This is a genomic window from Streptobacillus notomytis, from assembly GCF_001902585.1.
GTDB lineage: Bacteria > Fusobacteriota > Fusobacteriia > Fusobacteriales > Leptotrichiaceae > Streptobacillus > Streptobacillus notomytis.
In genome coordinates this window covers 1-57,671 of the sequence record NZ_LKKV01000123.1, presented here as the reverse complement: position 1 = coordinate 57,671, position 57,671 = coordinate 1, and the positions used below count along the sequence as shown (strand labels likewise).

The window sequence follows — 57,671 nt, the reverse complement described above, 5'->3', positions numbered from 1 at the left end:
ACGAAGGAAAGAAAGAAAACGTAGTTGATAAGGAGACTAATAAGTAGAAAAAAATAATAATTTATGGTATAATTATAGACGGATAATAAATAGGAGGATATTCTATGAAGAATAAAATATTAATTTCACTTTTATCTCTTGGAACGGCTTTAATGGCGGCACCAAAAATAAATAATATAGAAATTAGCAATTTGAAAAATTTAACTGAAAAGATGGTAAGAGATTTATTACCAGTTAAAGAAGGAACAGAATATACTAATAAACATTTAAGTGATATATATCTAGCTCTAGTTAGGACAGGATTTATACAAAATGTAAATATTTATCCTACAAAAGATGGAGAAGATATAAAATTAAAAATAGTGGTAGATGAAGTTCCTAATGCAGATAAAATAGTTCAAAATATGAAGGAAATAGAAGAATTAAAAAGAAAAACTGAATTTAAAATTGGAGAAATAATAGTTAAAGGTACAAGTCATGATATACAACCTTTAATAGATAAAACAGGTCTGAAAAAAGGAGAATATTTTACTCCATATGACGGAAAATTATTAGAAAACTTGATATTATCATCAGGATATTTTGGTTCAACTGAAATAAGAGTTTTTAGAACTTCTGATGAAAAAGTTATAGATATAGAAGTAAATGTATTAGAAAATCCAACAATTAAATCTGTTAGTATTAAAGGTTCAAGTATATTGACTGAAGAACAATTAAAAGATATTTCAGGATTAAAAGTAGGAGATATATTAAATGGAAGATTACTTACTTTAGAAGAATCTCCAATAATTAAAGTTTATTCTGAAAATGGATTTTTATGGGTAGGATTTAAAGATATAACAGTTACAAAAGATGGAGATGTTACCATAGAATTACTTGAAGGTAAGATTAAAGATATTGTTTATGAGAAAAAAGGTAGTGTAAAAGAAAATGAAAGAATTAGTGAAAAAGACTATAGATTAAAGACACAACCACATATTTTTCAAAGAAATACTTATGTTAAAAAAGGTGAAATATTAAATCAAAAAGAACTAGAACTTACATTAAGAGAGTTATTTAGAACAGGATTATTCTCATCACTTTCACATGAATTAATTAAAAGTTCAGATAATCCTGAAGAATTAGTTTTAAAAATTGTAGTTACTGAAAGACCAACTACAGGTATAAGTGCAAATATTTCTTATTCAACAGAAGACAGTTTATCAGGTTCATTAAAGTTAGAAGATACTAACTTCTTAGGTGGAGAACAAACATTTTCATTAATAGGTGAGGCAGGTGTTAAAGGAAACTATAACTTCTCATTTAATTTTAAGGATCCATGGATAAAAGGGACAAATAGATTACTCGCTGGAGGAACAATATACTTTAAAAAGACTTCTGTTAAAGTTAAGGATTTAAGTGGATATGAAAATGGAAAAGATGACGAAACTATTAAAAAACATTTGGCAGAACCTACAGATAAGGCATATACATTTGGTATTAATGGTCAATTAGGTAAAGGATTAACTAAAGATCTTTATCTTTCTGTGTCGCCTAGATTATTAAATGTTTATGCTAAAAATAAAGGATCAGATGTAAATTCTCAAGTATATCAAGATTATACATTACTTGCAATAGGTTCAGATTTAATTTATGATACTAGAGATGATAGAAATACTCCTAAAAAAGGATTTTATGCAGATCTATACTTTGAGGGAGGATATATAGTTAGGGATAAATCTTTAATCGCCGAAAGACAAAATGATGGAACTATTAAATTTAAAGAAAAAAGTGGGGGTACTTCAAATTCAGGATCTGGAGCTTCTAGTTCTTCATCAGGAGGAACATCAACAGCTTCAAAAGAATATGAGACTAAAAAGCCTAGACCATATTTTACAACATCACTTGATTTAAGAGCTTTCCATAGGGTATATAAGGATAAAAACTCTATGGCATATAGATTACTTGCAAGCTATTCACATGCTAACACTCCAGATGGGCAATTAATCACTGTAGGAGATGGTGTAACTCTTAGAGGATTACAAGCCCCTATAACAGGTAATAAATATGCGGTTACATTTACTGCTGAAAATAGAACGTATATTAATGATTATGTACAGGCAGTAGTATTTTATGATGCAGGTATAGCAGAACTTGCTAAGAATGGTAATAAACTTAAATTTATGAATAGTATAGGTATAGGTGCAAGAGTAAATACACCTATAGGAGTTATAAGACTTGATTATGCATGGAACTTAGAAAGAACTGGGCAAAAATCTAAAGGTAAATTTAATTTTGGATTTGGACAAACATTCTAAATAAATGGACTAGTGGTACTAGTCCTCTTGTTATTTAAAAAGTGAGGATGAAATGAAAAGGTTTTTAGTATTTTTATGGTTATTTTTGTTAATCGTATCATGTACTTCAAAAAGTGAGAAAGTTGTTGGACAATTTATGAAGGATTTTAAGGAGTTTAATATTGAAGGAACTAAAAAATATGTATCTAATCCTGAATTGATAGATAGTTTAAATCTTAGCTTTAAAAATGAATCTCAAATAATCTTTTTTAATGCATTATTTGAAAATCTTAAATATGAAGTACAAAATAAGACAAAAAGAGAAGATGGGAGTGAAGTTGTAAATGTTAAAATATCTAATATAGATGTTAGAAAGACATTTGAATTAGCATATAAACAAATTTTTAAAAAGACTTTTCTTGGTGAGAGCGATGTTAAAATTAAAGATGAGTTTGTAGAATTAATGACTTCAAAAAATATACCAAAGCTTATAATAATTAGTCAATTTTTAATGGTTAATGATACAGGAAATAGAAAAATACTTTTAAGAAAAGAAAATATAGATGATATATTAGGGAGGTATTTTACTACTTTAAATGGTATAAATTTAAATACACAACAAGGAGAATAAATGTTATTAAGAGGAATAAGTAAAAGTACAAAATTTGTAATAATAGATAGCACTGAGTTAGTAAAAGAAGTAATAAATAAAACCTCTCTTGATGTTCTTTACTCAAAGGATATATCAAAACTTACAACTATGGGTGCAATACTTGCTCAAAGTATTAAATCAAATAATACTAAGATGTCTTTATCACTAAGAAGTGAAGGAGCATTAAAAAATTTCATAGTTAAATCTACTATAAATTCAAATGTTGCAGTTAAGGTAGATATAGATAAAGAAAAACATGTTAAGTTATTAAATGCAATAAATACTAACAATCAAGAAGAAGTTAAAATGCTTTATGATCTTAGTGGAGCTAAATTACAAATAATGGTTGACTATGGACTTAAAACCCCGTATTCTTCAGTGTTTTTAGTTAAGGATAATTTATTAGAATTATCACTTAATGAATATTATGAAATGTCAGAACAGACAAAAACTATATTAATCTGTTCTACTAAATATGATGAAAATTTAAATGTAGAAAAAGCTTCAGGTTTAATGATACAATTACTTCCTGGTGGTGATGAGAATGTAATGTCATGGCTTGCTGGTAAGCTTGAAAGATTATTAAATATTACAGATATGCTGAAAAATAATTTTAGTTTAGAAAGAATAGCTCATTTAATATTTGAAAATGATGAAGAAATTTTTGCTAATGAGAGAATATATAAAGGTTTGCCATATGATAAGTTACCTATGATAGAGGATATTGAAATATTAAATGTAAGTGATATTAAATATGAATGTGATTGTAGCAGGGAATACATGAAAAGAGCTTTAGATATTTCAATTTCTGATGAAAGCAAGGAAGAATTATTAAAAGAGGATGGATTTATAGAAATAGAATGTAGTTTTTGTGGTAAAAAATATAGATTTGAAGAAATTTAAAAGGGGTAGATACTATGGATAATTTTCTATATGCAAAATTAAATGATGAGTATATATTTAAGATTTGTGGTAGGGCAACTATGAAAAATTCAAAGATATTCTCAGACTTTGTAGATGATAAAATAAATGAAGCCCAAGGTATTTCTTTTGATATGTCTGAGACTACATACATGGATTCTACCTTTTTAGGTTTAGTGGCTAAATACTCTATAGATGTTAAAATGAGTAAAGGGAAAAATTTAGTTATACTAAATCCTAGTGAAGAATCATACACATTTTTGAAACAAACAGGTATTATTAAATTTGTTGATTTAATAACTAAAGAAGATTTAAATATAGATATGAATATATCTGGAAGTGATTTTTCAGATATGAATGAAAAAAGTAAATATATATTGGAAATGCATGAAATATTAATGAAATTAAATGAAGAAAATGAAAAAGTGTTTAAACCAGTGGTTGATGCTATGAAAAAGGTGATAAAATAATGAGGATAGGTGTAATTTATGGGGGTATTTCTACTGAAATAGATGTATCTAGAAATACAGGTAAAGAAATAATTGCTAATTTAGATAAAGAAAAATATGAAGTAGTAGAAATAGAAATATTAAAAAAAGAAGATATATTTAAAATTGTAGATTTAAATCTTGATTTTGCATATATAGCTTTACATGGAGAATTTGGTGAAAGTGGAGATGTTCAGGCTATACTTGAAACAGCTGGAATAAAATATTCTGGTAGTGGAATACTTTCAAGTGCTATATGTATGGATAAGGATATAACAAAGATATTAGTTAAAAATTCTGGTGTAAGAGTAATAAATGGAAAATGTATTAAAAAGGGAGAAGTAGTTAAATTTTCTGAATTAAATTTAGGAGAAAAGGTAATACTTAAACCTAATCGTGGAGGTTCTAGTATAGGAATATATTTTGCAACTAATGATGAAGAGTTAGAATATGGTATAGGTAAAATATTTGAACTAGGAGAAGAAGAAGTATTAATAGAAGAAATGAAAGTAGGGATAGAAATTTCAGTTCCTATTATAGCTGGAAAAGTTTTCCCTACTATATTAATAGAACCATTAAAAGATACTTTCTTTGATTATACATCAAAATATGAAAATGGTGGAGCAAAAGAATATGTATATTTTTTTGAAGAAAATTTACAAAATGAAATAAATGATTTTACTATTAGGGCATATAAGGCAGTAAAATGTAAAGGGTTTGCTAGAATAGACTATATTTTAGTGGGTAATAAGGCATATTTCTTAGAAGTAAATACTCTTCCTGGAATGACTAAAAATTCTCTACTTCCTAAATCAACCTTATATATGGGTTATTCTTATTCTGAAACTTTAGATTTATTAATAAAGGAGTCTATGAAATAATGATGGGGAAAAGAGAAAAATTAAATCTAAAAATATTTTTAATTATTTTAGCTATATATTTAATGGCTTGTATATACATTAAGATAGATTATAGAATAGAATATTTAGTGGCATTTATAATAGTAAATACAATTAGAAAATCTTTTAAAGCTAGGGCGGCATTTAAATCAGGTGATGTTACTATGATGTTTGAGGGTAAAATGGGATTTAACCCTATAAATCACATAGGTGTTATGGATATGTTAATACTAAGTGCTTTAATATTATTTAGATCCCCTATAATATTTGGTCAAGGTAGAAATCTTGATATAAAGTATAGATTATTTAAAGATTATAGAAAAGGTATGTTAAAAGTTGGATTTGCTTCTATATTTTCAACATTTTTAGTAGTTTTAGTAACAGGTATATTATTTAAATATAGGATTATAATATTTTCATTTATAGGTAACTTTGAATATCTATTTTTTAATTTAATTACTTTACTTAGGTCTACATATATAGTAGCTTCATCTATATTGTTATTTAATATCTTACCATTACCAGGATTTGATATGTTTGATATAGTATATTCATATGCTGATGATGATTTGAGAATGATATTATTTAATATGAATAAATATAGCTTTATATTCCTAATACTAATGATATATATAATATTAAATACTAGAGTATTTTCTGCAATAATGTTTGATTTATTAAGGCTTGTACAATGAATACAGTAGCCAAAGAAACTGTTATAGAGTTTATAGAAAAGAAATCAAAATTTATAGGATATATTAAACCTGTAACAACTGTAAAAGAAGCGGAGGAATATATACATAGAATAAGTGAGAAAAATTTTTATGCAACTCATAATGTTTATGTATATAGGGTAGTTGAAAATAATCAAGAATATTTTAAATTTAATGATAATGGAGAACCTGTTAATACTGCTGGTAAACCAATGGCAGAGATAATACTTAGATTAGGTGTTTCTAATTTGGTTATAGTGGTAACTAGATATTTTGGTGGAATTAAACTAGGAGCAGGGGGATTAATAAGAAATTATGCAAAAACTGCAAAACTTGCAATAAATGATGCAGGTATAGTAGAATATATATCTAAAAAAAATATTTTAATTGACTTTGATTATTCAAAATCAACAGAGGTTGAAACAAAACTTGAGAAAAATGGAATTGAAATATTAGATAAGATGTATAATGAAAGAATAATTATGAAATTAAATGTTTCCGAAGAAGAATTAGATAAAATTAAGGAAATACAAGGAATAATTTTAATAGAAACGTGAAAGGAGAGTAAATTTGATAGTAGCAATAGTTGGAAGACCTAATGTTGGTAAATCTACACTTTTTAATAAATTAATTGGTGATAGATTATCTATAGTTAAAGATGAAATTGGTGTTACAAGAGATAGACTATATAGAGAAACTGAATGGTCTGGTAAGAAATTTCTATTAGTTGATACTGGAGGACTTGAACCACGTAGTAATGATTTTATGATGAATAAGATTAAAGATCAGGCAAGAGTTGCTATAGATGAAGCAGACTCTATAATATTTCTAGTTGATGGTAAGGCTGGGATTACATCAATAGATGAGGATATAGCCAAAATACTTAGAAAAGAAGACAAAAAAGTAATAGTTGCAGTTAATAAGATAGATAATTATGTTAAAGATAAGGATGCTATGTATGAATTTTATGGATTAGGATTTGAAGATGTAGTACCAATATCAGCTGAACATAAAGTTAATTTAGGGGATTTATTAGATTTAGCTGTAGAAAAATTTCCTGTGGTTAATAAAGAGGAAGAAACAGGATTAGCTATAGCAGTTCTTGGAAGACCTAATGCAGGTAAATCATCTTTTGTTAATAAAATACTTAATAAGGAAAGATCTATAGTTAGTGATATTGCTGGAACTACGAGAGATTCTATAGATTCAAGCTTTAACTATAACGGAGAAAGATATACTATAATAGATACAGCTGGTATAAGAAGAAAGTCTAAGGTTGAAGATGATATAGAATATTATTCAGTTTTAAGAGCTGTTAAAGCTATACAAAGGGCTAATGTTTGTGTCCTTATGTTGGATGCAACAGAATTATTAACAGAACAAGATAAAAGAATTGCAGGATTAATATTTGAGGAGAAAAAACCATTAATTATTGCAATTAATAAATGGGATTTAATAGAGAAGAATAATAAGACAGTTAAGGAATTTGTTGATCTTGTTAGAGCAGATATGCCTTTTTTAGATTATGCACCTGTAGTGACAATTTCAGCTCTTACTGGAAAAAGAACTATAAATATTATAGATCAAGTTAAAATGATTAATGAAGAATATAATAAGAAGATATCTACTGGTCTTTTAAATCAGATATTAGAAGAAATGATAGCTAAAAATCCTGTTCCTACTAGAAAGGGTAGAGCTGTTAAAATAAATTATGGGACTCAAATTGGTGTAGCACCACCAAGATTTGTGTTTTTCTCTAATAATCCAGATTTAATACATTTTTCATACAAAAGGTATATAGAAAATAATTTAAGGGAATATTTTGGATTTGAAGGTTCTCCTATAGAGATAATATTTAATAAAAAAAATACAGGATATGGAGAGTAATATGAAGCTTAACAATTTGTTGAGCTTTTTAATTTGCCAAAATCAAGAAAACTACATTTACAACAAACTAAATTTGTAAAAATACAATGAATGTATTGACAATTTATATTTTTTTAGGGTATAAATTAATTATATGGTTTGGAAGGAGATAGATTATGAATAAAATGGCTTTTGGTTTGTTAGCAATTACTTCGATTGCGTCCTTTTCGGGTACAACAGGAAATTTTGAAACAGGTGGGTCTGTTAAGTTTGGAAAAGGGATAGATACTAGTATAGATGAAAAGGCAAAACTAGGAATTTATTTAGATTCAAATAAAAATTTATATGGTTTCACTCATCTTGAGGCAAGCAGAGAAAAAATTTTAGAAAATAACTCAAAGATTAAGCGTTTTATAGGATTTAGTTATCAGAAAAAATTAGGAGATAAGACAGATATAGGGTTTTATGGAGCATATAAAAATCTTGTTATGTTAGATTATAAAAAAGATGAGAGCTTTAAGGATGAACTAACAAAACACTTATCTATTAAGAATAAGTATAGAGATGATTTTAATTTTTTTCAAAAAACTGATGCTTTAAATAGAATAGGGTATGAAAGTGAAACTGATAAAAACATTATATTAGGTATTTATGGGAATACTCGTATTAAAAGAACTGATATATATCTTTCTGGAAGCTATATAAGTAATAATTTTAAAAAAGAAACAAATAGACTTTATGCTTACCTTGAAACTAATACTATATATAACCTAGGATTTTTCAACACTAAACTTATATATGATGTAGATGGTGAAGAAAAAGATAAATCAAAGATATTACATAAAAATAGTAAAACTGATGATAAAATAAATATAGCTAAAAATGGTGGAGCAATTAATTTAGATTTTAAATTTTCTAGTTCGAGGATTTTACAAGATACTTTTTTCTACAACCAAGCTAAGCTTGATTTAAAATCTGGGATTAAAGCAACAGAAAAAGGAGAAAGATTTTTAGAATTTGAACAAAAAAACTACTTTAAATACACAGGAATTAAAAACCTTACAACAGTTGGGAAATTAGATTATGAATTAAAACATTCGGTGTATATAGATAAAGGTAGAACGACATCTAAAAGTACTAAAAAAAGCTCATCTAAAGATTCTTCTAATAGTGATGAATTAGTAACAGAAAATAAGCATACAGTTAGAGTTACAGGTAATGCAGACTATAACACAGATAAGTATAGAGTGTTTGGAGAATTTTCTACTTCCAATAGTATTTCTATAGGAAAAACTAAATTTGTAAATTATACTTATGATTTAAAAAGTATATTAGAGTACAATGTTTCTGATAACCTAAAATTAACAGCAGATGGTAGTTACAGAACGTTTGTCTCTTCTTTTTTTGACAATAGTGATGCAACTTTAAGATTAGGATATAAGTCTAGTGGAAGAAATGGACGTCTAATTTATGATAGTAAGAGTGATGTAAGTTATAGAATGTTTGGATTTTCTAAAAATGATATAACTAATTCAATATTTTCTTTAAGTGAAAATAAGCTTACATATTTAAATAGAGGATTTAAAGTAGAGGCTAATTTAAACTTTGCTTCAGAGTATGAAATGGTTGCTAAAGAAGAAAAAAATACTAGTGGTAAGAAAAAGGTTTCATCAGAAGTTGTGCCTGCTACTAAAGTTGCAGCCAAAGCAGCAAAACCCAAAACATCTAAACCAAAAGCTGGTAGTGGCGTAACAATTACTGAAACAAACAACTTACTACTATTCGTAAATCCTGGATTTAAAATGTCATATAAAAGGGGTAGGGTGTACTTTGGAACAGATATACAGTTTGCATATTCAAGAGATGAATTTTATGATAATAAATCTAATAAATATGGGTTGATAAATAAAAATGAGTTTAGATATGATGTTAAAGAAAATATTACATTACTTACAGGTATTGATTTAGATTATAGGGAAAATAAGATATCATTTGATCATATGAAACACTTTACAGACTATGTAGATAATTTAGGATTTAATCAATTTAAGTTCTATAAATATAGAATTAAAGAAGATGAAAGTACTAATGGTAAAAAGAGCAGTAGTGGCAATAATGGAACTGTTAAGTATGAATATAATGATGCTAAGAAGTTTGAAATAGAAGATGAACCACAAAAAGATAGAGAAATTAAGGCTAAGGTTAGTTTAGGTTCAGAAATTAAATTGGTTGAAAATAGGTTAAGTATTAAACCAGAAACATCATTTACTTATGTTTATTCAAATGGAAATTCTGCAGCTGAACATAAATACATAGGTGGATTTGGATTAAATATTTCATATAATTGGTAGGAGAGATAAAATGAAAAAAATATTATTATCATTTGTTGCAATAATGAGTTTTGTATATGCAGAAAGTATTTCTGAAATACAAGGTAGAGGATTACAGTCGCCACTTTTAAATAGAAGGGTAAGTAATGTAGAGGGTATAGTAACATATAAAGTAAATGATAGATACAATAAGGGTATGTACATACAAAGTGAAAAACCAGATCAAGATCCTAATACTTCTGAGGGAATTTATGTGGAATATAAAGGGGTGGATAAAATTTCTGTGGGAGATTTAGTTTCTGTTTCAGGGAAGGTTGGAGAAAAGCAATTTGCTAGATTTGACAAAACTAAATTAACAGTTACTATAATATATGCAAATGATTTAGAAGTTTTAGATGTTAATTTAAAACCCATGATAACTGAAATATATGGTAATGAAATACCAACTAATGTTGCAGATGATGATGTTTTAAACATTGATAGAACTGCTTCTGCTATGGATTTTTATGAATCTTTAGAAGGTATGGTTGTAAGAATTAAAGATCCATATATAACAGGGCATAAGGAAGAATATGGAGATATTTATGTAATACCTAAACTTTCAAGAGATAAGGCAGTACTTACAGAAAATGGTGGAGTATTGTATGATAAATATGGTAATGAAAAAAATCATGTTTTAAATGTTAGTGCAACTAGAAGTGCTTATTGGAAGAATAAACATTTCATAAGAGAATTTACGCCAAATCCTGGTGATAAATTTAAGGGAGATATAGTTGGAATATTAACTAATGATAACTACAATTCTATTAAAATATTGCCTATAGAGGAATTACCTCCTATTGATGATATAGGTGCAAAACCAGAAGTTTTAGAATTTGAATATAGAGATGATATGATTAATATTTCATCATATAACGTTGAAAACTATGCTCATGTTGTAAATCCTGAAAGAACACCATTATTTGCAAAACAAGTTAAGGATAAATTAAAGACTCCAGATATAATTACGCTTATAGAGGTTGGAGATGATGATGGTCCAACTACGAGTAATGTAGTAAGTTCAGAAAAAAATGGACAGGCAATGATAGAAGCTATAAAATATGAAACTGATGTAGATTATGGATATTTAGCGGTTGATCCAGAATATGGAAAAGACGGGGGGATGCCTTCTATGAATATACGTAACGCTATATTATACAGAAAAGATAAACTTAAATTAGTTGAAAGAAATCAAGGAAATTCTTATGAAAACACTAAAGTATTATTAGAAAATGGAAAAGCAAAATTAACATACAATCCAGGAAGAATAGGACTTGATAGTGATGCCTTTATTGCAACAAGAAAACCTTTAGTTGCTCTATTTGAAATGGATGGAAAACATATATATGTTATAGGTGTTCATTTAAGTTCAAAAAGAGGAGATGACCCTATATATGGACCACAACAACCACCTATAAGAAGATCAGAGGGTAATAGACATAAACAAGCTAAGTATATAAATGCGTTTGTAAAAGAAATATTATCTAAGGATAAAGAAGCTACTGTAGTTGTAATGGGAGATATTAATGATTATGATTTCTCAGTAACATCTGCTAATATTAGAGGAAATGAACTTATAGATGTTATGGGAGAACTTGCACCAAATAAGAGATATTCATACGTTTATGAGGGTATGTCTCAAGTACTTGATAACATATTTATAAACAAAAAATATAAAGGGGAAGTAAATGTTGATGTAATAAGAGTAAATCCAGAATTTACTAGATCACAAGGAGCATTTAGTGACCATGATCCTGTATTTATACAATTTAAACTAAAGTAAAATTAATATATAGAACTCAGAGTAATCTGAGTTTTTTTATTATTTAAAAATAATTGTATATAATTTAGAAAAAATCAACTCTTTTGTAGAAAAAATAACATAAATGTGTTAAAATAAAATAAAAGATTTGAGGAGCAGGTATGAGCTTAGAAAAATTGTATCAATTAACAATAATGGAATATAATAAAAGAGATGACTTAAAAGGTGAAATAGAGAATGCAACTGATGTTGAAAGAGGTCATAATCCATCTTGTGGTGATGATTTTTCTATAGTTTTAAAAGTTGAAAAAGAAAGGATAGTAAATGCTTCTTTTTTAGGTAGTGGTTGTGCCATTTCTACAGCCTCTGCTGCTATGCTCGTTGAATTGATTAAATATGAATATGTTAGTAAGGCTAAGGAAATACTAGATGTATTCTTTAAGGTTATGAAAGGTGAGAATGTAAGTGATACTGAAAAGGACATATTAGGAGAGGCTAAACTTTTAGAAATAACTAAGGATATGCCTGCTAGGATAAAATGTTCAACACTTGCTTGGCATAGTCTCAAGGTTATGTTAGAAAAATACTAGGAGATAGATATGGGAAAATTAATAATAATTGAAGGAACTGATGGAAGTGGTAAGCAAACACAAACACAGAAACTATATAATAGATTAGTTGATAATGGAATTAAGGTAAAAAAAATATCATTTCCTAACTATGAATCTAATGCTTCTGCCTTAGTAAAAATGTATTTATCAGGAGAATTTGGTTCTAAACCTACAGATGTTAATGCATACACTGCCTCAACATTTTTTGGCATAGATAGATATGCATCATATAAGATGGATTGGGAGAAAGACTATTTATCAGGGAGTATAATAATTAGTGATAGGTATACAGGATCTAATATGATACATCATGGTTCAAAAATAGATGATATTAAAGAAAAGGAAGAATATTTGAAATGGTTAGAAGATTTAGAATTTAATAAATTTTGCATACCAAAACCTAATATAACTATATTTTTAAATGTTCCTATAGAATATACATTTAATCTTATGGAAAATAGGAATAATAAATTTACTGGAGATAGTAAAAAAGATATACATGAAAGTGATAGAGAATATTTAAAAAAATCATACTATAATGCTTTAAATATAGCAAAAGAAAAAGGTTGGAGAATAATAAATTGTGTAGTTGATAATAAGATGTTGACTATTGAAGATATACACGAGTTAATATATAGTGAAATAAAGGAGATTTTATGAAATTTGAAACTTTAAGGGGAATGAAAGATATATTTTCACAAGATGCCCAAAAGTACAATTTTATTGTAAATACAGCTAAAAAAATTTTTGATAAATATGGATATATGAATATTATTACTCCAATACTTGAAGAAACAGAACTTTTTAAAAGAGCTGTTGGAGATGAAACGGATGTTGTTTCAAAAGAAATGTATACTTTTATGGATAAGGGAGATAGAAGTGTAACTATGCGTCCTGAGGGTACAGCAGGAGTAGTAAGAGCGTATTTAAATGCTGGATTTCATAAAAGTAATCCTAATGTAAAATGGTATTATTATGGTCCTATGTATAGATATGAGGCACCACAAAAGGGTAGGTATAGAGAATTTCATCAATTTGGTGTTGAATCATTTGGTATAAGAAGTCCCTTTTTAGATGCTGAATTAATAATTATGGCATGTGAATTTTTAAATAATTTGGGTATTAATGATTTAGTGGTTGAGTTAAATTCACTTGGTTCTGTAGATTCAAGAATTGTATATATAAAAGAGCTAAAAAAATATCTGTTGAATAATATAGATAAATTAAGTGATGATTCAAAAATAAGGGCAGAAAAGAATCCATTAAGAGTATTTGATTCAAAAGATGAAGGAGATCAGAAGGTTTTAATAAATGCTCCTAAATTACATGATTTCTTTGATGAAGAAAGTAAAGCGTTTTTTGAGGAATTAAAAGATAATCTAGATAAATTTAATATTAAATACATTGTAAATCCAGCACTTGTTAGAGGTCTTGATTATTATTCTGATACAGTATTTGAAATTAAATCAAATAAACTTGGTTCACAATCTACTGTTCTTGGTGGTGGAAGATATGATAAATTAACAGAAATTTTAGCTGAAGTTAAAGTTCCAGCAGTAGGTTTTGCAGCAGGTATTGAAAGATTATCGATGATAATGGATGAATCATTGTTATTAAAAGAAAATGATAAAGTATTTATAGCATATTTTGAAGAAACTAAAAAATATTTATTTGATGTTATTAAAAAGTTTAGAGAAAATGATATTAATATAGAATTTGAATATAGTGTTAAAAGTTTTTCAGCACAAATGAAAAAGGCTAATAAAGTTGGTGCAAATCATGTATTAATATTAGGAGAAAATGAATTAAATTCTGGGAAAATAACTTTCAAGGATTTCAGAACAGGAAATCAGGAAGAAATAACTATAGATGAAATAGTAGAAAGGATAAAGCATGTATAGAAGTCATAAGTTAAATGAGTTAAGAATAGAAAATATTAATGAAAATGTAATTTTATCTGGTTGGGTTGATAAAATAAGAGATTTAGGACATTTTACTTTTATAGACTTAAGAGATAGATATGGGATTACACAAATATTAATTAATGATAAATCTCCTACCAATTTACAAGAATTAGTGAAAAAACTAAAAAATGAGTTTGTAATACAGGTTAAAGGTAAAGTACTTGAAAGAAGCTCAAAAAATATGAATATTGAAACAGGAGAAATAGAAGTATTGGCAGATGAGATAATAATATTATCTTCATCTAAACAATTACCTTTTGAAATAAATGAAAATAATGTAAATGAGAATTTAAGATTAACATATAGATATTTAGATATTAGAAGAAGAAAAGTTTTAGAAAACATTAAAAAAAGAAATAAGATGCTATTTTCTATTAGAGAGTTTATGAATAATGAAGGATTTTTAGATGTAGATACTCCAATACTTGGTAAGGCAACACCAGAGGGGGCAAGAGATTTCATAGTTCCAAGTAGAATACAAAAAGGAGATTTTTATGCACTTCCTCAATCTCCACAATTATTCAAACAAACATTAATGGTTGCTGGAATAGATAAGTATTACCAGATTGCTAAATGTTTTAGAGATGAAGATTTAAGGTCAGATAGACAGCCTGAATTTACACAACTTGATTTAGAAATGTCATTTATACATCAAGAAGATATATTAAATTTAGTTGAAAGATTAGCTAAAAAAGTGTTTACAGATGTTACTGGTGAAGTTGAAGATAAGCCATTTGAAAGAATTAGCTATGATTATGCAATGAATAATTATGGTTCAGATAAACCAGATTTAAGATTTGATATGAAGATACAAGATATATCAGACATTGTAAATAATAAGGGATTTTCAGTATTTGACACCGCTATATCAAATGGTGGTAGTGTAAGAGCTATAGTAAGTGAAGATAGAGATTTTTCAAGAAAAAAAATTAAAGATTTAGAAGATTTTGTTAAAGTATATTATAAGGCAAAGGGTCTTGCATATATAAAAAAACTTGAAGATGGTAGTATAAATTCACCTATAACTAAATTCTTTGATGAAGAAACACTTAATGCGTTAATTAAAAAATTGGATTTAAAGAATAATGAAATAGCTTTTATACTTGCAGATAAAAATAAGGTAGTATTAGACGGACTTGGGGCTTTAAGACTAAAACTTGGAGAAGAGTTAGGATTAATAGATAAAGATAAATTTAAATTTGTTTGGGTATTAGATTTCCCTATGTTTGAATATTCAGAAGAGGAAGGAAGATATCAAGCAGCACATCATCCTTTTACTTCAATTAAAAAAGATCATATTAAATATTTAGATACTAAAGAATATGATAAAATATTATCAGAATCATATGATTTAGTATTAAATGGATATGAAATTGGGGGAGGATCTATTAGAATACATGATTCTAGTTTACAATCTAAGGTATTTGATGAATTAGGACTTTCTAAAGAAGAACAATTAGATAAGTTTGGATTTTTCTTAGAAACATTAAGTTATGGAGTACCACCACATGGTGGACTTGCTTTTGGACTTGATAGATGGTTAATGGCAATGTTAAAAGAAAATTCTATAAAGGAAGTAATACCTTTTCCTAAGACTAATAAAGGTCAAGATTTATTAACAGGAGCACCATCAGATGTAGATTATAATCAACTTGAAAATGATTTAAAGCTTAAAAAGATATGTATAGAATAAAACTGGGTAAAATCCAGTTTTATTGTTGTTGAAAGGTAAATTATGAGTTATAAATACAAGTTATTATTAATGCTTTTATTAACCAATAAAATTATATTTTCAAATTTAGCTAGACATGATATTGATTGGGAAGATTATGAAGATTTCTCAATGAATAGAGGTAAATACGCTATTGGTAGAATGAATGTAATAGTCTATAAAAAAGATGGTTCTCTTTCTGGAAAAATAGATAAACCTATTCCTAATTTTGATAGTGTAGTCGATACAGGAAATTTTGCGTTGTGGGGAGATTCTCAAATTTTATCAGGAGTGTATCATGTTACTCCACCAGAAAAATTTACTTTTTCAAAAAGACATTTTAGAAATGATGTAGATCTTTTTGAAGGATATAAAGAATTGTCATTAGATAAAAAATATGAAAAATTTTCTGAATATATTAAATCAAATTATAGACAAAAAATTGAGAAAGATTATACTTTATTAAGAACTGATAGAATAGCTTTTGATGCTCATGTGATAGATGGAGTAACAGAGGATCAATGGAATAAAATTAAATATGGAGATTTAGTTGCAAGAGTTGGTAGAGGGTTAAATGCAGTAGCTACTGATTATGGAGTAGATTATAATTTTGAGGAAAAATTTCATCATTTTGCTGGTGGTTTAAATAAAGTTGAAGGTAAAAAAACTTATGGTTGGAGAAATATACAATTAGTTTTATCACAAGATCCTAAGACTCCTCTTGATACAGGAACTAAAAAAGGGGACAGTGGTTCTCCGCTTTTCTGGTGGGATGAAGAAAAGAAAAAATGGTTTATGGCAGCAAGTCATAGTGGAGGTACTATAAGTGGATATGGTAAGCGTCTATATCTTTTAAGTCTTCCTCATGTATATGATAATTTAAAGAAAAATCTTACAGATAAAGAAATAACAACAGAAACAAATGTTGAATTTGTTTCTGGTAAATTAAAAGTTGATAATGAGGAAAGAGAATTTAGAGAAAATGAAACTGTTGATGATGTTGTTAAAGGAACAAATAAGACAAAAAATCAAATATTTAACAAAAAGGATTTGGAAGTTAAAGTAAATAATAAAATAAATACACATTATGCAAGATTAGAATTTAAACAAGACACTACCTTAAGTGGAGATGGAGAATTAATTACTGCCGGTTTTGTTGTACATAAAGATGCAACTTTAACATATAAATTACATTTTGGAGAAAAAAATATAATTAGAAAAATAGGAGAAGGTAAACTAATTATTAAAACTGATGGTAGAAATTATGGAGAACTAAATTTAGGCGGAGGGGAAACAGTACTTGAAAACATATCTGGTGTTGCAGCTTCAGTAATTAGATTGGCACAAGGAGCAAAGCTTACAATAAATAGAGCAGACCAACTTAATGATAATAATGTAGTATTTGGACATAGGGGTGGGACTTTAAATTTAAATGGACAAAATTTAGAATTTAAAGATATTTATCATATGGATAAAGATGCAAATATAGTAAATGATAAAAATGAGAATCATGAAGAAGAAAAAAATAATAAAAGCAAAAAAGACACAAAAAATAAATCAACATTTAAATTTAAACCTGGTAGTGGTAAGAGAGTATTTTTAGGAAGTTTTAAAGGAAATTTAGATTTAATTTATGAAGGTAAAGATAGTAATAGTGAATGGTCAATAAGAAGTCAGGGCACAGATATTGAGGGTGATTTTAATATTGAAAAAGGAACAGTAAAAATTGAGGGAGATAATGTTATACATGGATCTGATGACACAAAAAAAGAGGGTAATATAATTCATGAAGATGAATATAGGGAAACTAAATTTAAATCAAAAAACATCAATATTAAGAGTTCATCGACATTATCAGTAAGTAGAGCAGCAGAAGTTGAATCAAAAATTAATGTTGAAAAAGGTGCGATCTTGGAACTAAATCTATTAGGAAAAGTTGTTACAGATAGACAAATTCCTTATGAGGCTGCTAAAAAAGAAGAAGAAATTAATAGAACTTTGATTAAGGGAACTGTTGAGTTTAAGAACGGTTCAGAAGATAAAAATAGTGTGAATACTAATTTTAAGGCAAAGATAGAAAATAATCATGAGGCTGTTATAGAAGCAGAACTTAAAGGAGAAGTTAAGGGAATAAAAGAAGGCAAAGGATTACTTTACTTAAGGAATGACAATAATAAAGATTTAAAGGGTAGCATTGAAGTTACAGAGGGTAAATTAAAGATTAAAAGCTCAAATACTTTAGGTAATGCTAAGGCATTATTGAAAAATGGTTCTATACTTGAAGTAGATGATAATAATTATAATTTAGGTTCTTTACTTGATAAAATAGATAGTAAATCAGAGGGTACTTTAAATTTAAATGGAGATATTTCAAAACTTGATAGTAGATATAAAGAATTTTCAAAACTATATCTAAGTGCTACTAAAGATATTAATATAAATGACATATCTGAAGATATTCAAACCTTGAATTTAGATGCTAATAATAATACTGTAACCTTAAATGGTCTTAATAAAAAGCAAAAAATATCTAGTTTAAATATAGGTAATGGAAAAAATGCTGGAATTGTTGATATAAATAATTCAGATCATGAAATAAATGCTGAAGTTAATGTTAGATCAAAATCGATTTTAAAATTTTCAAATGATGCAGAGCTAAAAAAGATAGAAAACTCTGGTGAGATCTTATTAAAAGATAGAAGTTTAAAGATAGAAGAGTATAAATCAAAAAATGGTAAGATTAATATTCATTTAACTGAATATAAAAGTAAGATTCTTGAAATAGAAAAGACAGATAAGGATGTTGAAGCATCGCTTAAACTTGAAAAGAAAGTAATAGATAAATTATTTGAGAATAAAGAAAAATTAGATATAGCTAAGATTAAAGAACGTAAATTTAAAGTTTTAAATCTTGAACAATATGATAGTGTTTATAGAATTGAATTAGAAGGAAGTGAAGATGGAACTCAATCTTTAACTTCTACAGTTAAAGAAGAAGTAATAAATGATTTATACATATTTAATGAATTAGATTTAATTAATAATATTAATTATGAACTAAAATATAGAAGAACTATTGAAGCTAACTATATTAACTATAATAAAATAGATAAAAATTATTCTAAAATAGAAAATACAGAGTATAAGAATAGTATTTCTACTAATGGAGCAGAACTTAATTTTGAAAAAACTGATAACTTTGATAAGGTTATAATTTCAGGTGGATTTAATTTTAAAGTATTAGGAAGTAAATTAAATACTGAGGTTAAATCTAAAAATGCAGTTAATAAGAACTTTGTATCCGTTGGATTTATACCTAGATTAGGATTAAAATATGGAATTTTTGATATTAATTTAGGACTTGGGTTAAATTTCTCAATAGTTAATAATAATGATAAGAATGATACATTATCTTATTTAAATAATTCTTTAAATGTAGGAATAAATCCTAAGTTTAAGATAAGTGATGATGTTGATATTAAATATTTAAATAGATTTGGATATAGAGCAAATCCTATCTTAAGTAAAAAAATTTCTAAAGACAATACAACAGGAGATTATGAAATATTACATAAAGTCCCAATTAATTTATATTATGAGACAGGACTTAGATTAGAACATAAATATGTAGATTTCTATACAAAAGGTAATGTAGAGTATAACTTTTCTAGTTATAAGATATCTAATAAAGGAAGAAGTATAGAAAATAGTTTTAAAGATGATTGGAGAGTTAATATAAATATGGGATTTGAATTTAAACCAACACAAAACTTATATATTAATTTAGATTTTGAAGCAAACGTATATCAAAAATCATATGGTAGATATATATTTAAAACAGGTATGGGATATAATTGGTAGGATAATTATGGAATATAAGTTTAAGCTATTATTAATACTTTTATTTACTAATAGAATTATCTTTTCAAATTTAGGTAGACACGATATAGATTGGGAAAATTATGAAGATTTTGCAATGAATAATGGTAAGTATTCTATAGGACAACAAAATGTTATTGTGTATAAAAAGAATGGATCAATGTCAGGAAAAATAGAACAACCTATACCTAATTTTGATGGAGTAGTTGATAAAGGTAATTTTGCTTTATGGGGTGATTCACAGATATTATCAGGAGTTACACATATTAAAACACCAGATAACTTTACTTTTTCTAAAAGACATTTAAGAAATGATGTAGAACTTTATGATGGATATAAAGCTTCAAGTTCTGATGAAAAATACAGAAAGTTTTCTGAGAAAATTCAAACAAACTATAGATTAGATATAGGTAAAGATTATTCATTGATTAGAACTGATAAAATAGCTTTTGATGCCTATGTTACAGAGGGTATAACACAAGATGATTGGGAGAAAATTAAGGCTGAAGATATAGTTGCAAGGGTTGGTGCAGGATATAACCGTGTAGCGATTGGTAATAATTTGGAAGAGTATGTAGCACCACTTTGGCAATTTGCTGGAGGACTTAATAAGATTAGTGCTAAATGGAAAGAAAGTAAAGATGGAATTGATCAGATAATATACATTAGTATAGAAAGATATGCTAAAACTGCTCTTGATTCAGGGACTAAACCTGGTGATAGTGGTTCACCACTTTTTTGGTGGGACAAGGAAAAAAAGAAGTGGTTAATTGCTTCAAGTAATAGTGGTGGAAATGGTAAAGGATATGGAAAAAGTTCACATCTTTTAAGTAATCCAAAATTTTATGAAAAATGGATAAAATCATTAACAGATGAGGAAATTACAAATGAATCAAATGTTGAATTTGTTTCTGGTAAATTAAAAGTTGGAGATAAAGAAAGAAGTTTTGTTGAACAGGGAAGTAAAGGAAAGAAAAACTATATAGGTAGTAGAGTAAATAAGTATGAAGATAATATAGATACTAAAATTATTAGTGTTAAAAATCAAGTATTTAATAAGAAAGGATTGAATATTGATGTAAGTGGTAATACAGATACAGGATCAGCAAGACTTGAATTTAAGCAAGATACAACATTAAAAGGTAGTGGTAGTTTATCAACTGCCGGTTTTGTTGTGCATAAAGGTGCAACTTTAACATATAAATTACATTTTGGAGAAAAAAATATAATTAGAAAAATAGGAGAAGGTAAACTAATTATTAAAACTGATGGTAGAAATTATGGAGAACTAAATTTAGGCGGAGGAGAAACAGTACTTGAAAACACATCTGGTGTTGCAGTTATCATATTATCTGCAGCTGAAATATTGGGAGAAACAGTACTTGAAAACACATCTGGTGTTGCAGCTTCAGTAATTAGATTGGCACAAGGAGCAAAGCTTACAATAAATAGATCAGACCAACTTAATGATGATAATGTAGTATTTGGACATAGGGGTGGGACTTTAAATTTAAATGGACAAAATTTAGAATTTAAAGATATTTATCATATGGATAAAGATGCAAAGATAGGAAATGACAATAAGGATAAACAATCGACCTTTATATTTAAACCCAGTAGTGGTAAAAGAGTATTTTTGGGTAGTTTTAAGAATAATTTAAACTTAGTGTATGAAGGTAAAGATAGTAATAGTGAATGGTCAATAAGAAGTGAATACACAGATATTAAAGGTAAGTTTGATATAGAAAATGGTAAAGTAAGAATTGATGGAGATAATGTAGTACATGGCTATAATAATGTTGTATATGAAGATGAATATAAAGAGGCTAAGTTTAAATCAGAGTCTATTAATATTAAAAATTCTTCAACATTATCAATAAATAGATCAGTAAAATTGCAATCTAAAATTAATGTTAATGATAGTTCTATTTTAGAAATGAATCTTTTAGGCACTGTAAAAAATAGAGCTATACCATATGCTAATGCGAAGACAGAAAAAGATATTAATCAGACATTAATTAAGGGTGATATTAATTTTAAATCAAGTGCTGTAATTAATTTTAAAGCAAATATTGAAAATAATAATATGGCTGTAATAGATGGAAACCTTAAAGGAGAAATTAAAGCTATAAAAAAAGGTGAGGGTTTACTTTATTTTAAAAATGAAAATAATAGTGAATTAAAAGGTAAAATTGATATTGAGGGTGGTAAATTAAAGGTTAATAAAGAAGAGACATTAGGTAATATTAAAACAAAAATAGATTCTAAAGCTGTACTTGAAGTAGAAAATAATGAAGATAAATTAGATAATTTACTTTATAAAATAGATAAGGATTCACAAGGAATTTTAAGTTTAGGGAAAAGTATTACAAGTATTGATAAAAAGTATATGGAATATTCAAATCTTTATTTAGGAAGTAGTAAAGATATTACTATAGGAAGTGAAGATAAAGAAATAGATTCAAGTATTAGTACTTTAAACTTAGGTGGAGATAATGGAACTGTAACCTTAAAAGGTCTTGATAGATCAAAACATGTAACTAAAATAAATATAGGTAATGGTGTAAGTAAAGGAACTGTAATAATAAATAGTGGTAATAGTAAAAAAATAGAATCAGATATTAATATTGCTAAGAATTCAATTGCAGATTTTTCTGATGATACACATTTAAAATCAGTAAGGAATTCTGGAATTATTAATTTATTTGATAAGAATTTAAAGATATCTAAGTATAATTCAAATGGTGGTAGATTTGATATACATTTAAATGAAGAAAATAAGAAATTACTTGAAATTGAAGAAACAGATAAAGATGTAGATATTACAGTTAAGCTTAAAAATGAATTAATAAATAAAATGATTAATGATTTAGAAAAAATAAATATAGCTAAAGTTAAGAAGTATGATATTAATGTTTTAAATCTTAGAGAATATGATAGTGTTTATGAGCTTGATACTGAAAAGGGAACAGATGATATTATTAGAATGTATTCTATGATTAAAAGTGATGTATTAAATAAACTATATGTATTTAATGAAATAGATTTAATTAATAATATTAATAGTGATTTAAGATACAGAAATATTATTGAGGTTAATTATGTAAACTATAATAAAATAGATAAAAATTATTTTAAAATAAACTATAGAGAGTATAAAAATAAAATTTTTACTAATGGAGTTGAAATTAATTTTGAAAAAGCTGATACTTTAAATACGTTTAAATTTTCAAATGGATTTAGTTTTAATGTACTAGAAAGTAATGTAACTAGTGATGTTAAGAAGAAAGAATCAATTGGTAAGAGTTTTGTATCTATAATGTTAGTACCTAAATTTGGTCTAAAGTATAGGTTTTTTGATATTAATTTAGGACTAGGTTTAAATACAATAGTTTTAAATAATGAAGATAAAAACGACACCTTGGTATATTTAAATAATTCATTAAATATAGGAATAAATCCTAAATTTAATTTAAAAAATGATATTAATATTATATATCTAAATAAATTTGGATATAGAACTAATCCTATGTTAAGTGAAACTGTTAAATATTCATTAAAGAATTATAAAGTATCACATAAAAAACCAATTAGTTTGTATTATGAGACAGGAATTAAATTAGAATATAAATATGTAAATTTTTTTACTAAGGCTAATGTTGAGTATAATTGGTCTAGTTATGAAATTTCTAATAAGGGTAAAAGTGTAGAAAATACTTTTAAAGATGACTGGAGAGTAAATGTAAAGACAGGTTTTGAATTTAAACCAACAGAAAAGCTATTTATTAATTTAGACTTTGATGCAAATGTTTATCAAAAATCATATGGTAGATATGTATTTAAATTAGGTATGGGATATAATTGGTAATAAAGGAGAGGATTATTCTTTCTTTTTTTTCTATAATCATTGATTTTTTTAAAATATAAGTATACAATTATTGTGAGAAAATAAGAGTGTATTAATTATAATTTAAAATTAAAGTTAGATAATTTATTTGTTAAATATAATATTAAGTTATTAGCGGTGTTGAAAGGATAGTTATGAGCTATAAATATAATTTATTATTAATACTGATATTAACTGGTGAAATTGGAATTTCAAATTTAGCTAGACATGATATTAATTGGGAAAATTATGAAGATTTTTCAATGAATAGAGGGAAATACTTTATTGGTAGAACAGGTGTTAAGGTTTATAAAAAAGATGGAACAGAATCTGGCACAATAGATAAATCTATTCCTAATTTTGATGGTGTAGTTGACACAGGAAACTTTGCATTATGGGGAGATTCTCAAATTTTATCAGGTGTATATCATGTTACTCCACCAGATAAATTTACTTTTTCAAAAAGACATTTTAGAAATGATGTAGAACTTTTTGAAGGATATAAAAAATTAAGTTTAGATAATAAATATACAAAATTTTCTGAAAGTATTGAGGTAGCTCATAGACAACAAGTTGAGTATGATTATGCGTTATTAAGAACGGATAGAATAGCTTTTGATGCATATATTACAGAGGGAGTAACTAAAGAACAGTGGAATAATATAAAATCTGGAGATTTAGTAGCAAGAGTTGGTAGAGGATTAAATAGAGTAGCTGTTGATAATGGAAAAGAAAAGGATTCAGATAAAATGCAACATTTTGCTGGGGGATTAAATAAGATAACTGGTAGCAAAAGAACGGGACTAGGTCAAGATGTACAAATATCTTTAGAGAAAAGTTCTAAAACACCTCTTGATTCAGGAGCGAAAAAAGGAGATAGTGGTTCTCCACTTTTTTGGTGGGATGATGAAAATAAAAAATGGCTTATAGCAGGAAGCCTTAGTAGAGGGGATGCGATAGGAGGATATGGTAGAAAACTATACTATTTAGCTCATCATTTTTCATATGAAAATTTAAAAAAAAATATAACAGATAAAGAAATTACAGGAGAGACAAAAGATGATGTAAAATTTGAAAATGGAGTTTTAAAAGTTGATGGTGAGGAAAGAAAATTTAGTCTCAAAGAAAATATAGATATTAATGGAAAAAGTAGTACTAAAAATCAAATATTTAATAAAAAAGATTTAGAGGTTAAAGTAGAGGGAGATACAAATACTCATGCAGCAAGATTAGAATTTAAAGAAGATACAACTTTGAAAGGCAGCGGGACATTAGAAACTGCTGGTTTTGTTGTGCATAAAGATAAGACTTTAACATATGAAATATCGTCTAATAAAGATAATTCTAAAAAGATAACTGTTAGAAAAATAGGCGAGGGTAAATTAGTTATTAAAAGTAGTAATAATATAGAAAATTTAAATTTAGGTGGTGGAGAAACAGAACTTAAAAATAATGATGGACCAGTTGCTGAAAATATTAGATTAGCACAAGGTGCAAAACTTACAATAACTAATTCAAATCAAATAAAAGATAGTAATGTAATGTTTGGACATAGAGGTGGAACTTTAAATTTAAATGGAAATAATTTAGAGTTTAAAGATATTTATCATATGGATAAAGATGCTAAAATAGTGAATGAAAATAAAGGCAAAGACGATAAAAAGGCAACATTTACATTTGCCCCTAAAAATGGTAAAAGAGTATTTTTAGGGAGTTTTAAAGGTGATTTAGATTTAGTGTATAAAGTTGTTGATAATGATAAAAGCAGTGAGAATAAAAGTGAATGGTCAATAAGAAGTGAAAATACAGATATTACTGGTAAATTTGATATTGAAAAGGGTTATGTAAAAATTGAGGGAGATAATGTTATACATGGCTCTGATGATACAAAGTCTGAAAACATTGTAGTTTACGAAGATGAATACAGAGAAACTAAATTTAAATCAAAAACTATTAATATTAAAAATTCATCAACATTGTCAGTCGGTAGAGCAACTGAGGTTGATTCAGAAATTAATGTTGAAGAAAAATCTACATTAGAAATGAATTTGTTAGGAAAAGTTGTAGATAGACCTACTCCATATTCTTATGCTAAAACAGAAAAAGAAATTAATGAAACTGTAATTAAAGGAACTATTGATTTTAAAGTTAATAATAAAAGTGATACTGGTAAAACTACGGATGATTACAACTTTAAAGCAAATATTGAAAATAATCATTCCTCTACAATGAAAGCAAATCTTAAAGGAAATATTAAGGCAATAAAAAAAGGTTCAGGATTATTATACTTAGAAAATGAAAATAATTCAGAATTAAAAGGAAGTATTGATGTTGAGGGTGGAAAATTAAAAATTAAAAAAGAGGAAACTTTAGGAAGTGCTAAAACATTATTGAAAAATAGTTCTGTACTTGAAATAGAAAATAATGGAGATGGATTAAATAATTTACTTGATAAAATAGATAAAAATTCAAAAGGAGTTTTAAGTTTAGGTAAAGATATCAAAAGTATTGATACTAAGTATAAAGAATATTCAAATCTTTATTTAGGAAGTAGTAAAGATATTACTATAGGAAGTGAAGATAAAGAAATAGATTCAAGTATTAGTACTTTAAACTTAGGTGGAGATAATGGAACTGTAACCTTAAAAGGTCTTGATAAATCAAAAAGCATATCTAAAATAAATGCAGGAGATGGAAAAAATAGAGGAAATGTAGTAATAGATAAAATAGGGACTGATAATAGTAAATTAGATATAGATGTAAAAAAAGGAATAAATTTAAAAATTAATAAAAATGAAAGTAGTAATAGTAAAATTATTAATTTAGGTTATGGTGCTAGTATAGATAGTAAACATAATTCTATTTTAAACGATAATTCAGAGGGAGTTCTATATTTAGAAAATGATTCAGATAATATAGAAAATAATGATAAATTAGCTTTAGGAGTAGCTAAAAATAAAGAAGTAACTTTAACTAAAGATAAATCTAGCAATAGTAAATATTATTTCTCTGGTGAGGGAAAACTAGGAATTAATCATGAACTTAAAAATAAGGAATTAGTTGTAGATGCTCAATATTTTTCAGGTGGAGAAGTTGAACTTAAACAAAATTCAGAAAACTACAAAGGAAATATTACTATTACAGGTAATAAAGAAAGTAAAAATGAAGGTAATATTACTTTAAAATTAGGTAGTGATAAGGCTTTGGGTGTAAATAATAATGTATTGGTTAAAGATGGTGGAATATTAGATTTAAATGGTAAAGATTTAGAAGTTAAAATAGATTCTAATAATAATAAAGCTGGAAGTATAATAAATAAAAATGAAAAATATTCTACTTTAAAAGTGTATACTGAAAATAGTAATTTAACATTTAATAATAAATTAGTAGGTAATATTAATATAGAGAAAAAGGGTAAATCAGCTATAGAATTTACTAATGAAGATAATAAATTTAGTGAGGATAATAAAGTTAATATTTGGATTAAAGAGGGACAATTAAATTATTATAATTCAAAATCTTTAAAAAATGCTAATGTACATATAGAAGATGGTACAGTATTAAATACTAAAACATATCAAATTAGTTCAGAAATTACTGCAAATGGTGGGATTATAAAGGTTAATTCACCAACAGATAAAGGAAAGGATAGTAAAGCTACTAATTTTTCTAAATTAACATTAAATAAGGACTTAGTTGTTGAGGGAACTGAGAATGAAAATAAAAGTAAAGTTACATATAGCGAAATTAATTTAGATGGAAATAAACTTACATTAAAAAATCAAATTGTAGAAAATGCTGATATTTATGAAAATGTTAAGAATAATGGAGAGGTAATACTTGATAATTCAACTTATTATGAAGAAGGTTCAAGAAATGAAGCTTTATATGAAAAAAATGTTAATGAGATTTTATATAGTAAAAGTATTTCAAAAATTACATTAAATAATTCATATTTGATATTAAAAGATTACAAGAGTATAGGAAGTTATTCAAATACTGGTCAAGCAGTTGATGTTGAGGTAAAGGGTAATTCTAAGATAACTAATTTTAGAGAAAATAATATTATTGCATCAACAAATTTAAAGAATACAATAGATATTAAGGAAAATGCTTCTTTAACTTTATCATTAAATGATAAAAATGACAACGCTTTTATTGTGAATTCTAATATTAAAGGAAAAGGGAAGTTAATCTTTGAGCAAACTAATAAAGGTAATATAACTATAAAGAATAAATTCAAAGATTTTACTGGAAGTATAGAAGTAAAAGAAAATTCTAAAGATAAAGAATTTAAATTTGATATTAATTCAGAAAATGAAGAAGATAGAATACTAGAGTATAAGTTTATTAGTGGTAAATACGCCAATATTTCTAGTAAATCAATAGGATTTAAAAACATTAAAGAATTTACAGGAGAAATTAGTAGTAAGGGAGATGTATTATTAATAGGTAAAGACGGGCTTACAACTAATGGTAAAATATTATTAAAGGATAATAAGAATATTATTTTTAAAGCTGATGAAGATTCAATAATGGATAAGATGAATATAGAAGGTAGTGAAAAAGGTAGTTCTAAAATAGTTAAAAAAGGTTCAAAAAATCTTACTATTAATGACATAGAAACTAAAAATATTAAAGAGTTTGATGTTGATGAGGGAACTTTAACTATTAAAAAAGAAATATTTAATAATTCAGATAGTAAATATAACTTAAAGAATAAAACTAAATTAGTTGCGGATTTTATAAATCAAAGTGAAATTAAGTCTACTATAACAGGTTCAGGAGATTTTGTGCAAAGAGGGTCTAAAGTTACTATTAATTATAAAAATTTAAATAATACTGGTAATTTAGAATTAAATAGTGAACTTGATTTAAAATTAGATAATTATACAACTTTAAATCAAGAATTAATTGGAAATGAAAATGGAAAATTAAATATATCTAGTTCAGATGATAATGAAACTAGTGAATTAGAGATAAATAAAGAAATATCTAAATTTAAAGGGTCTATTAATTTAAATAGTGCTAATTTAGTATTAAATCTTAAAAATGGTGTGGTTAATAATAAGATAACAGGAGATAAAGTTATTTATAACAAAAATGATAGTCAACTAATTTTAAATAATGTAGAAGAATTTAAAGGTACAGTTGAATCACAAAAAGGTGATGTTTTACTTAACTTTAATAATAAGGCTAGTATTTCTAAATATGTTATAGGTTCTGGTGGTAATATTAAGATTAATAGCAGTAAAGATATTGATTTAAGTGATAAATCATTTGAAAATAAAGGAGATAAATTATTAATTAAATTAGGAAATTCTAAATTAAGTTTAAATGCAAATAGTTTAAATTCTATTAAGAATGTATCTGTAGATGAAGGTAAGTTGTTTCTAAATAATAAGAATAATAATAATTATACTGAAAAGATAAATGCAAGTATAGAGGTTAAAAAAGATGCTAGTTTAGAAGTTTTAGATAAAATATATATTAAATTAATTACAAATTCAGGAAATATTTTAGTTGGAGATAAAAGTTTAAAAATTGCTGAATATACTTCAAATGGTGGTGAATTTAATATTAAGTTAAATGAAATGAATAAAAATTTACTTGAAATTGAAAAATCAGATAAAGATGTAAATGCTAAAGTTGATATTAGCAAGGAGACATTGGATAAAATTATTCATGATGACAAAAAGCTAAATGTTGCAAAAATTGCAAATCATAATTTAAAAATTACGAATCTTGAAAAATATGAGAGTGTTTATGAACTTGATGTAAAAAAAGACACTGATGATATTTTTAAAATATATTCTATGGTTAAAATTAATGTGTTAAATAAGATGTACATGTTTAATGAATTGGATTTAATTAATGATATGGGTAATGAATTAAAATATAGAAATGTTATTGAAGCAAATTATGTAAGTTATAATAAAATAGATAAAGATTATTTAAAACTTAATAATACAGAGTACAAAAATAAATTACATTCTAATGGTGTAGAAATTAACTTTGAGAAAGCTAATGATATGAGTAAATTCAAGCTTTCAGGTGGATTTAATTTCAAAATATTAGGAATTAGTTTGATAACGACTGTCAAAGAAAAAGAGCAATTTACTAAAATACTTGTGAATATAGGGGCAGTACCTAAGTTAGGAATAAAATATAAGTTTATTGATGCTAATTTAGAATTAGGATTAAATACAATAATAGTAAATAACAGAAATAATAAGGATAGTTTAGTGTATTTAAATAATTCATTAAATGTAGGTATAAATCCTAAGTTTAAGATAAACAATGATTTTAATATAAGATATTTAAATAGAGTTGGATATAAGATAAATGCACTAATTGGAGAAACTAAAAATCTAATAGAAAATTATAATATATTGCATAAAAATCCTATTAGTATATATTATGAAACAGGAGTTAAATTAGAACATAAATATGTAGATTTTTTTAGTAAAGCTAATTTTGAATATAATTTTTCTAGATATGAAATTTCTAATAATGGGCAAAGTATAGAAAATAGTTTTAAAGATGATTGGAGAATTAATATAAAGACGGGATTTGAGCTTAAACCAACTGAAAAAATATATATAAATTTAGATATAGATGCAAATTTATATCAAAAATCATATGCTAAATATGTATTTAAATTAGGTATGGGATGTAATTGGTAATAAATATGTAAATCATAAAATATTGCTTTTTTATATTTTTATAGATATAATTAAACTCAGATATAAAAGTATCCAAATTATCGTTTATATTATTTTTGATATAGATAAATAATTTATTTGTTTATGTAAATTAATGAATATTAATAGGGTTGAAAGGGTAATTATGAACTGTAAGCATAAATTATTATTATTTATACTAATAGGTAAAATTAGTATCTCAAATATTGGTAGAAGCGATATAGATTGGATTACTAATTACGAAGATTTTGCAATGAATAGTGGCAAGTATGATATAGGTAGAAAAAACGTTATAGTTTATAAAAAAGATGGAACTATCTCAGGTGTAATAAAGGAGCCTATACCTAATTTTGATGGGGTAATTGATGATGGAAATTTTGCACTATGGGGAGATTCTCAGATTCTAAGCGGTGTATTACATATTGACAATCCAAGACACTTTACTTTTTCTAAAAGGCATATAAGAAAAGATGTAGAACTTTATTATGGATATATGAGTTCATATCAGCAAGATATATATGAAAAATTTTCTGAAAATATAGAAGGATATTATAGATTAGGTATTGGTGATGACTATTTATTAGTTAGAACTAATAAGATAGCTTTTGATGCTCATGTTAATGAGGGTATAACAGAAGGGGATTGGCACAGAATTGAAAAAGGAGATTTACTTGCAAGAGTTGGTGCTGGAACTAATGTTGAGGCTATAGATATTGGTTCAGAAAAATATGCAGCTAAATATGGTAATTTTGCTGGAGGATTAAATAGAGTTAGAAATAAATTTCAACTTGGTTTAGTTGGAACAGATAAAACTATAGAATTAAGAATAGAAAAAGAAGCTGAAACTCCACTTGATTCGGCAGCTAAACCTGGAGATAGTGGTTCTCCTTTGTTTTTATGGGATTCTGCTAACAAAAAATGGTTGATTGCTTCAAGTAATAGTGCTGGAAAAAATTTGGGATATGAAAAGAGATCTAAACTTTTAAGTAATCCATATGCTTATAAAAAGTGGAAAGATAGTTTAACAGATAAAGAGATTACAGAAGATAACGTAAAATTTGATAATGGAAAATTGAAAGTTGGAGATGAGGTTAGAAGTTTTGATGAGAATAATATAAAAAATAATTATTATTATAATAAAATTTCTTTTAATATAACTTCACAATATGAGAGATTAGATGAAAAAATGACTAAAGTTAAAAATCAGATATTTGATAAACAAGGATTGATTGTTGATGTAAATGGTACAACAGATACAGGATCAGCAAGACTTGAATTTAAACAAGATGCAACTTTAAAAGGTAGTGGTAGTTTATCAACTGCGGGTTTTGTTGTATATAAAGGAGCAACTTTAAATTATGAATTAAAGATTAATAGAGGAAATATAGTTAGGAAAATAGGTAAAGGGAAGTTAGTTATTAAAAATACTGGTAATAATGAAGGAGATTTAAATTTAGGTGGAGGAGAAACAGAACTTAAAACTACAGGTGGATATGCTGCTAAAAATATTAAATTGGCACAAGGAGCTAAATTAACTATAAATAAAGCAGAACAGATTAATGATAATAATGTAATGTTTGGACATAGGGGAGGGACTTTAAATTTAAATGGAGTTGATTTGAGTTTTAAGGATATTTATCATTTGGATAAAAATGCTAATATAGTAAATGAAAATAATGATAAAAAGTCAACATTTAAATTTATTTCAGAAGGAGGTAAAACATTTCTTGGTCTTATTAAAACGAGCGGTGGAAATAGAGTATTTTTGGGAAGTTTTAAAGGTAACTTAGATTTAGTGTATAACCCATATTATGATCATGTTAGTTGGTCTATAAGAAGTGAAAATACAGATATTAAAGGAAAGTTTGATATTGAAAAGGGTCATGTAAAAATTGAAAGAGATGCTATTGTTCATGGATATAATAATTTGGTGTATAAAGATGAGTATAGAGAAGTTAAATTTAAATCTGAAAGTATTAATGTTAAAAATAGTTCTAAATTATCAATTAATAGGGGAGCTAAGGTAGAATCAAATATTAACATAGAAGGAAATGCGAGTTTAGAAATGCTTCTTTTAGGAACTGTAAAAAATATACCCAAGCCTTATGAGGGAGCTAGAACAGAAAAAGAAATTAATGAAACTATAATCAAGGGAAGTATTAATTTTAAAAATAATGATACGAATAGTGTTAATTTTAGAGCAAATATTGAAAATAATAATATAGCTACAATATATTCAAAACTTAGTGGTAAGATTAATTCTATAAAAGAATCATCAGGATTATTACATTTAAAAAATGAAGATAATTCAGGTTTAGAAGGTAAAATTGAAATTACTGGTGGAAGATTAAAGATTAATAATGAAAAAACTTTGGGGAATGTTAATGTATCAATAAAAAATAATTCTATTTTTGAAGTAGAAAATAATGGATCTAATTTAGGAAATTTACTTAATAAAATAGATAAAAATTCAGTAGGATTTTTAATTTTAGATAAAGATATTTCAAGTATTGATAAAAGCTATAAAGATTACCCTAACTTATATATAGGAAGTAGAAAAAATATTACTATAGGTAGTGATGATAAATCTATAGATTCAAGTATTAAAACTTTAAATTTAGGTGGAGATTATGGAATTGTAACATTAAAAGGACTTGATAAAACAAATTCTTTATCTAAAATAAATGTTGGAAATGGAATAGATAATTCGGTTTTAGTAATAGATAGTAATGATAGTAAAAAAATAGATACAGATATTAATGTATCGAAGAATTCAAGTTTATATTTCTTAAAAAATAATCATTTAAAATCTGTCGGAAATTCTGGAAATATAGTACTTAGGGATAAGAGTTTAAAAATAGATAAATATACTTCAAATAATGGTAGAATTAACATTCAGTTAAGTGAAATGAATAAAAAAATACTTGAAATTGAAAATGCAGATAAAGATGTAGATGTTTTAGTTAAACTTAAAGATAATTTAATAAATAGATTGATATATAATAATGAGAAATTGGATCTTGTAAAAGTTAAAAATAAGCAAGTAAAAGTTTTAAACCTTCAAGAATATGAAAGTGTCTATGAACTTTCTTTAAAAAAAGATGAAGATAATATTTTTAGGTTACATTCTAATGTTAAAATTGATGTTTTAAATAAGTTGCATATGTTTGATGAACTATATTTAATTAATGATATAACTAATGAGTTGAAGTATAGAAATATTATTGAAGCTAATTATGTAAATTATACAAAAATAAATAAGGAATATTTAAAGTTTAATAGTACAGAATACAAGAATAAAATCAATTTTAATGGAGTAGAAATTAATTTTGAAAAATCTAGTGACGTAAATAAACTTAAAATTTCAGGTGGTTTTAATTTTAAAGTTTTGGGAAGTAGTTTGACTACGGATGTTGAGGAGAAAAAAGAACAATTTACTAAAACTTTTGTTTCTATAGGGCTTGTTCCTAAGTTAGGGGTTAAGTATAATTTATTTGATATTGATTTAGGATTAGGAATAAATACTGTAGTTGTAAATAATAGTTCTAAAAATGATACTTTAATATATTTAAATAATTCATTAAATATAGGGATAAATCCAAAGTTTAATATAAATAATAACCTATACATTCATTACTTAAATAAAATTGGGTATAAGTTAAATCCTATGTTAACTGAAACTATGAAAAATGCAGAAAGTGAATATACAATATCACATAAAAATCCTGTTAGTGTGTACTATGAAACAGGAATTAAATTAGAGCATAAATATGTAGATTTCTTTACTAAGGCTAATGTTGAATATAACTGGGCTATGTATGAGATTTCTAATAAAGGAAAAAAAATAGTAAATAGTTTTAAAGATGATTGGAGAGTTAATATAAAAACAGGGTTTGAATTTAAACCTACTGAAAAAATATATATTAATTTAAACCTTGATGCAAACGTGTATCAAAAATCATATGGTAAGTATGTGTTTAAGTTGGGAACAGGGTATAATTGGTAATATAGTATAATTTATAAATATTTTTATAATAACTAAAATATCTGAAAGGATAATTATGAATTATAAACATAAATTGTTTTTGATCCTTATATTAACAGGAAAGATTACAATTTCTAATACAGGTAGAGGGGACATAGAATGGATTACTAACTATGAAGATTTTGCAACTAATAAAGGAAAATATTCTATAGGAAGAAAAGGTGTAATAGTATATAAAAAAGATGGAACAGAATCTGGAAAGATAAAACAGCCTATACCAAATTTTGATGGTGTAATTGATGCAGGAAACTTTGCTTTATGGGGAGACCCTCAATTATTAACAGGGGTAAAACACGTTGATCATCCTACTAATTTTACTTTTTCTAAAAGGCATATAAGAGATGATGTAGAACTTTATTCAGGATACAAAGATTCAACTAAGGAAGAAAAATATAAGAAATTTTCTGAGGGAGTTGAAGGATATTATAGATTAAATATAGGTTTAGATTATTCATTAATTAGGACTAATAAAGTTATCTTTGATGCATATATTCCAGAAGGAGTAGCTAAGGAAGATTGGGATAGGATTCAAGAAGAGGACCTGCTTGCAAGGGTTGGTGGAGGATTAAATTATATAGCTATTGATAAGGGGAAAGAAGAGAAAATAACCAAATATGGAAACCTAGCAGGAGGTTTAAATAAGGTTAAAAAAAAGTATGAAGATGGTATTGGTCAAATAGATAGAAATATAGAACTTGTAATAGAAAAAGAAGCTAAAACTCCTCTTGATTCAGGAACTAAACCAGGAGATAGTGGTTCACCACTTTTTTGGTGGGATAAAGAAAATAATAAATGGTTAATAGCCTCAAGTAATAGTAGTGGAATTGGAACAGGATATGGTAAGGAATCTAGACTTTTAAGTAATCCAGAAATGTATGAAAAATGGAAAGAGGGTTTAACAGATAAAGAAATTAAAGAAGATAATGTAATATTTGAAAATGGATTATTAAAGGTTAATAATGTAGATAGAAAATTTGATGATAAAAATCGGAGAGATCAATTTTTTAATAAAATATATCAACATGTAAATTCACTAAATGATAAAATAGATGAAAAAATGATTTTTGCTAAAAATCAAATATTTAATAAAGAGAATTTAGAAGTTGATGTAAAAGGAGAAACAGATACTGGGTCTGCAAGACTAGAATTTAAAAAGAATACAACATTAAAAGGCAGTGGTAAACTAACAACTGCCGGTTTTGTCGTACATAAAAATGCTACTTTAACATACAAGTTAAATTTTGGAGAAAATAATATAGTTAGAAAAATAGGAGAAGGTAAATTAATCATTAAATCTGATGGTAGAAATTATGGAGAATTAAACCTAGGTGGAGGAGAAACAGAACTTCAAAATACTTCTGGAGTTGCAGCCTCAGTAATTAGATTAGCCCAAGGTGCTAAGCTAACTATAAATAGAGTAGATCAGATAAGTGATAATAACGTAGTATTTGGTCATAGAGGTGGAACTTTAAACTTAAATGGAACTAATTTAGAATTTAAAGATATTTATCATATGGATAAGGATGCTAAAATAGTAAATGAAAATGAAGAGACTAATAAAAAATCAATATTTACATTTAAACCATCTGGAGAAGAAAGAGTCTTTTTAGGTAGTTTTAAGGGTAATTTAGATTTGGTATATAGTTCAAGTTCTAATAATAGTAAATGGTCAATAAGAAGTGAAGAAACAGAAATTAAAGGTAAATTTGATATAGAAAATGGTAATGTGAAAATTGAAGGAGATAATGTATTACATGGATATGATAATTTAGTGTATAAGGATGAATATAAAGAAGCTAATTTTAAATCTGAGAGCATTAATGTTAAGAATTCTTCAATATTATCAGTTAATAGAGGTGCTAAAGTTGAATCAAAAATTAATATTGATAAAAATGCAAGCTTAGAAATCAATGCTTTAGGTATAGTTAAAGATATTCTTAAACCTTATGATAATGTTAAATCAGAAAAAGAAATTAATGAGACTGTAATTAAAGGTGCTATTGAGTTTAAAAATTCTATGGAAGATAAAGATGATTCTAAGACTAATTTTAAGGCAAATGTTGAAAATAATAATGTTGCTAAAATAGAAGCAGAAATTAAAGGAAATGTTAAAGCGATAAAAGAGGGTTCAGGATTACTTCACTTAACAAAAGAAAGCAATTCAGAACTAAAAGGTAGTTTTGAAGTTAAAGGTGGAAAATTAAAGATTAATAAAGAATCAACTTTAGGATCTTCTAAGATATCAATAGAAAATAATTCTGTGTTTGAAGTAGAAAATAATAATAATGAAATAGGAAATTTACTTGATAAGATAGAAAAGTCATCAAAAGGAGTTTTAAGTTTAGGTAAAGATATTTCAGGTATTGATAAAAAGTATAAGGATTACTCTAATCTGTATTTAGGAAGTAATAAAAGTATTACTATAGGTAGTGAGAATGAAGCTATAGATTCAGAGATTAAAACTTTAAATTTAGGTGGGGATAATGGTACTGTTACTTTAAAAGGTCTTGATAAGTCAAGTAGTTTATCTAAATTAAATGTTGGTGATGGTGAAAATAGAGGAACTGTAGTAATAGATAAAATAGGTAAGAGTAATACTAGTTTAAGTATAGATGTAAAAAAGGGAATAAATTTAAAGATTAATAATAATGATAACAGTAATAAGATTGTTAAATTAATTTATGGTTCTAGTATTGATAGTAAATATAAAAATATTTTAAAAGAAGATTCAGAAGGAGTAGCATATATAGAATCTTGGTCTGATTCTATTAATGATAATAAGATTGCAGTTGGAGTAGCAAAAGGAAAAGAAGTAGATTTAAACGAGGATAAGAGTAATAGTAAAAACTATTTTTCTGGAGAAGGAAAGTTAAATATTAATTATGAACTTAAAGATAAGGAATTAACAGTTGATGGTCAATATTTTTCAGGTGGTGTAATTGAACTTAAGAAAAAGTCAGAAAACTATAAAAATAATGTTACTGTTATGGGTAATAAAGAAGGTAAAAATGAGGGAGATATTACTTTAAGGCTAGGAGATAGTAAAGCTATAGGTTCAGATAGTAAAATACTAGTTAAAGATGGTGGAAAATTAGACTTAAATGGTAATGATCTAGAAGCTAAAATAGATGAAAATAATAATAAATATGGAAGTATAATAAATAAGAATGCTAAAAGTTCAACTTTAACAATAAATGCAAATGAAAAAGATTTATCATTTAATAATAGGTTAGTTGGTAATATTAATATAGTTAAAAAAGGAAATAAGGCTATAGAATTTACTAATGAAGAAAACTATTTTAATGAGACTGGTATAAAAGAGATTTTAGTTAAAGAAGGACAACTAAATTATTTTAATTCAAAACCTTTAAAAAATACTAAGATTAATATAGAAAATGGCTCTACATTAAAGATTAAAACAGAACAAGTTATTTCAGAAGTTATTGCAAATGGAGGTAAGATAAAAGTTGAGTCATTTACAGATAGTTTAAAAGAGGAAAAAAGTACTAATTTTTCTAAGTTAACATTACAAAAAGATTTGGTTGTTGAAGGGTCGGCTAATAAGGGTAAAGTTACATATACTTATATTAATTTAGCTGGAAATAAGATTACTTTAAAAAATCAATCTATAAGTAGAAGTAATTTTTCTGATAATGAAAAAAGATTAAAAGGAGAAGTAATATTTGATAATTCAGTATACTACTTATCTAGAATAAATGACACTATTTTATATAATAGGAATATTAGTAAACTTACATTAGATAATTCTAATATGACATTAAAAGGGTATAATATAATAAATGGTAATAGTGATAAATTAGTTAAGATTGAAGTACAAGGTAAGTCTACTATAGCTAATGTTAGGGAAAATATAAATAATAGTTATTCAATAACTTATTTATATAACCCAATAACTATAAAAGAAAATTCTTCTTTAACTTTATCATCAAATGATAATAATAGTAGTTATTTTAGTATTAGCTCTAAGATTAAAGGACAGGGTAAGATAATACTTGAACAAATTAGTGATGGATCTATAAGAATAACTGATAATTTTAAAGATTTTAATGGAAGTATAGAAGTAGCTGATAATTCTAAAGACAAAGAATTTAAATTCTATATCACTTCATCAAGGGAAGAAGATAGAATATTAGGATATAAATTTATTAATGGAAATTATTCTAATGTTACAGTATTATCATTAGGGTTCAAGAATATAAAAGAATTTACAGGTAAGATTCATAGTTCAGGAGACGTATTATTAATAGGTAAAGATGCCCTTACAACTAATGGTAAAATTGTGGTTGATAATAAAAATGTAATTTTCAGAACTGAAGAAGATTCAGTAATGGATAAGATGGATATAGAAGCTGAAAATAATAATAACAAAATTAGTGAAAAAGAATATACTTCTAAAGTTATTAAAGAAGGAATTGGCAATCTTACTATTAATAATATAACTACTAAGAATATTCATAATGTTGATATTAATTCTGGAAGTCTAACAATTAATAACGATATTTTAAATAAGGAAGAAAGTAAGTATAGTTTAAATGGAAACACTAAATTGATTGCTAATTTTAAAAATGAGGAAGAATTTAAAGCTAAGATAACAGGATCAGGTGATTTCTTACAAAAAGGAAGTAAGAAAGTTACTATTAATTCTAAACTTTTAGAAAATACAGGTAATTTAGAATTAAATGGAGAACTTGATTTAAAATTAGATAATGATACAGTTTTAAAACAAAAATTAATTGGAAATGAAAATGGAAAATTAAATGTAGTTAGTTCTAAAGATAGTGAAACTAAAGAATTGGAAATAAATAAGGAATTATCTAAGTTTAGTGGAACTATTAATATAGAAAAAGGTAATTTAGCCTTAAATATAAAAAATAGTGTAATAAATAATAAGATAACTGGAGATAAGACTTTATCTAACAAAAATGAAAGTCAATTAATATTAAATAACATAGATGAGTTTAAAGGGACGGTTGAATCAAGTAAAGGAGATGTATTACTTAAGTTTAATAAGAGTTCAGCCATTTCTAAATACAGTATAAATGGTGGTAATATTAAGATTAATAGTAATATAGATATAGATTTGACTAGTAAATCATTTGAGAATAAGGGAGATAAATCATTAGTTAAATTAGGTGAAGCTAAGTTAACCTTAGATTCTAAAAATTTAAAGGATATTAAAAATATATCTGTGGATGCAGGTACCTTATTGTTAAAGAAAAATAATGAAAGTAATCAAGAAAGTATTGAAGCAAGCCTTAATATTAACAAAAATGCTAATTTAAATCTTCTAGATGATATAAATATTAAGTCAATTACAAACTCTGGTGATATTATCCTTAAAGAAAAAGTATTAAAAATAGGTGAATATAAATCAAATGGTGGTAAATTTGAGATTCATTTAAAAGAAAAGGATAAAAATTTACTAGAAATTGAAAATTCAGATAAGGATATAAATGCTTTAGTTAAGATTGAGAAAGATATAGTAGATAAAATTATCTATAATAGTGATAAATTTAATGTTGCAAAGATTTCAGATCGTGATTTAAACATTTTAAATCTTGAAGAATATGATAGTGTTTATGAACTTGACATAGAAAAAGGGTCTGATAATATAGTTAAGATTTTTTCTACAGTTAAAACAGATGCACTTAATAAATTATATATATTTAATGAATTAGACCTAATAAATAGTGTAAGCAGTGAATTAAAATATAGAAATGTTATTGAAGCCAATTATGTGAGCTATAACAAAATAGATAAAGATTATCTAGATATGAAGCATAATTCACTTTTAGATAAGGATATGTATAAAGAAGAAAAATCAACTGAAAATATTGCTAAAACAGAATACAAAAACAAACTTCATGGAAATGGAGTAGAAATTAATTTTGAAAGAGCTAATGATGTAAGTAAGCTTAAGATATCAGGAGGATTTAATTTTAAAGTATTAGGTAATGTTTTAACTACAGATGTTAAGACTAAAGAAGCAATTACACAAAAATTTGTATCAATAGGAATAATACCTAAATTTGGTATAAAGTACAAATACTTTGATATTAATCTAGGATTAGGTTTAAATACTATTGTTGTAAATAATAAGTTTAAGAATGATGATTTAATATATTTAAATAATACTTTAAATATAGGATTAAATCCTAAGTTTAAAGTAAATAAAGATATTTCAATAAAGTACTTAAATAAAGTAGGGTATAAAATAAATACATTATTAACTGATAGTATTTCTAAAGATAAATTAGTTAAATATGATATATCTCATAAGAAACCAATTAGTATATATTATGAGACAGGAGTTAGATTAGAACATAGATATGTAGATTTTTATACTAAATCTAATGTAGAGTATAATTTTTCTAATTATGAAATATCTAATAATGGAAAGAGTATAGAAAATAGTTTTAAAGATGATTGGAGAGTTAATATGAATATGGGGTTTGAATTTAAACCAACAGAGAGGGTATACATTAATTTAGACTTTGATGCAAATATATATCAAAAATCATATGGTAAGTATGTGTTTAAGTTGGGAACAGGGTATAATTGGTAATATAAAAAATAAATTTTATAATTATTGAATTTTACAGTATTAAGAGGTATAATTTTAAATATAGATAATTAGGAGGGAAATATTAGATGAGATATATATTGGGACTAGATTTAGGAGTTACATCTATAGGTTGGGCGGTAACAAAAATTAATGATGAAGATGAACCAATAGGATTAGTAGATGCAAATTCAGTAATATTTAAAGCTTTAGATAATGAAGGAAAGCTACAAAATTTAGATAGAAGATTAAAAAGGGGTGCAAGAAGAACATCAAGAAGAAAGAAATATAGGATTGATAGAACTAAAACTCTTTTATTAGAATCTTCATTTTTAACTGAAGATGAATTAAAAAATATATTTAAAGGTAAATTAGAAAATATTTTTTCAGTAAGATTAAGAGGATTAACAGAGCAGTTAAATAAATATGAAATTGCAAGATTGATGATACATTATTGTAAAAATAGAGGATTTAAATCAAATAGAAAAACTGAAGAATTAGAAATAGCTAAAAGTTTGGGTAAAGAAGTTGGTAAAAATGAATCTGATGAAAAAAAATTAAAACCTATTATTGCCCAAAATACAAAAATGATAAAAGAAGAAAATTTAACACCAATTGAAGTAATTTATAAAATAAAGTCAGAAGATAAAAGTATTTTAGGTTATAGAAATAAGCAAGGTAACTATAAATTTGGATTTAAGAGAGATCAAATAATAAGTGAAGCTCAAAAAATTCTTGACATGCAGGAAATTCTTCCTAAAGAAATTTCAGAAAAATATATAGAAATTTTATCATCTCAAAGAGATTTTTCAGACGGTCCAGGAGGAGATAGTAAATATAAGGTAGATTTTAGAAAAATTTCTGGTATTTGTAAATATACGAAAGAAATAAGGGCAGCTAAGTATTCTCCGACTTATGAAATCTTTACAATGCTTTCAAAATTAAATGATGTTAGATACTTGGAAAATAATTCTGAAGATAAATCTAAGGCTAAAAAGTTAAGTAAAGAAGTTGTTCAAAAAATATATGATTTAGTGGTTAATAAAAATAAAGAGCTTACATATAATCTAATTAAGGAAAGTATTGGTAATGAAAATGTTAACATTTTAAATATACCATTTCTTGATAAAAAAGATTATATAAAATTGAGAAAGGATATTCTAGGTGAAAGTGAAAATATAACAGATGAATTAGCTGAATTATTTGATTCAAAAATAAAAAGTGAAAGAATGAAACAGAAATTGTTGAAGAATAATCTTTCAGGATACAAATCTTTAAAAAGTAATTTTAAAAAGAATAATATAAGTAATGAGAGAATAGAAGAGTTGGGTGGATTAGACTTTCTTGATTTGGTAGCAGAAATATTAACTTATGCTAGAACTGATAGTAAAATAGATTTCTATATAAACAATGATGAAAGATATAAAAAACTTAGAGAAGCTCAAGATATAGTTGAAGCTATTAAATTATTCCCTAACTTTAGTGGAAATGGAAATTTATCATTAAGCTTATCTAAAAAATTAAATGAGGTACTTATTGAGGGTAGAGATTATGAAGATGCATTATCTAGTTTAGGATACTATATTGATACAACAAACTTAAATTGGAAAAAATTCCCTAAAATTTCACAAATAGAGGAAGCTTTAAATAGTAAAATTATTAATCCAAATGTTAAGCATATTTTAGTTATACTAAGAAAATTATACAATACTGTATTATTTACTTATGGAACACCTACAAAAGTACATCTAGAATTAACAAGGGATCTTAATAAGAGTTCTTCGGAAAGAAATAAAATCGCTAAAATGCAATTAGAGAATAAGGTTAATAAAGAACTAGCAATGTTTGAACTATATGGGGAACATAAGGATTTATTTAAAGGTTATGGGAAAATATCAAATGATGATTTTATAAGATTTAAATTATGGAGAGAACAAAAAGGAATATGTATGTATTCAGGTAAAAAAATAGAAAAAAGAAATCTTACAAGTGCTAAAGTGGAGATAGATCATATTTTACCTTATTCAAAATCATTTGATAATTCTTATTCAAATAAAGTTTTAGTTTTATCTACTGAGAATCAAGAGAAAGGAAATAGAACACCTTATCAGTGGTTAAAAACTATTAGTAAATGGGAAGAATTTTCAGAAAGAGTTAAACTTAATACGAATATAGGAGGTAGAAAAAAGGAGAACCTTTTATTTAAAGGAGATGTTGTTAACGATGAATTCTTAGATAGGGAATTACATGCAACTAGTCACGCTTCAAGATTAGCTTTAAACATCTTCCAAAGATTAATACCAGTAAGTGAAGAAGATCTATATGATGAAAATGGTAATAAGAAAGTAAAATACATTTATCAAAGAAATGTAGTTGCTTTCCAAGGTAAAATGACATCAATGTTAAGAAATTTATATGATCTTAATAAGTATACACATAATTATGAATCTGGAAATTTAGAAAAAAATAATAAGAAATTTGTTTTAAATGAACTTAATATTGAAAAAGAAAAATTAATAATTTTTGCTCAAAATTTAGAAACTGGAATGAAACTATCAACTGAGGTTAAAGTTGAAAAAGATAAAAAAACAAATACTTTTAAAACGTTAAAAGATGAAACTTTAGCTAAAGAATTGATGAAAAAATATAATTTAGAAAAAATTTGGGAGTCTTTTCAAAATAAAGTTTTATTTGATCTAAAAATGGTTGATTTTGAAGAAATAAACGATGTTGATTATGAGATTATTTCTATACTATATAAAATGATTTCTGATTTAAAAGAGCAAGTGAACAAGAAAAATAGAGAAAATCACATTCATCATGCCTTAGATGCGTTCTTATTAACTATAATGACAAGATCTATGCAAAATAAATTGACTAAATATAATCAACTTATTTATAATTTGAAAAATAAAAATGAAGAAATTTTAGTTGATGAAAAAGGAGAATATATCAATTCCAAAGAATTTGCAGAGAATTTGAGTAAAGAAAAAATATTGCATATAAAAGAAAAAAGTAAAGATAAAGAAAAAGGTATTAGCTTTACTATAAATGGAAAAAAATATATTTTTTCATTAAGAGAGCCTTATGAAGATTTCTTGGACGATATTAAATTTAAAATATTTGATAAAAGAGAAAACTATAAATTACCATATCATGTTGTTAAGTCTAAGAGTAAAGGTCCTTTACATGCAGAAACTATATTTGGAGAAAGTAAAGATCAAGTAACTAAAAGAATTTCTGTACTTGATTTAAAGAATAATTTAGATAAAATATTTGATAAAGATGGAAGTCAGAAAGAAATTTATGAAACATTAGTTAAATGGAGTAAAAGTAAAGACAAAGAATTCCCGAGACTTAAGAATGGTCATATAATAAAGAAGGTAAAAATAGTTGTAGATAATAAAGATAAATTAATTAAGTTAGGTGAAAAAAGATATGTTGAAATGGGACAAACTATTGTTAAAATTTTAGTATTTAAAAAATCAGGCGACGAAGGATTAAGATTTGCAGCGTTAGGAAGATACAAGTACAATTTACTTAAAAAAAGGAAAGATTTTGACCTAAATATCTATAAAAATGCTGTAAAAATGGAGAAGATAAACTATAAAAATTTAGAAGAAAATGGCTATAAATTACTTTATGAATTGTATCCTGGTGAATGTATAGAATTTGAATTAGATAAAGGAGAAAAAGCAGAATGCTTGGTTAGAGGATTTTCTTCAGGTTTGATTGAAATATCAAGTATTATAGGTGATGACTTTGACCTTTTAAATAAAGGAATATTTGATAAAATTTTAGAACGTTATAAAATAACAGTATCAAAAATAAAATCAATTAAAAAAGTTAAAAAGAATATTTTAGGTTATTAATATGTCATTTAGACAAGTATTAATAACAAAAAAATCATATATTCATTTTGAAAATGATAATTTGATTGTAGAAAAAGATAATAAAAAATTATCTGTCCCAGTAAATGATATTGCAATAGTTGTTTTTGAATCTTTGGAAAGTACTGTAAGCTTAAGAATAATATCAGAATTATCTTTAAGGAATATTACCATGTTATTTTGTGATTACAAGCATATGCCTGTAGCATATACTTTACCAATAAATCAACATTATAGAATACCGTATGTTCATAGTTTACAAATGCAACAAACATCTAAATCTAAAGAATTAATTTGGGAAGAATTATTAAAAGCTAAAATTAGAAATTCAAGAAAAGTATTAGAAATTGAAAATGCTTCAAGTGATGTAATAAAATTGATGAAAAAATATGAAAAAGAAGCTGTAGGAAATGATATACAAAATAGAGAAGGTACAGCGGCAAAAGTATTTTTTAATTATCTATATGGTACAGGTTTTTTTAGACAAAATAAACAAGATTCAATAAATATGGCATTGGATTATGGATATGGTGTATTTAGAAGTGCGATTACAAGACTTTTATGTACTTTAGGATTTACAACTCATATAGGTGTTCATCATAATTCTATGATGAATGCCTTTAATCTAACATATGATTTTATAGAACCATATAGACCTATAATTGATTATTATGTATTTAACTATTTATATAGGTTTATTAAGGATGATGAATTAAGTATAGATGCTAGAAAAGAATTAATTTCTCTTTTAAATGCAAATGTTATGATTAATAATAAGGAATACACAGTACTTTATTCAATGGAATTATTAATAAAAAGTTATTTGAAATTTCTAGAAGAGGGTAAAAAAATACTGGCAATACCTGATATAATAAAGATAGATTTTTATGACCTCTTTAAAGAGCTATAAAGAAATGAGATTGTTAATTTACTTTGATTTGCCAGTATCAACAAAAGTAGAGAGAAAACAGACTCATGATTTTAGAAAAAATTTATTATCGGAAGGTTTTATTATGATGCAATATTCTTGTTATTCAAGATTTTGTAGAAATGATGCTGAATGTTCTAAATATTTTAGTAGAGTAAAAAAATTAAGCAATAGATTAGTTGGCGGTGAGATAAGAATATTGAAAATTACTAACAGACAGTATGAAAATATGTTAGTATTAGTAAAAGAACCTAAATTATCTGAAGTCAAAATTTCAAAAAATCCATTAATTGTTTTTTAATGTATAGATATTATTTTTGAAAAGTTTGAATAATGTGATACAATGTATTTGAGGATAGATACAGATTCTTGATAAATTTAAATAATATGATACGAGGTATATTAAACTTTGTGTGGCTTGGATACAGATTCTTGGTAAATTTGAATAATGTGATACGTAGTTTAGGAAAATGTTATGTGACTGTAGGGATACAGATTCTTGGTAAATTTGAATAATGTGATACAATATCTGAGATATAAAAGGCTTAAGCTCGGATACAGATTCTTGGTAAATTTGAATAATGTGATACTAAATGAAGAAGATAGAATTGATACAAGTGGATACAGATTCTTGGTAAATTTGAATAATGTGATACTGCCGAGTTCTAAGAATAGTAAGCAATGGAGATACAGATTCTTGGTAAATTTGAATAATGTGATACAGTGTAACATAAATAAGTAAAAAAAGGAAGGATACAGATTCTTGGTAAATTTGAATAATGTGATACGTGCTTAGAAGATGATGATTATGTCGATAGGATACAGATTCTTGGTAAATTTGAATAATGTGATACAATATAAATTATAATTTTAAAAGAAAAGATATTATCTAGTATTAAGATTGAATATATAGTAGAAATATATAGAGATAATCAAGCAACTAAAGTTGAAAGAGATGTAGAAATAGGAGAGAGTATGTTTTCAAAAGACAAAAAGTATAGAGAATATGAGAATAAAACCATTAAAAAATTACTTAAAATAGTTAAATGAATGACATTAAATGATAATATAATTAAAATTATTGAAAAAGAATTTGGAAAGTTACAAACTAACTAAGTTGTTCCTTTTGAAGAAATACTAGGACATATGTAATAAAGACATTCATAAATAAAAAATTAATTGTTGGATAATTTTGAAAATATAATTTCTAAATCTAAATTTATTTTAAAAGATTATGAAAATGAAAGTATGATATGTATTAAGAAAAATAAGAGGTAGTGATTTTAATGTGATAATTAAATTGGGAATTGAAAATAATTATTATAATTCAATCAGAACTTTATATAAAATGGTCGAAAAACAATTAAAAAGCTATTTAATTAAAAATAGAAAAGTATTTGACAAGATGAAATTATAAAGATATAATGTATTTGTATACAAGGACGGAAACTGTTCGACCGTCGCCACTTAAGTGGAAGGAGATGTAGGTACAAGAACACCTACTGTATATAAAGTATTGAAACTAGTTAAATATTTTAAAGACAACTTTACGGTTGTCTTTTTTATTATAAAGGAAATTTAATTTGAAATAAAATAAGGACTTAATAAGAGAAATAGAGAAATGTATATTATTAATGAAAGGATATAGATTTTTGATAAATTTGAAAAATGTGATACAATGTAATTGATAACATAGATAAAGCCAGATACATATTCTTGATAAATTCAAGTTTAAATATATTTGAATTAATAAAAAACGAACCAAAATGATAGCCTCTAAAGGTTTAATTAATAATAGTTATATTTTCTTTATTCATATAATTAGTATTTGGTGAAAATAAAATAAGTTTTGTTTTAATTCATTGGTGTAAATATCAAAAATATTGAAAAATTTACACCAATATTTTTTAGAATAAATTCTAAATTTTAGGAGATATATATGAATGTTTTGATGTATTTTAAAGATGAGTACTCCAATTTTTCTTTTGATAACCATATATTTATTGCTGGTGGTAATGGTTCTGGAAAGACTATGATGTATAATCATATTTTATCTGGTTTTGATGGTAAAGAAAAAGATATGTTTTTAGTTGATGGATTAAAGGTAAAAAAGAATCAATTTTTTTCATTAGGTATATCAAGAGATAATACATTAGATGAAGAAATAAAATTGAGTTCTAAAACATATATTATTTCAAGACTTGAATCTTTTAGAGAGTATGTTAGTGAAGAAAAGATTAAAAATTCAATGTTTGAATATTTTTCTTCAATTAAAAAATTAATTGAGACAGAGCTTTTTTCTATACCTAATTTTAATCTTGAATTTGATTTTGATAAAATTAGTTCAAATATTTTTAAAGCTATAGAGTATAAAATTGATAATATTAATTTTTCTGAATTATCAACTAGTGAAAAAGTAGACATACAACTTGAAATGTATTTAAATAGATTGGTTAGTGTAAATGATAATACAGTTTTATTAATTGATGATTTTGATAGTATGTATACTAAAAGTAAATTTTTTGAAAAATTATCTTTTATATTATCAAAAACAAAGAAATTTAATACTAAATGTATATTTTTTCTAAAAAATGAAGATATAGTATATGATTTGGTTTCTAATGGACATAAGGTATTATTTATTGATAATAATAAGTTAGTAGAATTACCAAGTTATATTAATTTTATTGATGAAATATATTTATATTCAGAAAAAGAAATAGAAAATAAGGTGAGAAAAATAAAGGAAGAGAAAGAGTTGGATATAATAAAAAAATATTTAAAATAAAAAAAGCTGCTTGAGGCAGCCAATCTTACGATTTTACATCTTAATACAAAATCTTGATGTAAACTTGAATAATATGATTATCTACGCATATATTATAACACAATTTTTCAAAAAGTCAATACTTTTTTAAAATAATTCAGGAGCTGATATTATTTCTAGATTTTCATTTATTTCAAATACTAATGGTTTTCCAGTAGGTAAATTTAAATCAAGTATTTTAACATCATCAATATTTAATAAATATTTTATTAATGATCTTAAACTGTTTCCATGAGCAACAACTATTACATCTTTACCTGCTTTGATTTCTTTTGAAATGTTTGAATCCCAGTAAGGTAAAACTCTTGCTATAGTATCTTTTAAGCTTTCTCCTCTTGGACACTCACTTTCAGGTATATCCTTATATCTCTCTTGGAATTTTGGGTAATTTACTTCATCTGTTAATTCAACATGAGGAGGTGCTACATCAAAACTTCTTCTCCAAATATGTACTTGTTCTTCACCGTATTGTTTAGCAGTTTCTGCTTTATTTAAACCTTGCAGAGCACCATAATGTCTTTCATTTAATCTCCAAGACTTATGTACTGGTAAATATAGTTGATCTATTTCTTCTAAAATATAGTTAAGAGTTTTGTTTGCTCTTTTTTGGAAAGAAGTAAATGCAACATCAAAAGTATAACCTAATTCTTTTAAGGCTTGTCCTCCATTTTTAGCTTCTTGGACTCCTTTTTCAGTCAAGTCTACATCTATCCAACCTGTAAATCTATTTTGTAAATTCCATTCACTTTCTCCGTGACGTACTAATACTAACTTCATTAAATTTCCTCCTAGTTTTTTAATAATATGAATTAATTATACAATATTGTAAAAAAAAAATCAATTTTTATTACCCTAATTTCATATTGCGGAATTTAGTTATAAAATTATCATGACTTGTGAAAAAAATAATATAACTAAAATATCATAATTCCAAGCTTTATATAAAGACAGATATAAAAAAATGTAAAAAAAAGCACCTTTTTTATTGAAATAAATCTATTTTAGTATTACAATTTAAATGTAGAATATATATAATATTTGAAAGGAATGAGATTATGGAAGCTTGGAGAGGATTTAAAGAGGGTAACTGGATGAAAGAAATCAATATTAGTGAGTTCATCCAACTAAATTACACAGAATACACTGGAGATGACAGTTTTCTAGAGGGACCAACTGAGGCAACTACAGAATTATGGAACAAATTAAAGCCTAAATTAGCAATTGAAAGAGAAAAAGGTATTTACAATGCTGAAACTAAAATACCATCTCAAATAGATGCTTATGGACCTGGTTATATTGACAAAGACTTAGAAAAAATTGTTGGAGTTCAAACAGATGAACCATTAAAGAGAGCAATTTTCCCTAATGGTGGATTAAGAATGGTTGAAAATTCATTAGAAGCTTTTGGATATAAATTGGATCCAGCTACTAGAGATATTTATTCTAAGTATAGAAAAACTCATAATGATGGAGTTTTCTCAGCATATACTGATGCAATTAGAAAAGCAAGAAAAACAGGAGTAGTTACAGGATTACCTGATGCTTATGGAAGAGGACGTATAATAGGAGATTATAGAAGAGTAGCTTTATATGGAGTAGACTTCTTAATCGAAGAAAGAACTAAAGATTGGAACAACTTAACTCCTGATGAAATGACAGAGGATGTTATAAGACTAAGAGAAGAAATTTTTGAACAAGTAAAATCGCTTAAAGCATTAAAGAGAATGGCAGAAAGTTATGGTTATGATATTTCTAAACCTGCAACAACAGCACAAGAAGCTATTCAATGGACATATTTTGCTTACCTTGCAGCAACTAAAGATCAAAATGGAGCTGCAATGAGTATAGGAAGAACTTCTACTTTTTTAGATATATTTATTGAAAGAGATTTAAAAGAAGGAAGAATAACTGAAAAAGAAGCACAAGAAATGATAGATCATTTCGTTATGAAATTAAGAATAATTAGATTCTTAAGAACACCTGAATATGATGCATTATTCTCTGGAGATCCAGTATGGGTAACTGAATCAATAGGTGGTATGACAATAGATGGTTCAAAATCACTTGTAACTAAAAATTCATTTAGAATTTTAAATACACTATATAACTTAGGACCAGCACCAGAACCAAACTTAACAGTATTATGGGCTCAAGATTTACCATTAAATTGGAAGAAATTCTGTGCTAGAGTATCTATAGATACATCTTCTCTGCAATATGAAAATGATGATTTAATGAAACCAACATTTGGTGATGATTATGGTATAGCTTGTTGTGTTTCTCCTATGACTATAGGTAGACAAATGCAATTTTTCGGAGCTAGAGTAAACTTACCTAAAGCATTACTTTATGCTATTAATGGTGGTAAAGATGAAAAACAAAAATTACAAGTAACTCCTGAAGGAATGTTTGAACCAATTAAAGGAGATTATTTAGTATTTGACGAAGTTTGGGAAAAATATGATAAAGTATTAGATTGGTTAGCTCAAACTTATGTACAAGCATTAAATATTATTCACTACATGCATGATAAATATTCATATGAATCATTTGAAATGGCATTACATGATAAACACATTAAAAGAACTCAAGCATTCGGTATAGCTGGGTTATCTATAGTAGCAGATTCACTTGCAGCTATAAAAAATGGGAAAGTAAGAATAATAAGAGATGAAGAAGGAGATGCAGTTGATTATGTTAACGAAGGAGAAGATTATGTACCTTTCGGTAACAATGATGACGCAACAGATGATTTCGCAGTAGAAATTACTAAGATTTTCATGAATAAGATTAGAAAACATAAAATGTATAGAGATGCTATACCTACACAATCAGTATTAACAATTACATCAAATGTTGTATACGGTAAGAAAACAGGAAATACACCTGATGGAAGAAGATCTGGAGCACCATTTGGACCAGGAGCAAACCCTATGCATGGAAGAGATGTTAATGGAGCAGTAGCTTCACTTGCATCAGTTGCTAAAATACCATTTGAACACGCAAATGACGGAATTTCTTATACATTCGCTATAACACCTGAAACTTTAGGTAAAGAAGATGATGAAAAGAGAGTTAATTTAGTTGGATTATTAGATGGATATTTTGCTCAAACAGGACAACATTTAAACGTTAACGTATTTGGAAGAGATTTATTAGAAGATGCTATGGAACATCCAGAAAAATATCCTCAATTAACAATAAGAGTATCAGGATATGCAGTTAACTTTGTTAAATTAACCAAAGAACAACAATTAGATGTTATAAATAGAACAATATCTACTAAGATATAAAAAGAGCTTCGGCTCTTTTTTCTTGTTTAAAAATATAATTTATGATAGAATTGACATAAAAAAGAAAGGAGGTCTTTATGTTAGAAAGATTTAAAAAATACGTAAAATTTGAAACTAGATCTGATGAAAAATCTATAACTATACCTTCGACACCTACTCAATACGAGTTTGCTAAAATGTTAGTTGAAGATTTAAAAGAAATAGGGTTAGAAGATATATACATTAATGAATATTGTTTTGTTAACGCAACATTAAAATCAAATATAGAAAAAGAAGTTCCTACTATAGGCTTTATATCTCATATAGATACAGCTGATTTTGAAGCTAAAAATGTTAAACCTAATGTTGTTGAAAACTATAGTGGAGATGATATAATTTTAAATGAAAAATTAGGAAAAATTTTATCTCCTAAAGATTTTCCAAATTTAAAAAACTATATAGGAAAAACATTAATTACTACAGATGGTACAACTTTACTTGGTGCTGATGATAAGGCAGGAATAGTTGAAATTATTGAAGCTATGAAATTCTTGAAAGAACATCCTGAAATATTACATGGAACAGTTAAGGTTGCATTTGGACCAGATGAAGAAATAGGTAAAGGAGCAGATAATTTTAATGTAGATGAATTTAAAGCTGACTTTGCATATACTGTAGACGGAGGAGAAATAGGAGAACTTCAATATGAAAGTTTTAATGCAGCTCAGATTACATATACTATAAAAGGTGTGAGTGTACACCCAGGAACAGCTAAAGATAAAATGGTTAATGCTAATACAATTGCTGCAGAACTTGCTATGATGTTTCCTGAAAAAGAAGTTCCTGAACATACTTCTGGATATGAAGGATTTTATCTTTTACATAATGTTGAATCTAGAATCGAAATGGCAACTTTAACATACATTATTAGAGATTTTGATAAACAAAAATTTAATGAAAGAAAGCTTTTCTGTGAAGATATAGCTAGAAGAATTAATGAAAAATATGGAGAAGTTTTAACATATAATATGTTTGATCAGTATTATAACATGGGAGATATTATTAAAGATAATATGGAATGTGTACATCTTGCAGAACAAGCTATGAAAAATTTAGATATTAAACCTAAAATTATACCTATTCGTGGAGGAACTGACGGTTCTAAAATATCATATATGGGACTTCCTACACCTAATATATTTGTTGGTGGAGAAAACTTTCATGGTGAATTTGAATTTTCTTGTTTAGAGGATATGATGAAAGCAAGAGATGTAATAATAGAGATAGTGAGACTTAATGCTAAATAAGTTAAGTAGAGCTGTTATAGGGTTTATAACGATTTTCTTTGCTATTTCATGTTCTAATATAGAATTACCTGAAAATGTCTCGGGTAAATCTAAGATATATTCAATGTTATCATATAATCTATCCCCTAAAATAGATAGAGATTCTATGTATGCTTTACTTACATCTGTAGGACTTGAAATAGAAGATTATGTAGTTCCAGAAGAATATGATTTTAGGGTATATGATGAAGACGGAACAAGAATAGAACAATATTATACAAAGAATAATTCTGATAAGAAATTAATGATAGTTAGTAATGGTGGTTCTTTCTTAAATCCATATAAAATAGGAAGAAGAGATTTTTATTTAAATTTCTCAAATAAACTTTTAGGTTTTGATGTAATGATAGTAGATTTACATATGGGATTTCAGCATAGATTTCCTGTACAGAATAAAGATTTTTTAAATGCTTATAGATTAGCGCTTAAATTAGGTTATTCTCATAATAAGATAGTATTTGTTGGAGATAGTTCAGGTGGGAATATAGTATCTAGCTCTACGATATATTTAAGGGATAATAAATTACCTTTACCAGCTGGAATATTTTTAATGTCACCATTTTTAGATGCAACAAATGTGGTTGAAAGTAGAGAAAGAAATAGAAAAAAAGATGTATTATTTGGTAATCCATATAATTTTGAAAATAGGTTAAAAATGTTAGAAAATATACCATATTTTATTGCAGAAAAGGATAAAACTAACAGATATATTTCGCCTATATATGCAAAAGATTTAAAAGGATTTCCTAAAACATTAATACATGTTTCAGATTATGAGATTTTACAAGATGATTCAGTAGTTTTTTATAATAATTTAAAAAGAAGTGGAGTAGATGCTACTTTAGTTGAATATCCAGGTCAGTTACATGTATTTCAAATATTGGATATAAGAGAAGCATATGATTCTATAGATAAAGCTTCAGAATTCATAAATGAGATAACAAATAATAAGAAACATGTAAAATTAAAGAAAGAAATTATAGAGAAAATAAGATTTGAAATTAAAACTGAAAAATATAGTAATGAAGAAATACAAGATTTTTTTAAGAAGATAGACATTAATATAGATCAACTTATAGAATTTGAAAGACATAATTACAAGACAAGTAATAGAAATTATTTAAATAGTAAAGATATTTATTATAAAAAATAAAAAGAGACATATTTTTTGAGGCAATCAAAAATGTCTACTGATCCTCAAAAATTAAACAAATTTAATTTAACATACTAATAAGGATTGATTTCTGTAAGAAGCAGGAGTCAATCCTTTTAATTTTTACTTTATATAATATTACTGTAATAATATATGTAATTTTCTATTGATTTCTCTAATTCTTCCAATGTTTTTCTAGAACATTCCATTAATCCATTATAGAAACTATTTCCTTAAAATTAACATGTGATTTATCTGCTCTAAGTAAGTATAACTTTTCTCTTATTAGATTTTAATGTGGTTATTATCTATCTTACCTATTTATATGATAATAATGTTAAGTTTTGCTATTACTTTTACTTTTTTTCTCTTTTATTTTTCTTTCTTTAACTAGAGCAAGTATTCATTCTCAGCTTTTAGATAAATTATTTCATTTTTTAACTGTTTAATCTTTTTTTCTTCTTTCAGATATTTTTATTTTATCTTCTCTTGTTAATTTCTTTACGAAAAAAACTGCACTTTAAATCTTGTATCAAAGATTATGAGTTTAGTTAAAATGAAACTCTAAGAAGAACTTGGAATTTTGATTATATAAAAATGTTAAAAAAAACATTTGTAAACATAATAAAATTCATTATGAGAAGAATATAATGGAAAATAATTTAAATTATAAAGAGAGTACAATCAAGGTTAAATTTTAACTTGACAAAACACTGTTTTAAAGTTAAAATCAATTAGGTATAAAAATTAAAAAAGTGTCTTAGGAGGAACGACGATGAAGAAAGCATTTTTAGGAGTTTGTGCTTTAATTTCAGTAACTTCATTTTCTGATGTTACTGGATATTTCAAATCAAATTCAGAAGTAAAAATAAATAAAGAATCAGAAATAAAATATGATTTATCTACTAGAATGGATCTAGGATTATATTTAGATCCTAGTAAAGAAACATTTATATTTGCTGGAGGACAATTAAAGGGTGACACAAAACCAAATACACTAAAAAAACCAGGATACTTAGGTGTAAGATTAGAAGCTAAAGTAACTGAGGATTCAAATGTAATTTTAACAGGGGCTTATAGAACTGAAGATATAAATATTAAAGATCAAATTAAAGAACATGCAAAAAAGGCAGATAAGGAAAATGGATTTTTATTTAAGGATAAAGAGACTATTTTGTTGTCAGGTATTGGGTATGGGAAATATGATGATATAGAATATAGATTAGGAGCTATATATAACAGCAGTAACTTTAAAGATAAAACACATAGATTAAATGCTTTTGTTAAGGCTAGCACTAAATTAGAAAACGCTGACGTTTCAGCTGAACTATCTTACAGATTAGGAAATGTTGAAACTAATATATATAAAGATAACGAAATCAAAAACAAAGAAAAAGCATTATTAAATACAGGTGGAACTTTAGCGGGTGAAGTTAAAATTACTACAAATAGATTAGTTAAGGACTTAGATTTAGAACATAAAACTAATTTTGATTTAGGGACTATATTACCTGCAGGTAATACTAATTCAGAAGCTCAGGTAATAAAAGTAGGAACAGATAATAAGGCAGTATATAAAGGTGTTAAAAACTTAGAATTAACTGGAAAATTAAACTATAAGGCAGAGGTAGTTTCTAAATATAGTACATCTGGAGATAAGAATCAAGAAGGTCATATGAAACATTCTCCAGAGGTTTTTGTTGGTGTTAAATATGATAATAAAAAAATTATGTTTAGCACTGAAAACACTGATAGAGTAGATGTTAAACATGAACTTAAAACAGGGTTAGCTTTAAAAGACGATATGCTTAATAATTTCTTTAAAACAGATAATAAATTAGAAATTAAACCATCTGAATTAATTACTTTAAGAGTTAAGGTATTTGATATCTTAAAATCTGAAAAATTAAAAAATTCTGCTGAGCATAAAAATTCATTCTTGGGGGGGTTAGGACTAACTCTAAATCCTAAATCTGATAAGGTTAAATTTGAACATAAATCAGATGTAGTTTATAAATTAGAAGATCTTGATGTTAAATCCCTTAAAAATGTAAGTATTGATGATCATGAGTTGTTTTTATGGACTACTAATAAATTAACAGTTGATGTAAATGAAAAGATTAAATTAGAAGGAAATTTAAATTCATATAACTATCTTTTATTAGAAGATGAAGAATATATAACTATAGACAACTTTACAGAATTAAATGGAAAAGTTAGTTATAAACAGGAAAATGTTGATTTTTCACAAATGTTAAGTGCAAGATATGCGTATGGTGATGCAGATGCTGATGATAATAGTCATCATTACATGGTAGAATCAGATACTAAATTAGGATATAAAGTTAATTCTATACTTGAAATTAATTCAGGATTAAATTTAGAATTTAATGCAAGTAACTTAAAAGAAGAAAATAGAGTTTTAAAAATGTATGTTGAATCTCAAGGATTACATGAAGACAAATTTAAAACATTTGGGAAATATACTGATGATGTTAAGTATGATGACAAAAAGTTGATAAATAGAATTAATGATGAAGTAAAATCGTATGGTAATGATTACTACGATATAGTAGTAAAACCTGAGTTAGGTGTAACAATGAAATTCTTAGAAAATAAATTGACAGTTAAACCAAATGTTTCAACTAGACTTTTATTTACTGCTGGATTACAAGGCTTTAAATTTAATAGATTCAATACTAAAGGTACTTTAAAAATAGAATATATTTGGTAATTTAGTTTTGTTGCGATTGTATAATTATAAATATTATAAATGTACTTTCAAACTGAAAAGTTTGCTGGTACATTTTTAATTTATAAAACCTTGCAAATATTTGACTTTATACTTTTTAAGTGATATAATAATGGCGATAAATAATATAAAATAAATAATAAAAAAATGGAGGAAAAATGGCAAAACAAAAAT

At 25.7% G+C, this 57,671-nt stretch carries 30 protein-coding genes, 1 pseudogene and 1 CRISPR repeat array (1 of these 32 running past the window's edge); of the genes and pseudogenes, 29 read left to right on the top strand and 2 right to left on the bottom strand.

The annotated features are described in order from the left end of the window. The 25 genes from BUE91_RS06435 to BUE91_RS06320 all read left to right on the top strand — a co-directional run. Window positions 1-47: the end of a translocation/assembly module TamB domain-containing protein gene (locus BUE91_RS06435; RefSeq protein ID WP_073508331.1), read on the top strand. 4,933 nt of this gene lie to the left of the window's left edge; only the last 47 of its 4,980 coding nucleotides appear in the window; the start codon falls outside the window, past its left edge; the stop codon is at window positions 45-47. A gap of 57 nt (window positions 48-104) precedes the next feature. Continuing rightward, a complete protein-coding gene (locus BUE91_RS06430; RefSeq protein ID WP_073508330.1) occupies window positions 105-2,297 on the top strand; it encodes a BamA/OMP85 family outer membrane protein in 2,193 nt (730 codons plus the stop codon). A 52-nt stretch (window positions 2,298-2,349) separates the two neighbouring features. Beyond that, window positions 2,350-2,907 (top strand): hypothetical protein, encoded by a 558-nt coding sequence (locus BUE91_RS06425; protein ID WP_073508329.1) that lies wholly within the window; start codon window positions 2,350-2,352, stop codon window positions 2,905-2,907. After that, complete coding sequence (locus BUE91_RS06420; RefSeq protein ID WP_073508328.1) at window positions 2,908-3,831, top strand: Hsp33 family molecular chaperone HslO; 924 nt, start codon at window positions 2,908-2,910, stop codon at window positions 3,829-3,831. A 14-nt stretch (window positions 3,832-3,845) separates the two neighbouring features. Beyond that, on the top strand, window positions 3,846-4,319 hold the full coding sequence (locus BUE91_RS06415) for an STAS domain-containing protein (RefSeq protein WP_066900266.1): 474 nt from the start codon (window positions 3,846-3,848) through the stop codon (window positions 4,317-4,319). Further along, complete coding sequence (locus BUE91_RS06410; protein ID WP_066900268.1) at window positions 4,319-5,218, top strand: D-alanine--D-alanine ligase; 900 nt, start codon at window positions 4,319-4,321, stop codon at window positions 5,216-5,218. Before BUE91_RS06415 ends, BUE91_RS06410 begins: the two co-directional genes overlap by 1 nt. Beyond that, entirely contained in the window at window positions 5,218-5,931 is a 714-nt protein-coding gene (locus BUE91_RS06405; protein WP_073508327.1) for a zinc metalloprotease, read from the top strand. The genes BUE91_RS06410 and BUE91_RS06405 overlap by 1 nt, the downstream gene beginning before the upstream one ends. Then, complete coding sequence (locus BUE91_RS06400) at window positions 5,928-6,506, top strand: IMPACT family protein (protein ID WP_073508326.1); 579 nt, start codon at window positions 5,928-5,930, stop codon at window positions 6,504-6,506. Before BUE91_RS06405 ends, BUE91_RS06400 begins: the two co-directional genes overlap by 4 nt. A 13-nt stretch (window positions 6,507-6,519) precedes the next feature. Further along, a complete protein-coding gene (gene der, locus BUE91_RS06395) occupies window positions 6,520-7,836 on the top strand; it encodes a ribosome biogenesis GTPase Der (protein ID WP_066900274.1) in 1,317 nt (438 codons plus the stop codon). 155 nt (window positions 7,837-7,991) lie between these two features. Next, a complete protein-coding gene (locus BUE91_RS06390) occupies window positions 7,992-10,166 on the top strand; it encodes a hypothetical protein (RefSeq protein ID WP_073508325.1) in 2,175 nt (724 codons plus the stop codon). A gap of 10 nt (window positions 10,167-10,176) precedes the next feature. Then, a complete protein-coding gene (locus tag BUE91_RS06385) occupies window positions 10,177-11,967 on the top strand; it encodes an endonuclease/exonuclease/phosphatase family protein (RefSeq protein WP_073508324.1) in 1,791 nt (596 codons plus the stop codon). Between the two features lie 140 nt (window positions 11,968-12,107). Further along, a complete protein-coding gene (gene sufU / locus BUE91_RS06380) occupies window positions 12,108-12,536 on the top strand; it encodes a Fe-S cluster assembly sulfur transfer protein SufU (protein WP_073508323.1) in 429 nt (142 codons plus the stop codon). Between the two features lie 9 nt (window positions 12,537-12,545). Further along, the gene (locus BUE91_RS06375) at window positions 12,546-13,217 is read left to right on the top strand and encodes a dTMP kinase (protein WP_073508322.1); all 672 of its coding nucleotides are present in this window, start codon (window positions 12,546-12,548) and stop codon (window positions 13,215-13,217) included. Next, window positions 13,214-14,458 (top strand): histidine--tRNA ligase, encoded by a 1,245-nt coding sequence (hisS, locus tag BUE91_RS06370; RefSeq protein ID WP_073508321.1) that lies wholly within the window; start codon window positions 13,214-13,216, stop codon window positions 14,456-14,458. The genes BUE91_RS06375 and hisS overlap by 4 nt, the downstream gene beginning before the upstream one ends. Next, window positions 14,451-16,214: an aspartate--tRNA ligase gene (gene aspS, locus BUE91_RS06365; protein ID WP_073508320.1), complete on the top strand. Its 1,764-nt coding sequence runs from the start codon at window positions 14,451-14,453 to the stop codon at window positions 16,212-16,214. Before hisS ends, aspS begins: the two co-directional genes overlap by 8 nt. A 42-nt stretch (window positions 16,215-16,256) precedes the next feature. Beyond that, on the top strand, window positions 16,257-20,093 hold the full coding sequence (locus tag BUE91_RS06360) for a S6 family peptidase (protein WP_073508319.1): 3,837 nt from the start codon (window positions 16,257-16,259) through the stop codon (window positions 20,091-20,093). Then, window positions 20,050-23,979 carry a S6 family peptidase gene (locus tag BUE91_RS06355; RefSeq protein ID WP_244889896.1) on the top strand — a complete coding sequence of 1,310 codons (3,930 nt, stop codon included), beginning with the start codon at window positions 20,050-20,052 and terminating at the stop codon, window positions 23,977-23,979. Before BUE91_RS06360 ends, BUE91_RS06355 begins: the two co-directional genes overlap by 44 nt. Before the next feature lie 173 nt (window positions 23,980-24,152). Beyond that, window positions 24,153-30,683, top strand: a complete 6,531-nt coding sequence (locus tag BUE91_RS06350) for a S6 family peptidase (protein WP_073508318.1) — start codon at window positions 24,153-24,155, stop codon at window positions 30,681-30,683. A gap of 163 nt (window positions 30,684-30,846) precedes the next feature. Beyond that, window positions 30,847-34,707 (top strand): S6 family peptidase, encoded by a 3,861-nt coding sequence (locus BUE91_RS06345; protein ID WP_073508317.1) that lies wholly within the window; start codon window positions 30,847-30,849, stop codon window positions 34,705-34,707. Window positions 34,708-34,762: 55 nt separating this feature from the next. Beyond that, window positions 34,763-41,332, top strand: a complete 6,570-nt coding sequence (locus BUE91_RS06340; RefSeq protein ID WP_073508316.1) for a S6 family peptidase — start codon at window positions 34,763-34,765, stop codon at window positions 41,330-41,332. A gap of 86 nt (window positions 41,333-41,418) precedes the next feature. Further along, window positions 41,419-45,201: a type II CRISPR RNA-guided endonuclease Cas9 gene (gene cas9, locus BUE91_RS06335; protein WP_073508315.1), complete on the top strand. Its 3,783-nt coding sequence runs from the start codon at window positions 41,419-41,421 to the stop codon at window positions 45,199-45,201. A 1-nt stretch (window position 45,202) separates the two neighbouring features. Then, entirely contained in the window at window positions 45,203-46,129 is a 927-nt protein-coding gene (gene cas1, locus BUE91_RS06330) for a type II CRISPR-associated endonuclease Cas1 (protein ID WP_073508314.1), read from the top strand. A gap of 4 nt (window positions 46,130-46,133) precedes the next feature. Beyond that, on the top strand, window positions 46,134-46,448 hold the full coding sequence (gene cas2, locus BUE91_RS06325; RefSeq protein WP_073508313.1) for a CRISPR-associated endonuclease Cas2: 315 nt from the start codon (window positions 46,134-46,136) through the stop codon (window positions 46,446-46,448). Window positions 46,449-46,505: 57 nt separating this feature from the next. Continuing rightward, window positions 46,506-47,001: a CRISPR direct-repeat array (repeat unit 36 nt; unit sequence GATACAGATTCTTGGTAAATTTGAATAATGTGATAC). 434 nt (window positions 47,002-47,435) lie between these two features. After that, window positions 47,436-47,564, top strand: a complete 129-nt coding sequence (locus BUE91_RS07545) for a hypothetical protein (RefSeq protein WP_280521777.1) — start codon at window positions 47,436-47,438, stop codon at window positions 47,562-47,564. 522 nt (window positions 47,565-48,086) lie between these two features. Continuing rightward, on the top strand, window positions 48,087-48,935 hold the full coding sequence (locus tag BUE91_RS06320; RefSeq protein WP_073508312.1) for a hypothetical protein: 849 nt from the start codon (window positions 48,087-48,089) through the stop codon (window positions 48,933-48,935). 126 nt (window positions 48,936-49,061) lie between these two features. Here BUE91_RS06320 and gpmA read toward each other — a convergent pair whose 3' ends face one another. Beyond that, entirely contained in the window at window positions 49,062-49,751 is a 690-nt protein-coding gene (gpmA, locus tag BUE91_RS06315) for a 2,3-diphosphoglycerate-dependent phosphoglycerate mutase (RefSeq protein ID WP_073508311.1), read from the bottom strand. A gap of 278 nt (window positions 49,752-50,029) precedes the next feature. Between gpmA and pflB the strand changes: the two genes are divergently transcribed. The 3 genes from pflB (at window position 50,030) to BUE91_RS06300 (ending at window position 54,745) form a co-directional block, all read left to right on the top strand. Further along, on the top strand, window positions 50,030-52,267 hold the full coding sequence (pflB, locus tag BUE91_RS06310; RefSeq protein ID WP_073508310.1) for a formate C-acetyltransferase: 2,238 nt from the start codon (window positions 50,030-50,032) through the stop codon (window positions 52,265-52,267). A 77-nt stretch (window positions 52,268-52,344) separates the two neighbouring features. Next, window positions 52,345-53,553 (top strand): peptidase T, encoded by a 1,209-nt coding sequence (gene pepT, locus BUE91_RS06305; protein ID WP_066900310.1) that lies wholly within the window; start codon window positions 52,345-52,347, stop codon window positions 53,551-53,553. Continuing rightward, a complete protein-coding gene (locus tag BUE91_RS06300) occupies window positions 53,543-54,745 on the top strand; it encodes an alpha/beta hydrolase fold domain-containing protein (RefSeq protein WP_073508309.1) in 1,203 nt (400 codons plus the stop codon). Before pepT ends, BUE91_RS06300 begins: the two co-directional genes overlap by 11 nt. 123 nt (window positions 54,746-54,868) lie before the next feature. On the opposite strand, the pseudogene BUE91_RS07790 reads toward BUE91_RS06300, so the two are convergent. Continuing rightward, window positions 54,869-54,978: pseudogene (locus tag BUE91_RS07790) on the bottom strand (hypothetical protein); the annotation flags it as partial. 542 nt (window positions 54,979-55,520) lie between these two features. Between BUE91_RS07790 and BUE91_RS06295 the strand changes: the two are divergent. Next, complete coding sequence (locus BUE91_RS06295) at window positions 55,521-57,479, top strand: hypothetical protein (RefSeq protein WP_073508308.1); 1,959 nt, start codon at window positions 55,521-55,523, stop codon at window positions 57,477-57,479. Window positions 57,480-57,671: the final 192 nt, after the last annotated feature.

What these genes read in the sequence shown, in the direction of transcription:
- BUE91_RS06430 (WP_073508330.1), top strand. Translation starts at nt 105, where the DNA reads ATGAAGAATAAAATATTAATTTCACTTTTATCTCTTGGAACGGCTTTA.
- BUE91_RS06425 (WP_073508329.1), top strand. Translation starts at nt 2,350, where the DNA reads ATGAAAAGGTTTTTAGTATTTTTATGGTTATTTTTGTTAATCGTATCA.
- BUE91_RS06420 (WP_073508328.1), top strand. Translation starts at nt 2,908, where the DNA reads ATGTTATTAAGAGGAATAAGTAAAAGTACAAAATTTGTAATAATAGAT.
- BUE91_RS06415 (WP_066900266.1), top strand. Translation starts at nt 3,846, where the DNA reads ATGGATAATTTTCTATATGCAAAATTAAATGATGAGTATATATTTAAG.
- BUE91_RS06410 (WP_066900268.1), top strand. Translation starts at nt 4,319, where the DNA reads ATGAGGATAGGTGTAATTTATGGGGGTATTTCTACTGAAATAGATGTA.
- BUE91_RS06405 (WP_073508327.1), top strand. Translation starts at nt 5,218, where the DNA reads ATGATGGGGAAAAGAGAAAAATTAAATCTAAAAATATTTTTAATTATT.
- BUE91_RS06400 (WP_073508326.1), top strand. Translation starts at nt 5,928, where the DNA reads ATGAATACAGTAGCCAAAGAAACTGTTATAGAGTTTATAGAAAAGAAA.
- BUE91_RS06390 (WP_073508325.1), top strand. Translation starts at nt 7,992, where the DNA reads ATGAATAAAATGGCTTTTGGTTTGTTAGCAATTACTTCGATTGCGTCC.
- BUE91_RS06385 (WP_073508324.1), top strand. Translation starts at nt 10,177, where the DNA reads ATGAAAAAAATATTATTATCATTTGTTGCAATAATGAGTTTTGTATAT.
- sufU (WP_073508323.1), top strand. Translation starts at nt 12,108, where the DNA reads ATGAGCTTAGAAAAATTGTATCAATTAACAATAATGGAATATAATAAA.
- BUE91_RS06375 (WP_073508322.1), top strand. Translation starts at nt 12,546, where the DNA reads ATGGGAAAATTAATAATAATTGAAGGAACTGATGGAAGTGGTAAGCAA.
- hisS (WP_073508321.1), top strand. Translation starts at nt 13,214, where the DNA reads ATGAAATTTGAAACTTTAAGGGGAATGAAAGATATATTTTCACAAGAT.
- aspS (WP_073508320.1), top strand. Translation starts at nt 14,451, where the DNA reads ATGTATAGAAGTCATAAGTTAAATGAGTTAAGAATAGAAAATATTAAT.
- BUE91_RS06360 (WP_073508319.1), top strand. Translation starts at nt 16,257, where the DNA reads ATGAGTTATAAATACAAGTTATTATTAATGCTTTTATTAACCAATAAA.
- BUE91_RS06355 (WP_244889896.1), top strand. Translation starts at nt 20,050, where the DNA reads ATGGTAGATATATATTTAAAACAGGTATGGGATATAATTGGTAGGATA.
- BUE91_RS06350 (WP_073508318.1), top strand. Translation starts at nt 24,153, where the DNA reads ATGAGCTATAAATATAATTTATTATTAATACTGATATTAACTGGTGAA.
- BUE91_RS06345 (WP_073508317.1), top strand. Translation starts at nt 30,847, where the DNA reads ATGAACTGTAAGCATAAATTATTATTATTTATACTAATAGGTAAAATT.
- BUE91_RS06340 (WP_073508316.1), top strand. Translation starts at nt 34,763, where the DNA reads ATGAATTATAAACATAAATTGTTTTTGATCCTTATATTAACAGGAAAG.
- cas9 (WP_073508315.1), top strand. Translation starts at nt 41,419, where the DNA reads ATGAGATATATATTGGGACTAGATTTAGGAGTTACATCTATAGGTTGG.
- cas1 (WP_073508314.1), top strand. Translation starts at nt 45,203, where the DNA reads ATGTCATTTAGACAAGTATTAATAACAAAAAAATCATATATTCATTTT.
- cas2 (WP_073508313.1), top strand. Translation starts at nt 46,134, where the DNA reads ATGAGATTGTTAATTTACTTTGATTTGCCAGTATCAACAAAAGTAGAG.
- BUE91_RS06320 (WP_073508312.1), top strand. Translation starts at nt 48,087, where the DNA reads ATGAATGTTTTGATGTATTTTAAAGATGAGTACTCCAATTTTTCTTTT.
- gpmA (WP_073508311.1), bottom strand. Translation starts at nt 49,751, where the DNA reads ATGAAGTTAGTATTAGTACGTCACGGAGAAAGTGAATGGAATTTACAA.
- pflB (WP_073508310.1), top strand. Translation starts at nt 50,030, where the DNA reads ATGGAAGCTTGGAGAGGATTTAAAGAGGGTAACTGGATGAAAGAAATC.
- pepT (WP_066900310.1), top strand. Translation starts at nt 52,345, where the DNA reads ATGTTAGAAAGATTTAAAAAATACGTAAAATTTGAAACTAGATCTGAT.
- BUE91_RS06300 (WP_073508309.1), top strand. Translation starts at nt 53,543, where the DNA reads ATGCTAAATAAGTTAAGTAGAGCTGTTATAGGGTTTATAACGATTTTC.
- BUE91_RS06295 (WP_073508308.1), top strand. Translation starts at nt 55,521, where the DNA reads ATGAAGAAAGCATTTTTAGGAGTTTGTGCTTTAATTTCAGTAACTTCA.